This window comes from Porcincola sp. LCP21S3_C12, assembly GCF_052118625.1.
In the GTDB taxonomy this organism is placed as follows: domain Bacteria; phylum Bacillota; class Clostridia; order Lachnospirales; family Lachnospiraceae; genus Porcincola.
The window spans coordinates 1-57,671 of the sequence record NZ_JBQKGW010000015.1; the positions used below are offsets into that span (position 1 = coordinate 1).

The 57,671-nt window shown below is 54.5% G+C and carries 51 protein-coding genes (1 of these 51 running past the window's edge); 41 read left to right on the forward strand and 10 right to left on the reverse strand.

From position 1 onward, the window contains the following. The first annotated feature begins 170 nt into the window (after positions 1-170). The 13 genes from ACTQ1N_RS08855 (at position 171) to ACTQ1N_RS08915 (ending at position 16,754) form a co-directional block, all read left to right on the forward strand. Positions 171-1,535 (forward strand): MFS transporter, encoded by a 1,365-nt coding sequence (locus tag ACTQ1N_RS08855; protein ID WP_441956403.1) that lies wholly within the window; start codon positions 171-173, stop codon positions 1,533-1,535. A 126-nt stretch (positions 1,536-1,661) separates the two neighbouring features. After that, a complete protein-coding gene (locus tag ACTQ1N_RS08860) occupies positions 1,662-2,867 on the forward strand; it encodes a GtrA family protein (RefSeq protein WP_441956404.1) in 1,206 nt (401 codons plus the stop codon). 71 nt (positions 2,868-2,938) lie between these two features. Beyond that, on the forward strand, positions 2,939-3,511 hold the full coding sequence (locus ACTQ1N_RS08865; protein ID WP_441956405.1) for a nitroreductase family protein: 573 nt from the start codon (positions 2,939-2,941) through the stop codon (positions 3,509-3,511). Positions 3,512-4,014: 503 nt separating this feature from the next. Beyond that, positions 4,015-5,613, forward strand: a complete 1,599-nt coding sequence (locus ACTQ1N_RS08870; protein ID WP_441956406.1) for a peptide ABC transporter substrate-binding protein — start codon at positions 4,015-4,017, stop codon at positions 5,611-5,613. Between the two features lie 179 nt (positions 5,614-5,792). Further along, positions 5,793-6,731 (forward strand): ABC transporter permease, encoded by a 939-nt coding sequence (locus tag ACTQ1N_RS08875; RefSeq protein ID WP_441956407.1) that lies wholly within the window; start codon positions 5,793-5,795, stop codon positions 6,729-6,731. 1 nt (position 6,732) lies between these two features. Then, the gene (locus ACTQ1N_RS08880) at positions 6,733-7,656 is read left to right on the forward strand and encodes an ABC transporter permease (protein ID WP_441956408.1); all 924 of its coding nucleotides are present in this window, start codon (positions 6,733-6,735) and stop codon (positions 7,654-7,656) included. Positions 7,657-7,661: 5 nt separating this feature from the next. Further along, on the forward strand, positions 7,662-8,642 hold the full coding sequence (locus ACTQ1N_RS08885) for an ABC transporter ATP-binding protein (protein ID WP_441956409.1): 981 nt from the start codon (positions 7,662-7,664) through the stop codon (positions 8,640-8,642). A 2-nt stretch (positions 8,643-8,644) separates the two neighbouring features. Continuing rightward, entirely contained in the window at positions 8,645-9,619 is a 975-nt protein-coding gene (locus ACTQ1N_RS08890; RefSeq protein WP_441956410.1) for an ABC transporter ATP-binding protein, read from the forward strand. Between the two features lie 85 nt (positions 9,620-9,704). After that, entirely contained in the window at positions 9,705-11,012 is a 1,308-nt protein-coding gene (locus tag ACTQ1N_RS08895; RefSeq protein ID WP_441956411.1) for an alpha-L-fucosidase, read from the forward strand. Between the two features lie 16 nt (positions 11,013-11,028). Further along, positions 11,029-11,796, forward strand: a complete 768-nt coding sequence (locus tag ACTQ1N_RS08900) for a DeoR/GlpR family DNA-binding transcription regulator (protein WP_441956412.1) — start codon at positions 11,029-11,031, stop codon at positions 11,794-11,796. 10 nt (positions 11,797-11,806) lie between these two features. Continuing rightward, entirely contained in the window at positions 11,807-12,550 is a 744-nt protein-coding gene (locus ACTQ1N_RS08905; RefSeq protein ID WP_441956413.1) for a copper homeostasis protein CutC, read from the forward strand. Between the two features lie 19 nt (positions 12,551-12,569). Beyond that, on the forward strand, positions 12,570-15,335 hold the full coding sequence (locus tag ACTQ1N_RS08910) for a transglutaminase-like domain-containing protein (RefSeq protein WP_441956414.1): 2,766 nt from the start codon (positions 12,570-12,572) through the stop codon (positions 15,333-15,335). A gap of 72 nt (positions 15,336-15,407) precedes the next feature. After that, positions 15,408-16,754: a M28 family metallopeptidase gene (locus tag ACTQ1N_RS08915; protein WP_441956415.1), complete on the forward strand. Its 1,347-nt coding sequence runs from the start codon at positions 15,408-15,410 to the stop codon at positions 16,752-16,754. Between the two features lie 102 nt (positions 16,755-16,856). On the opposite strand, the gene ACTQ1N_RS08920 is transcribed toward ACTQ1N_RS08915, so the two are convergent. Then, positions 16,857-17,615, reverse strand: a complete 759-nt coding sequence (locus tag ACTQ1N_RS08920) for an alpha/beta hydrolase (RefSeq protein WP_441956416.1) — start codon at positions 17,613-17,615, stop codon at positions 16,857-16,859. 239 nt (positions 17,616-17,854) lie between these two features. On the opposite strand from ACTQ1N_RS08920, the gene pdxR reads away from it, so the two are divergent. After that, positions 17,855-19,378: a MocR-like pyridoxine biosynthesis transcription factor PdxR gene (gene pdxR, locus ACTQ1N_RS08925; RefSeq protein ID WP_441956417.1), complete on the forward strand. Its 1,524-nt coding sequence runs from the start codon at positions 17,855-17,857 to the stop codon at positions 19,376-19,378. On the opposite strand, the gene ACTQ1N_RS08930 is transcribed toward pdxR, so the two are convergent. Further along, entirely contained in the window at positions 19,373-21,007 is a 1,635-nt protein-coding gene (locus ACTQ1N_RS08930) for a Na/Pi cotransporter family protein (RefSeq protein ID WP_441956418.1), read from the reverse strand. The genes pdxR and ACTQ1N_RS08930 overlap by 6 nt on opposite strands. 326 nt (positions 21,008-21,333) lie before the next feature. Here ACTQ1N_RS08930 and ACTQ1N_RS08935 point away from each other — a divergent pair, with 326 nt between their 5' ends. Next, positions 21,334-21,900 carry an HD domain-containing protein gene (locus ACTQ1N_RS08935; protein ID WP_441956419.1) on the forward strand — a complete coding sequence of 189 codons (567 nt, stop codon included), beginning with the start codon at positions 21,334-21,336 and terminating at the stop codon, positions 21,898-21,900. 89 nt (positions 21,901-21,989) lie between these two features. On the opposite strand, the gene ACTQ1N_RS08940 is transcribed toward ACTQ1N_RS08935, so the two are convergent. Genes ACTQ1N_RS08940 through ACTQ1N_RS08950 form a run of 3 tightly spaced genes read right to left on the reverse strand, consistent with a single transcriptional unit; the run spans position 21,990 to position 24,217 of the window. Further along, a complete protein-coding gene (locus tag ACTQ1N_RS08940) occupies positions 21,990-22,502 on the reverse strand; it encodes a Gx transporter family protein (RefSeq protein ID WP_441956420.1) in 513 nt (170 codons plus the stop codon). Then, complete coding sequence (locus ACTQ1N_RS08945) at positions 22,486-22,908, reverse strand: NusG domain II-containing protein (RefSeq protein WP_441956421.1); 423 nt, start codon at positions 22,906-22,908, stop codon at positions 22,486-22,488. The genes ACTQ1N_RS08940 and ACTQ1N_RS08945 overlap by 17 nt, the downstream gene beginning before the upstream one ends. A gap of 40 nt (positions 22,909-22,948) precedes the next feature. Beyond that, positions 22,949-24,217: an FAD:protein FMN transferase gene (locus tag ACTQ1N_RS08950; protein ID WP_441956422.1), complete on the reverse strand. Its 1,269-nt coding sequence runs from the start codon at positions 24,215-24,217 to the stop codon at positions 22,949-22,951. Positions 24,218-24,390: 173 nt separating this feature from the next. Between ACTQ1N_RS08950 and rsxC the strand changes: the two genes are divergently transcribed. The 16 genes from rsxC to ACTQ1N_RS09030 all read left to right on the forward strand — a co-directional run bounded on the left by rsxC (position 24,391) and on the right by ACTQ1N_RS09030 (position 40,725). Then, complete coding sequence (rsxC, locus tag ACTQ1N_RS08955; RefSeq protein WP_441956423.1) at positions 24,391-25,716, forward strand: electron transport complex subunit RsxC; 1,326 nt, start codon at positions 24,391-24,393, stop codon at positions 25,714-25,716. 12 nt (positions 25,717-25,728) lie between these two features. After that, positions 25,729-27,321 carry an RnfABCDGE type electron transport complex subunit D gene (locus ACTQ1N_RS08960; protein ID WP_441956424.1) on the forward strand — a complete coding sequence of 531 codons (1,593 nt, stop codon included), beginning with the start codon at positions 25,729-25,731 and terminating at the stop codon, positions 27,319-27,321. After that, positions 27,318-27,929, forward strand: a complete 612-nt coding sequence (locus ACTQ1N_RS08965) for an Rnf-Nqr domain containing protein (RefSeq protein WP_441956425.1) — start codon at positions 27,318-27,320, stop codon at positions 27,927-27,929. Before ACTQ1N_RS08960 ends, ACTQ1N_RS08965 begins: the two co-directional genes overlap by 4 nt. Continuing rightward, positions 27,926-28,498, forward strand: coding sequence for an electron transport complex protein RnfA (locus tag ACTQ1N_RS08970; RefSeq protein WP_441956426.1), 573 nt, complete (start codon positions 27,926-27,928; stop codon positions 28,496-28,498). The genes ACTQ1N_RS08965 and ACTQ1N_RS08970 overlap by 4 nt, the downstream gene beginning before the upstream one ends. Before the next feature lie 102 nt (positions 28,499-28,600). Beyond that, positions 28,601-30,220 carry a hypothetical protein gene (locus tag ACTQ1N_RS08975; RefSeq protein WP_441956427.1) on the forward strand — a complete coding sequence of 540 codons (1,620 nt, stop codon included), beginning with the start codon at positions 28,601-28,603 and terminating at the stop codon, positions 30,218-30,220. A gap of 314 nt (positions 30,221-30,534) precedes the next feature. After that, complete coding sequence (locus ACTQ1N_RS08980) at positions 30,535-30,897, forward strand: ArsR/SmtB family transcription factor (RefSeq protein ID WP_154526048.1); 363 nt, start codon at positions 30,535-30,537, stop codon at positions 30,895-30,897. A 60-nt stretch (positions 30,898-30,957) separates the two neighbouring features. Beyond that, a complete protein-coding gene (locus tag ACTQ1N_RS08985; RefSeq protein ID WP_441956428.1) occupies positions 30,958-31,176 on the forward strand; it encodes a cation transporter in 219 nt (72 codons plus the stop codon). Positions 31,177-31,191: 15 nt separating this feature from the next. After that, positions 31,192-33,129, forward strand: a complete 1,938-nt coding sequence (locus ACTQ1N_RS08990; protein WP_441956429.1) for a heavy metal translocating P-type ATPase — start codon at positions 31,192-31,194, stop codon at positions 33,127-33,129. Between the two features lie 248 nt (positions 33,130-33,377). Further along, entirely contained in the window at positions 33,378-34,085 is a 708-nt protein-coding gene (locus tag ACTQ1N_RS08995; RefSeq protein WP_441956430.1) for a YczE/YyaS/YitT family protein, read from the forward strand. A gap of 84 nt (positions 34,086-34,169) precedes the next feature. Beyond that, positions 34,170-35,153, forward strand: coding sequence for a D-isomer specific 2-hydroxyacid dehydrogenase family protein (locus ACTQ1N_RS09000; protein ID WP_441956431.1), 984 nt, complete (start codon positions 34,170-34,172; stop codon positions 35,151-35,153). 42 nt (positions 35,154-35,195) lie between these two features. Beyond that, on the forward strand, positions 35,196-36,365 hold the full coding sequence (locus ACTQ1N_RS09005; protein ID WP_441956432.1) for a pyridoxal phosphate-dependent aminotransferase: 1,170 nt from the start codon (positions 35,196-35,198) through the stop codon (positions 36,363-36,365). Positions 36,366-36,593: 228 nt separating this feature from the next. Next, the gene (locus ACTQ1N_RS09010) at positions 36,594-37,505 is read left to right on the forward strand and encodes a transporter substrate-binding domain-containing protein (RefSeq protein ID WP_441956433.1); all 912 of its coding nucleotides are present in this window, start codon (positions 36,594-36,596) and stop codon (positions 37,503-37,505) included. A 42-nt stretch (positions 37,506-37,547) separates the two neighbouring features. After that, entirely contained in the window at positions 37,548-38,432 is an 885-nt protein-coding gene (locus ACTQ1N_RS09015) for an amino acid ABC transporter permease (RefSeq protein ID WP_441956434.1), read from the forward strand. Between the two features lie 46 nt (positions 38,433-38,478). Further along, positions 38,479-39,246: an amino acid ABC transporter ATP-binding protein gene (locus ACTQ1N_RS09020; protein ID WP_441956461.1), complete on the forward strand. Its 768-nt coding sequence runs from the start codon at positions 38,479-38,481 to the stop codon at positions 39,244-39,246. A 235-nt stretch (positions 39,247-39,481) separates the two neighbouring features. Further along, positions 39,482-40,048 carry a TIGR01440 family protein gene (locus ACTQ1N_RS09025; RefSeq protein WP_441956435.1) on the forward strand — a complete coding sequence of 189 codons (567 nt, stop codon included), beginning with the start codon at positions 39,482-39,484 and terminating at the stop codon, positions 40,046-40,048. Continuing rightward, the gene (locus tag ACTQ1N_RS09030; RefSeq protein WP_441956436.1) at positions 40,048-40,725 is read left to right on the forward strand and encodes a Maf family protein; all 678 of its coding nucleotides are present in this window, start codon (positions 40,048-40,050) and stop codon (positions 40,723-40,725) included. The genes ACTQ1N_RS09025 and ACTQ1N_RS09030 overlap by 1 nt, the downstream gene beginning before the upstream one ends. Before the next feature lie 67 nt (positions 40,726-40,792). On the opposite strand, the gene ACTQ1N_RS09035 is transcribed toward ACTQ1N_RS09030, so the two are convergent. Continuing rightward, positions 40,793-42,112 carry an ATP-binding protein gene (locus ACTQ1N_RS09035; protein ID WP_441956437.1) on the reverse strand — a complete coding sequence of 440 codons (1,320 nt, stop codon included), beginning with the start codon at positions 42,110-42,112 and terminating at the stop codon, positions 40,793-40,795. Between the two features lie 31 nt (positions 42,113-42,143). Then, positions 42,144-43,931, reverse strand: a complete 1,788-nt coding sequence (locus ACTQ1N_RS09040; protein WP_441956438.1) for a Na/Pi cotransporter family protein — start codon at positions 43,929-43,931, stop codon at positions 42,144-42,146. A 303-nt stretch (positions 43,932-44,234) separates the two neighbouring features. Here ACTQ1N_RS09040 and ACTQ1N_RS09045 point away from each other — a divergent pair, with 303 nt between their 5' ends. The 7 genes from ACTQ1N_RS09045 (at position 44,235) to ACTQ1N_RS09075 (ending at position 51,918) form a co-directional block, all read left to right on the forward strand. Continuing rightward, the gene (locus tag ACTQ1N_RS09045; RefSeq protein WP_441956439.1) at positions 44,235-45,155 is read left to right on the forward strand and encodes a phosphate ABC transporter substrate-binding protein; all 921 of its coding nucleotides are present in this window, start codon (positions 44,235-44,237) and stop codon (positions 45,153-45,155) included. Between the two features lie 176 nt (positions 45,156-45,331). After that, a complete protein-coding gene (gene pstC, locus ACTQ1N_RS09050) occupies positions 45,332-46,225 on the forward strand; it encodes a phosphate ABC transporter permease subunit PstC (protein WP_441956440.1) in 894 nt (297 codons plus the stop codon). Next, positions 46,222-47,142: a phosphate ABC transporter permease PstA gene (gene pstA, locus ACTQ1N_RS09055; protein WP_441956441.1), complete on the forward strand. Its 921-nt coding sequence runs from the start codon at positions 46,222-46,224 to the stop codon at positions 47,140-47,142. Before pstC ends, pstA begins: the two co-directional genes overlap by 4 nt. A gap of 22 nt (positions 47,143-47,164) precedes the next feature. Next, positions 47,165-47,926: a phosphate ABC transporter ATP-binding protein PstB gene (pstB, locus tag ACTQ1N_RS09060; protein WP_321059117.1), complete on the forward strand. Its 762-nt coding sequence runs from the start codon at positions 47,165-47,167 to the stop codon at positions 47,924-47,926. 189 nt (positions 47,927-48,115) lie between these two features. Further along, positions 48,116-48,811: a phosphate signaling complex protein PhoU gene (gene phoU, locus ACTQ1N_RS09065; protein WP_441956442.1), complete on the forward strand. Its 696-nt coding sequence runs from the start codon at positions 48,116-48,118 to the stop codon at positions 48,809-48,811. Between the two features lie 132 nt (positions 48,812-48,943). Further along, the gene (locus tag ACTQ1N_RS09070; protein WP_441956443.1) at positions 48,944-50,545 is read left to right on the forward strand and encodes a fibronectin type III domain-containing protein; all 1,602 of its coding nucleotides are present in this window, start codon (positions 48,944-48,946) and stop codon (positions 50,543-50,545) included. A 146-nt stretch (positions 50,546-50,691) separates the two neighbouring features. Further along, complete coding sequence (locus ACTQ1N_RS09075) at positions 50,692-51,918, forward strand: YibE/F family protein (protein WP_441956444.1); 1,227 nt, start codon at positions 50,692-50,694, stop codon at positions 51,916-51,918. On the opposite strand, the gene ACTQ1N_RS09080 is transcribed toward ACTQ1N_RS09075, so the two are convergent. Further along, entirely contained in the window at positions 51,912-52,106 is a 195-nt protein-coding gene (locus ACTQ1N_RS09080) for a PTS ascorbate transporter subunit IIC (protein WP_441956445.1), read from the reverse strand. The two genes, ACTQ1N_RS09075 and ACTQ1N_RS09080, sit on opposite strands and share 7 nt — an antisense overlap. A 127-nt stretch (positions 52,107-52,233) precedes the next feature. Then, a complete protein-coding gene (locus ACTQ1N_RS09085) occupies positions 52,234-53,217 on the reverse strand; it encodes an SPFH domain-containing protein (RefSeq protein WP_441956462.1) in 984 nt (327 codons plus the stop codon). A 312-nt stretch (positions 53,218-53,529) separates the two neighbouring features. On the opposite strand from ACTQ1N_RS09085, the gene ACTQ1N_RS09090 reads away from it, so the two are divergent. Together ACTQ1N_RS09090 and ACTQ1N_RS09095 are read left to right on the forward strand one after the other, a co-directional pair. Continuing rightward, on the forward strand, positions 53,530-55,134 hold the full coding sequence (locus ACTQ1N_RS09090; protein WP_441956446.1) for an MBOAT family O-acyltransferase: 1,605 nt from the start codon (positions 53,530-53,532) through the stop codon (positions 55,132-55,134). A 13-nt stretch (positions 55,135-55,147) separates the two neighbouring features. Then, a complete protein-coding gene (locus tag ACTQ1N_RS09095; protein WP_441956447.1) occupies positions 55,148-56,182 on the forward strand; it encodes a hypothetical protein in 1,035 nt (344 codons plus the stop codon). Here the strand turns inward: ACTQ1N_RS09095 and ACTQ1N_RS09100 are convergent. Continuing rightward, a complete protein-coding gene (locus ACTQ1N_RS09100; protein WP_441956448.1) occupies positions 56,172-56,843 on the reverse strand; it encodes a response regulator transcription factor in 672 nt (223 codons plus the stop codon). The genes ACTQ1N_RS09095 and ACTQ1N_RS09100 overlap by 11 nt on opposite strands. A 245-nt stretch (positions 56,844-57,088) precedes the next feature. On the opposite strand from ACTQ1N_RS09100, the gene ACTQ1N_RS09105 reads away from it, so the two are divergent. Then, positions 57,089-57,671: the 5' portion of an aldo/keto reductase gene (locus ACTQ1N_RS09105; RefSeq protein ID WP_441956449.1), read on the forward strand. 551 nt of this gene lie beyond the right edge of the window; the window shows 583 of its 1,134 coding nt (coding positions 1-583); the start codon lies at positions 57,089-57,091; its stop codon lies beyond the right edge, outside the window.

Sequence of the window (57,671 nt, forward strand, 5' to 3'; positions counted from 1 at the left end):
ACACCGATCTCTTCTGCCAGTAGCCGTTCAATGATCTTTACTTTTTCTATCGGATCAATTTTGCTTTTCCTAGACATAGAAATACCCCCAAGTAGGTTTTATATTTCATTGTCCTACTTGGGGGTAGCATATCAAAATAGACAAAGAATATCGAATGGAGGGTGTTTTGTATGAAAAAATTGACAAGCAGGGTCATCTGGCTGTTTGCAGTCGGACAGCTTGGCTGGAGTATTCTTTCTGCACTGGTGACGAACTGGATCATCACGTTCTATGAGCCGGATACGGAGATGCTGAAGGCAGGACAGACGCTGTTTCTGCCGCAGGGACGCGTGATTCTGGGTATGTTTACAATTCTGGGCGGGATCTATGCGCTGGGTCGTGTGTTCGACGCAGTCACGGACCCCTGGATTGCGAATCGATCGGACAGGAGCCGGAACCCGAAGGGAAGACGGCTCCCATTTATGAGAAGAGCGGCGCTGCCGCTGGCTGTGGTGACGGTTCTGGTGTACTGCGCGCCGGTAAATGGACAGAGCCCGGTCAATGGTGTCTGGGTGCTTGTCATGATGCTGCTTTTTTATCTGTTCATGACGCTGTACTGTACGCCTTATAACGCGCTGATTGCGGAGCTGCCGAAGAACCAGGAGGAGCTGACGAGACTGTCAACCGCGATCTCCTTCACCTTTATCTTCGGAAGCGCACTTGGCTATGCTTGCCCGTTCATCTGGGGCGCACTCACACCGGCGCTTGGAAGAGTCCTTGCGATTCGCGTGACGTTCACTGTGCTGGCTGTCATCGCGCTTGTCTGCCTGCTGGTGCCGACCTTCACCATCCGGGAGCAGGACTATGTGGAAATCAAGCCGGTGAGCGGCAATGCATTCCAGTCTCTTGCAAAGACATTCAAGAACAGAGATTTCCGCGTATTTGTCGGATCGGACGTGTGCTACTGGGTGGCGGTCACGATGTTCCAGTCCGGCCTGAATTTCTTTGTCACCTCGCTGATGAAGCTCCCGGAGACGATGAACACGGTGCTTTATATCGGGATGACGCTGATTTCCGTCGCTCTATATATGGTTGTGGGAAAACTGTCCCGAAAGATCACGAAGAAGAAAATGATCGTCTGGGCGTTCATCGAGTTTTCAGCTGTCTATCTCATCACCGCAGTTTCAACCGGGCAGACTGGAACGAACAAGGGGATGGTTTTCGGCGTTCTGGTCATGGTCATCGCGGCGCCGTCGATGGCGATCCTCGGGATCCTTCCGCAGACAGTCGTGGCGGACATCGCCCGCAGCGATGAGATCACGACGGGAGAGAACCACGACGGCATGTTCTTCGCGGCGCGGACCTTTGCAATGAAGATGGGACAGAGCCTGGCAGCGCTTCTGTTTACAAGCTTTGCGACAATCGGAAGAAGCGCAGGGACAGGCTACCGGATCGCAGCCGTGTCCTCGACAGTCCTTTGTCTGCTGGCGGCTGTCCTGATGAGCCGCTATGATGAAAAGAAAGTGATGGCGGAGCTGCAGAAGGCAGAGCAGTGAGAGCGGGCTTTCCCCATCAGGCGGCTTTGCCGGCTGAACGTTTACAAAGATACCCTTCGTCTGATATGATGGCGTTGATGTGAATCCCACGAAGAACGTCAGGTATGCAGGAAGGAGGTGCAGGACATGGCGTACAGATGTGTAATTGTGATTCCTGCATACAATCCGCCTGCTTCTTTTTCAGGATATATTCCTGAGCTGAAAAAGGCGGGCTTTCAGGACATCATCGTGGTCAATGACGGAAGCCGCACGGACAAGCTTCCGGTGTTCTATAAGGTGGAGCGTGCAGGTGCGCTTGTCCTGACGCATGAGGAAAACAAGGGGATCGGCGCGTCTCTGCGGACAGCGATGACATACTATCAGGAGCATTTCGGCGGGAAGACGGATGGGATCATCACGCTGAACTCCGACAGGCTGACACCGGTGGCGGATGTCCAGAAGATGGCGGAGGCCCTTCATAATGAACAGGAGATGGGCTCGTATGCGATTGTCGTGGGCTCCAGGGACTTCGGAAGTCACCTGGTGACTGACTATGACTATCGCATGAATGTGCTCATGAAGCTGATCTACCATATGCTGATGGGGGTGCGGCTGGCGGATCCCATGTCCGGGATCTTCGGCATCCCGGATCTGAGGGTGCAGCACTGTCTGGATGTTCCGTCGGAGCGGTATTCGTATGAGACTGCGATGCTGATGTCCTTTGAAAAAATCGGCTTCCTTCAGCTACCGGTTCACTATGTTTCCTTTGAAAAGGGGTATGAGAAGGCACGGCGTCCGGGCGACACGTTTGGAATCATCCTGACGGTGGTCAAAAAGTTCATTCTTTATTCGATTACGTCGCTGATGGCGTCGATTGTCGATATCATCATGTTCGGAATTTTCACCGGCGTGACGTTCCGGGGACAGATGTTCGCGATCCTGTATGCAACAGTGTGCGCGAGGCTGATTTCGGCATCGGTGAACTACCTGCTGACAAAGCACTTTGTCTTTCATTTCAAGTCGGACAAGGCCCAGCAGTCGGCCAAAAGCGCCGGGGAGTTCATGGCGCTGTCAGCCGTCCAGTGTCTGCTGAGCGCCCTGATCGTCAGTGTGCTGAAGGGTGTCCTCGGCGGGTCTGCGGTCGGCTTCAAGGTGATCACGGATGTCGTGCTGTTCTTCCTGAGCTATAAGATTCAGCACAAGTACATCTTCAAGGATGACAAGAAATGTGAAGGGAAAGACGAGGAACTTCTGAAGGCTGAGAAGGAGAAGGCACAGCGGCTTGAAGCCGAGAGACAAAAGGATGAGACAGAGAAGGAGATGCAGCAGCATCAGACGCAGCATGAAGGCTGAGAGAGCCGGGGAGAAACAGGTTGCGGGGATAAGTTTTCTAATTGAGGATCATTGAGAAAAAGGAGAAAAAGATGGGCGTAATAGAATCACTGCAGAAAAGAAGAACATATTATCAGATTCACAAAAATCTCCCGGTCAGCGAGGAGAAGGTTGCCGAAACCGTTCAGGAGGCTGTGAAGCTTGTGCCGGATGCCTTCAACATGAAGAGTCAGAGAGTGATTGTCGCGCTTGGAGAAAAGCAGAACCAGCTCTGGGATGCGATCTATGATGCTTTCGGCGGGAAAGTGTCCAGAGAGAAGATCGATGGTTTCCGGGCAGGCGCCGGAACCGTGCTGTACTTCACGGATGAATCGGTTGTGAAGGCACTTCAGGAGAAGTTTCCGCTGTATGCGCCGAACTTCCCGGTCTGGGCTCAGCAGTCCAACGGAATGCTTCAGATTTCGATCTGGTCCGCGCTTCGCGAACTTGGAATCGGGGCGAATCTTCAGCATTACAATCCGGTGATTGATGAGGCTGTACGAAAGCTGTTCGATGTACCGGAAGACTGGAAACTCATCGCGCAGATGCCGTTCGGCGGCATCGTGGAAGAGCCGGGGAAAAAGGATGATGAGGAGATCAGCAGGAGAGTCCGTATTGCAAGATAAGCAGGCGGAGGGATGAACGCCGGCCTTGTGCCGGATAACAGAGCAGAAAGCAGGAGGGAGTTTTCGGTGAAAAACCGGAGACTCCCTCCTTTTTTGAAGGCAACCGATCATCATCGGGTGCGGAGCACGTTTCCGGAACAGGACAGGTACCGTGAGGCAGGAACGTCTGTCCGGGTCGGGAAAGCCGTCTTTCTGCCGCAGGTACCGAGGAAGCGACAATTCGCCTGCCATACCGGGAAAAAGAATTTGCCCGGTGAAGGAAAGGCCTGCATATTCGGGAAAGATTGCGGCTGTCTGTGCAAAACCGAAAAATCGGCGATGTGCATATATGGGCAGAAAATATTTGTGCAACATACACATATATCCGAACGAAACAATAATAAATAATAAAAAATGCGATAAAACCAATTGAAAACAATAAGAATATGCCCTATAATACGCTCAAATCAACTGCAGAAGATTGGTACCCATCGTTTCACCGCTAATACAAGCAGGAGGGACATATGAACAAAAGAGTCTTGGCAGGTATCTTGTCGATGGTGATGGCTTCAGGGATGAGCGCGGTTCCGGCGCTGGCTGATGATGCAGGGCAGGAACTGGATGTCGCGGTCAACGCGGAGGTCAAAACACTGGTTCCGTGGGCAGCTTCCGAGAGCCAGGCTTTCCTTGTGATGAACCAGGCACAGGAGGGACTGTTCCGGATGGATGCCGACAATGTTCCGCAGCCGGCACTTTGTGACAAGTACGAGCTTTCGGATGACAAGCTGACCTACACGTTCCATCTGAGAGATGGCATCAAGTGGAGCAACGGAGAGCCGATCACGGCGCAGGACTTCGTCTACGCCTGGATGAAGCAGATGAGCGCGGACGCAACCAACGGATACAGCTTTCTGATGACGGACTACATCGTCGGCGGTCAGGAATACAATGAAGGAAGCGGTTCAGAGGACAAGGTGGAGGTCAAGGCGGTCGATGACAAGACCCTTCAGGTCAAGCTGAAGAACCCGACACCGTATTTCCTCGGGCTCACCACGATGTCCATGTTCTTCCCGGTCAACCAGAAGTTCTGCGAAGCACAGGGAGATCAGTTCGATGTGACACCGGACAACATGCTGTTCTCGGGACCTTACAAGATTACAGAGTATGACCCGGCAGTCGGTGCGACATTTGTCAAGAATGATCAGTACTGGGATGCAGAGAACGTCGCCATCGAGAATGCGAAGGTTCGTGTCATGAAGGACTCCGCAGCAGCCCTGAATGCTTACAAGGCAGGCGAGCTCTCCCAGGTCGAGATCACCGGAACGGATGTTGCGGCGAACAAGGACAACCCGGAATTCTCACAGCTGACCGATTTCAGAACCAACTATCTGCAGTTCAACCTGACCGATCCGGTTATGAGCAACGTGGATATGCGCAAGGCAATCTCCCTTGCGATCGACCGTAAGACGCTTGTCGACAGCATCCTTGCGGACGGCTCCGCAGCCGGAACCGGACTGATTGCAGATGGAATGGCAGGTGATGGGACCAAGACCTTCAGAGAGCTGAACGGCGATGTCTCCCCGTATGACCCGGAAAAGGCGAAGGAGTGCTATGACAAGGCGGTCAAGGAGCTCGGTTCCGATGCTCCGAAGGAAGTCACGCTCCTGATCGGCGATGACAGTGTCATGAAGACCGTTGCAACCTTCATCCAGAGCCAGCTGGAGCAGAACCTCGGCCTGAGCGTCAAGATCGACACCAAGACGATGCAGGGACGCGGCGAGCAGATGGATGCGAACAATTACCAGTTCGGCTTCACGGCATGGGGTGCCGACTATGACGACGCGATGACGTACCTGGATCTGTGGACAAACGGTACACCTTATCGTGGAAACTACAAGAACGACGACTACAACAAACTGATCGCAGATGCGAAGTCTCAGACGGATGACAAGGCGAGACTGCAGGATATGCTCGATGCCGAGAAGCTTCTCGTTGAGACAGACGCGGTGGTGGCTCCGATCTATCACAGAGGACATGCGGTTCTGACCAAGTCCAACCTGAAGGATCTGGTCAGCCATCCGATCGGTGTGCCGATGGAATTCAAGTACGCGCACTTTGAGTGACGCGGCGGCTGCATAACGCAGAGTCCCGGCTTCGGGATATGAATGTTTACCGGATTCAACATCGCCCGGCGGCTTGCCTCGACGGGACATCATGATAGGGCGATGCTGATCAATTGGGCTGCATGGGAATCAACATGCAGCCTGATTTATATCAGAATCATGTGGAAGGAAGGCGGCTCATGGCTCGCTACATTGTTAAAAGACTGATCTATATTGTGGTCACGCTCTGGGTGATCACGACCTGCACATTCTTCCTGATGAAGAAGCTGCCCGGGACACCATTTGACCCGGAACGGTTCGCCTCCATGCCGCAGGCGCAGCAGGAGAAGGTACTGGAGATGTACGGGCTGAACGACCCGGTTCCGGTCCAGTACGTGAAATATCTCGGAAATATGCTGCGCGGTGACCTCGGGACATCCTTTACCTATGTCAACCAGCCGGTCACCGGCATCATCACATCCAGACTCGGACCTTCCTTCCTCATCGGTGCGCAGGCGGTCCTGATCGGACTGGCCATCGGGCTGATTCTCGGAATCCTGGCGGCCTGGCACCACAACAGCGGAATTGACGCTTTGACGATGATCATCGCGGTGCTGGGAGTCTCTGTCCCGAACTTTGTCATGGCGGCGCTTCTTCAGTACTTTATCGGACTGAAGTGGGGAATCCTGCCGATCGGATTCTGGACAAACTGGAAGTGTTCGATCCTTCCGACGATCGCGCTCTCCTTCAGCGCCACTGCGATGGTCGCCCGGTTCATGCGGACGGAGATGCTGGATGTCCTCAATCAGGACTATATCGTGACGGCCAAGGCGAAGGGCCTCAGCCAGATGCGGATCCTGATGTTTCATGCGATCCGGAATTCCATCATTCCAGTCGTCACCATCCTCGGACCAATCGTCATCAATCTGATGACAGGCTCTCTTGCAGTGGAGAGTGTATACAGCATCCCGGGAATCGGCAGCCTGTTCGTCGACTGTATCAAGGGCAATGATTATCCTGTGATCATGGGTATCACGGTATTCTACGCTTCCTTCTATATGCTGGTGATCCTGCTCGTCGACATCATCTATTCGCTGATCGACCCGCGTATCCGGCTTTCAAAGGAACAGGAGGACTGAGATGACAAACGAATGTGTGAAAGACTCCATGTTCCGGAAAGTGAAGGTGGATGAAGCAGAGAGGGAGCATCTTGACGCCCCAATGACGTCGGTGCTGGCGGATGCCTGGTACAGACTCAGGCAGAACAAGGCAGCTGTTGCGGCACTGTTTATTCTGGCAGCGATTATTCTCCTGGCGATTTTCGCGCCGGTTTTCTCACGCTATTCCTTTAAGGAACCGGATTACAATGCAATCTTTGCGCTTCCGGATAAAGCCCACATCTTCGGGACGGACCAGTTCGGCCGGGATCTCTGGGTGAGGTGCTGGATGGGCTGCAGAATCTCCCTGATGATTGCGGTGGTCGCGGCACTGGTCGATATCTTCATCGGTGTGACATACGGCGCCGTCTCCGCTCTGTTCGGCGGACGCGTAGATGCCATTATGCAGCGAATCATCGAAGTCCTTGTCGGAATTCCAAGCCTGATCATTGTGATCCTGTTCCTGATGGCATTTCCGGCCGGCGTCGGGACGATCATCGCGGCGCTCTCCATCACCGGATGGGTCAACATGGCGCGCCTGGTCCGGGCGGAGATCCTGAAGCTCAAGAATCAGGAATTCGTTCTGGCCTCCAGGGTACTTGGGACAAGCAGCAGAGGGATCATCCTGCACGATCTGGTGCCGAACGCGGTCAGCGTGATCGTCATCAACGTCATGTTTACCATCCCGAGCGCAATCTTCACGGAAGCCTTCCTGAGCTTCATCGGGATCGGCCTTGCGGAGCCGCAGGCATCCCTCGGTGTTCTGATCAACAATGGCTACCAGGTCCTTCAGAACTATCCGCATGTGATGATCTTCCCGGCCATCATCATTATATTGATCATGGTGTGCTTCAGTATCCTCGGAGATGGTCTCAGGGATGCCCTGGATCCGCAGATGAGCAGGTGAATCAGATGGAAAATGTACTCGAAGTGAAAAATCTCGTTGTGGATATCCGGACGCAGAAGGGCATCATCCATGCGGTCCGGGGTGTCTCCTTCAGCCTCAGACAGGGGGAGACCCTCGCGGTTGTAGGGGAATCCGGCTGCGGAAAGTCCATGACGATGAAGGCAGTGATGCAGATCCTGCCGAAGAATGCAAAGATCACAGACGGTCAGGTGCTGTTTCATGGGAAAGACCTGAGCAAGTATTCGGACAGACGCATGGAGAAACTGCGCGGTTCCGATATCTCGATGATCTTTCAGGATCCGATGACCTCTCTGAACCCGACAATGAAAATCGGAAAACAGATTGAGGAGGTTCTGAAGCTTCACCGCAAAGAGATGACGCCGGACGAGCGCAGGAAGCGTGTCGTGGAGCTGCTTGACCTGGTCGGGATCTCCAACCCTGAGACCCGGTACGGGCAGTATCCACATCAGCTTTCGGGCGGACAGCGTCAGAGGGTTGACATCGCGATGGCACTTGCCTGCGATCCGGATGTGCTGATCGCGGATGAACCCACGACAGCGCTCGACGTGACCATCCAGGCCCAGATCCTCGATCTGATGCGGGAGCTTCAGAAAAAGGTCCGGACCTCGATCATCATCATCACACACAATCTGGGCGTTGTGGCGAACATCGCGGACAGAGTGGCTGTCATGTATGGTGGAAAGATTGTCGAGACGGGAGATGTCCGGGATATCTTTTATTCACCGGCACACGAATACACGAAGGCACTTCTCGATTCGATTCCGGGAGCCGGGGACAAGGAGCGGCTTCATCCGATCCCGGGAACCCCGCCCGGACTCATGAAGCCGCCGGCCGGCTGTCCATTTGCGGCAAGATGCCGCGAGACGATGGAGGTCTGTGAGAAGTTCATGCCGGATTTCTATGACCAGGGAGCAGCACACAAGGCAGCATGCTGGATGCTTGACCCCAGAGCGAAGGAGGCGTAAGCGTGGGAACAGAACAGACACCTTTTCTGGAGGTACGGCACCTGAAGAAGTATTTCCATGTCGGCCGGGGCAAAGTGCTCCGGGCTGTCGATGATGTCAGTTTTCATATCAACAAGGGAGAAACCTTCGGGCTGGTCGGAGAGTCGGGCTGCGGAAAGTCCACGCTTGGCCGTACAGTCATACACCTGTATGAGCCGACGGCCGGAAAGATTACCTTTGACGGCCTCAAGGTCGGAGAGGAAAACTCACAGGAGCAGCGTCATCTTCTGACAAGGCGGATGCAGATGATCTTCCAGGATCCGTATGCTTCCCTGAATCCGAGAAGAAAGGTCATTGACATCGTGGCGGAAGGGATGGATGCTCATCATCTGTATGCTTCTGAGGAGGAGCGCAGGGAGACGGTGATCCGGCTCCTGGAGCGCGTGGGACTGCAGAAGGAGCATGCAGACCGCTTCCCGCATGAGTTTTCGGGCGGGCAGCGCCAGCGCATCGGGATCGCGCGTGCACTTGCCGTTCAGCCGGATTTCATCGTCTGCGACGAGCCGATCTCCGCACTCGATGTCTCGATCCAGGCGCAGGTGGTCAATCTGCTCGAGGATCTTCAGAAAGAGCACGGGCTGACCTACCTGTTTATCGCGCATGACTTGTCCATGGTTCGCCACATCAGTGACCGGATCGGCGTCATGTACATGGGCGCGCTGGTCGAAGTGGCGCCGGCGGAGGAGCTGTTTGAAAACCCGCTGCATCCGTATACACGCGCACTGCTTTCCGCGATTCCGCTGCCAGATCCGGATGTGGAGAAGAAACGCTCAAGAATTATGCTTGAGGGTTCTGTCCCCAGCCCGATTTCGCTTCCGGAGAATGAATGCCGGTTCTGCAGCCGCTGCCCGGTGAAGAGTGATGCCTGTAAAGCAGGCCGGCCGGAGCTGAGAGAACTCAGGCCAGGGCATTTTGTTGCCTGCCATGAGGCAGACTGAGAGATTTCTGCGAGGTGGTCAGGCGCACGAGAGGGATCATGAGACTTGAAAACAGCCTGTCAGAAATACCGGGAGGAAACTTGAGATGTATCAGTTTGACCGCGCAGCATATGAGAAAAGGATGAAATGGTTCACCGAAGCCAGATTCGGGATGTTCATCCACTACGGACTTTACAGCATCCCGGCACGGGGGGAGTGGGTCATGAGCGATGAGGAGATGACCGATGACCAGTACCGGAAATACTTTGACGCCTTTGACCCATGCGATCTGGATATGAGGCAGTGGGCAAAAGCAGCGAAAGATGCCGGGATGAAATATATGGTCATGACGGCGAAGCACCATGATGGCTTCTGTCTCTATGACTCAAAGTACACGGATTTCAAGTCGACCAATACCGCCTGCCATCGCGACCTGGTCCGGGAGTATGTCGATGCTGTGCGGGAACAGGGGCTGAAGGTCGGACTCTATTTTTCTCTGATTGACTGGCGGCATCCGGATTTCCCACATTACAAGGACCGCCAGCACCCGATGAGGAACCATCCGGAGTGCGGCAACGAAGGACGTGATTTTGACCGCTACCTGAAGTATATGCATGCGCAGGTGCGGGAGCTGATGGAGAATTACGGGAAGATCGATCTTCTCTGGCTCGATTTCTCCTATGATGATCTGAGAGGGGAGGCATGGAAGGCCACCGAGCTTGTGTCGATGATCCGGAGCCTTCAGCCGGATATCATCCTGAACAACAGACTGGAGGTCAGCGGAGAGGGCTTCGGCTCCCTTGCGGAAGGCCATCCGACTCCTTACCATGGGGATTTTATCACGCCGGAGCAGATGATTCCGCCTGCAGGGCTGAAGGATCCTGCGGGAAACAGCCTTGTCTGGGAAGCCTGTGTGACCATGAACGGCCACTGGGGCTACTGCGCGCAGGATCATTTCTTCAAGCCATCCTCCATGCTGATCAGAAAGCTGGTGGAGTGTGTTTCGAAAGGCGGAAACATGATCCTGAACGTCGGGCCGGATGCAAAAGGCAATTTTCCAAAGGAGTCCGTCCGGATTCTTCATGAGATCGGGAACTTCATGCGGGATAATGGAGACAGTATCTACGGCTCCGGGGCCTGCGCGGCAAGGCCGGAGGGGATGTACCGGCTGACACAGAAGGGCAGCAGGATTTATGTCCATATCTTTGAGAATACGATTGGACCGTTCCCGATTCCTGGAATACCCAAGAACAAAGTGAAGGGTGTCCGGCTTCTCCGGGACGGGTCGGAGGTGAAGATTTCCACCTCCTGGGTGCACAGCGACTATCCGGACATCCTGTTTGCGGATCTTGGGCCGGATCCGGTGCTTCCGGATCAGACCGATACGGTTCTGGAGCTGGAACTGGAGGCATGACAGAAAGAGGGAAAAGATGTTTACGGAGGAGCGGCAGCAGAAGATTCTTGAGAGCCTGCGCGAGAGCGGGAAGGTTCGGGTTCGCGACCTGAGTGAGCGCTTCGGCGTGACGGATGACTGTATCCGGAAGGACCTGAAGACGCTGGAGAATGCCGGAAGTCTGAAGCGCATCTACGGCGGAGCGCTGCTCTCCAGAGACTATACGCTGAACCGCGAGGTCGTCCAGCGGAGATCGGTCCATACGGAGGAGAAGAAGATCATCGCGGCAAAGGCTGCCGCGCTGATCCGCCCCGGGGAGACGCTTTTCCTGGATGTCTCGACGACAAATGTCCTGATTGCGCAGAATCTGGTGGCGTCGGGAATCAAGGTTCGTGTCGTGACAAACATGATTGATATCCTGGAGGAGCTGGTGAAATCCCCTTCCATCACGCCGATTGCGACGGGAGGAAGGATGCATACGAGCGTCAACGGCTTTATCGGGATCGAGGCTGCGGCGGCAATCCGAAGCTACAGCTTTGACCAGGGATTTTTCGGCTGCTGCGGGATCGATGCGACAGACTCCGACTATTCGCTGACAACACTCGGCGCCGAGGACGGGCTGACTAAGCGCGCTGCCCTGAAGGCCTCCCGGCATAAGTATGTTCTGATGGAACACCAGAAATTTGATTCAAACGAATGCTACAAGTATGCAAAGCTGGATGATATTGACGCGATCATCACCGATGAGGACCCCAATCCTGAGATCCGTGAGCTGATCGAATCGGTCGGCGTCGATATTATTTGAAGGAGCCGGTATGAAAAGGACGAAACTGGAAGTCTGTGTGGATAGTGTAGAATCTGCCCTGGCTGCATCTCGCGGCGGGGCGGACAGGCTGGAGCTCTGCGGATGCCTGCCGATGGGCGGCACAACGCCGGAGCTCTCTCTTTACAGAGCCGTCAGGCATTATACGGATCTTCCGGTACGCGTTCTGATCCGGCCGCGCGCCGGGGATTTCTGCTACAGCCTATGCGAGTTCGGGATCATGTGTGATGCAGTTGCCCTGTTCCGGGAGGAAGGGGCGGATGCGGTTGTGACCGGCTGTCTGACGCCGGAGGGAAATGTCGATCTGGAGCGGATGAAGCGGCTCCGGGAAGCGGCCGGGACGATGGATATGACCTTTCACCGGGCGTTTGACATGGTGAAGGATGCCGGTCAGGCGCTCCGGGACATTGTGTCACTCGGCGGGATCTCGACGATCCTGACATCCGGTCAGGCGCCGGACGTGGAGAAGGGCATCGGTAATCTGAAGACCATCATAGCCGGTGCGGACGGACGGCTTGACATCATGCCGGGCGGCGGTGTCAATTCCGGAAATCTGAGGCATCTGGAAGAGGAGCTGCATGCGCCGGTCTACCATATGTCCGGGAAGATGGCGGTATCCAGCCGTATGATCTACCGGAATCCTGCGGTGAGCATGGGAGAGGACAGCAGCTCCGAATATAGAATCTGGAGGACGGACGAAGAGGAGGTCCGGAGGGCACGGGCGATTCTCGGATAACGGAAAGAGGACAGACACCATGTTGTTTACGAAAGAAATGGATCTTCAGGTCCATGATCATTTTCTTGAGAGAAGAAGCAGGCTGAAATCGTGCATGTCGCATGCGGGAATGCATGCGGGCGGCCAGGCTGACAGCCACACTGCAGGAGAGGGTGAAAAACCTGAACGGGTGCCGGGCGGGATCCGCCTGGCGGAGGCAGGGGACGAGGCGGAAGGAGCCCTGACCGGGTTTCCGTCAGACAGATATCTGGAAAGTCTGGATACAGATGTTCGTACGGCGCTGGAATTTCTGTATGCCTGGATGCCGGTCTCTGACGTGATGATGTACCCGGCTGAGACGTACCTGGATTTTGCGCGCCGCGGCGTCTGGCTTAGAAAGAACAGAAGTCAGGTCACGGCACTCCCGGCCGATTTCTTCGGGGAGTATGTCCTGTTTCACCGTGTCAACAATGAGGAGATCCGGCCGTGCCGGGAACTGTTTGGAGAGCAGCTGGACCGCCGTCTGTATGAAGAACATGGAGAAAGGAAAAAGCCGCAGACAGAGGAGGAGCGCGCGCTGGAGATCAACCGCTGGGCAGCGGAAAACGGAACGTACCACAGCGATGATATCCGGACGATCTCTGCGGAAGCCTTCTACAGAAGAGGATACGGACGCTGCGGGGAGGAGTCCGTCTTTGTGGTGAATGCCATGCGTGCGGCAGGCGTGCCGGCGCGGCAGGTCTATGCGCCATGGTGGGCGCACACGGACGACAATCACGCCTGGGTAGAGGTCTGGGCCGCAGGCCGCTGGCAGTTTCTCGGAGCCTGCGAGCCGCAGTCTGTCCTGAACCAGGGCTGGTTCAACAGAGCCTCCTCCAGAACCATGCTGATCAGGAGCAGAGCCTATACAAAGGGTGCGTTTCTGGCAGATGAGGACATCATCGGGACGGACGGCTGCGTGACGGAATGCAATCAGACAGCCAGGTACAGAGAAGTCAGAAAGATCCAGGTGCAGCTTCCAAGGCGATTCGCTGCGTCAGGGCAGGCAGGCAGAAGGCCGGACGCTCCGGAGCAGCCTGTGTCGGCTCAGTCCTTGATGGAGAAAAGGAACGGGCAGACGGAAAAGACTGTCGTGGTTGAGCTGCAGGTCTATAACGAAGGTTCCTGGAAGACCCTGGCCCGGGAAAAAACAGACGAAGAGGGACATCTGAGCTTTTCCACCGGTGACGGAATGCTCCGGATCCATCCGCTCAGCAGTGCGCTTCAGGATGCATGCCTGCAGGCCGGAAGCGGCGATGCAGAGGTCATGCTGGCGGCAGCAGGCGATGAGGATGACACGGAACCCGGTGAGTCCGGTCAGAACATGAGGGAGCCAGATGGGGGCTGGCAGCAGATCGAGTACGCGGCACCGTCCGAGAAGCCTGTCCTTTATCCGCAGGCAGATGCCGGGCAGAGGAAAGCGGACAGTGCTTTTCTGGAGAGGGCAGCGGAAATTCGGAATGAGCGGACGAAGGACTGGGAGGCAGAGGGAACCGCTTTCCTCAGAAACGCTTCCGGGACACCGGAGCAGGCGCTTGTGAAGAAGACAGTGCTCTCTTCGCTCAGTGAAAAGGATCTGACCGACTGCAGGGAGGAGATTGTACGCCATCACCTGACAGCAGTTTTGAAGAGTGGTGCAAGAGAAAGATTGTCGGATCCGGAAGTGGTCGGTCTGCGCATCGGGAATGAAGTCCTGAGCAGCTGGTTTGAGGAGGTTTCGGCATATCTCGGTGAGGAGCGGATCGCGTACTTTGCAGCACATCCGGAAGAGATCTGGACTTTCGTGAACGGTCATGTTCATGAGCTGCCGCAGGAGGACTTCGGAGAGCTGATCATGACGCCCGGAGCAGCGCTGAGAAGTGGTGTCTGCAATCAGAACGCCAGAGAGGTACTGGCGGCGGCAGTCGCCCGTGTCTGCGGGATTCCTGCAAGAATCCGGGAAGATGATGGAACAGCAGAATACCGGGTATCGAACAGCCGGGCAGAAAAAGGAGCGCCGTCGGTCCAGGCGAAATATCTTCCGTTCGACAGTTCCCGGAGGGAGACATCCTGCCTGACCCTGCACACAGACGATGAGGCAGATGTCAAATATGAGACCACCTGGGGACTGACCCGGCTCTCCGATGAAGGGCAGCCGGATCAATTCCTTGCCCTGAAGGACAACTGGAACAAGGGACACATGGACATCCCGCTTGTGCCGGGCAGGTACTGCCTGGTTACCGCTCAGCGGCTTCCGAACGGCAATGCCCACGTATTGGAATACCATATCCGGGCGGAGGCAGACAAGAAGGCGGATATCCGTCTGAAGATGCAGCAGATCCGGCCGGAGGAGATGCTTGTCTCTGTCGATATGCCGCCGCTTCATCTGAGAGCCGACAACGGGGAGGTTGTCCGGAAGCAGAACGGGCAGAAAAGGCTGTACATCTGGCTGGCCCCGGGGCAGGAGCCGACAGAGCACATCCTGAACGAAATGCTGGACAATGCGGAGTCGTACGAGCGGATTGCGCCTGCGGTTTCGCTGATCACCGATACACCGGCGCAGAAGGAGCAGCGGCTGGTACGAAAAGTGACAGGCCGCTTTCCATCGATCCAGTGCTGCTATGCAGAGGATCCGTCAGAAAGAGAGATGCTGATGCGCAGCTTTTATCTGGATCCGGGGCAGCTTCCCTTCATCTTTGTGACAGACAGAAGCGGGCACGGCATCTTTTCAGCCGGCGGTTATCAGGTCGGGACAGGACGCCTTCTCATCCGAATCATGAATCTGTGAAGGAGGGCTGCTTTGGACAGAAGGAAGGACCGGGAATCGGGTTTGACGACTGGGCAGATACTTTTACAGTGGATGAAAGCACTTGATCGGCCAAGACCGGCCGGAAGCAGTGCGGAGAGGGAGGCGGCGAGGTATATCGCAAAGACCATCCGCACGGCAGGCGGAGAGCCCGAGACAGAGCCATTCCCGATCTGGCTCTGTGAACAGACTGCCGTTCTGACAGTATTCGGCAGCGATTCAAAGGCCAGCGTTCTGCATATCCCTGTGCGGGCATATGACAGACCGGTCCGGCAGTGCGGTCATCCGGACATGCCGATGATCATGTCTATGGGTCAGGCGGCAGCACGGGAGCAGACGGACGACCTGGGATGGAGTGGGGAATCTGAGCGGCTTGAAGCAGCCGGGCCGCTTCTGTATGCGGAGGATGGCGGTCCCCGTGCGCTGTCGATGGCAAAGGGCTGCATCGTCATGCTGAATCAAACTGTCAGCTCTGACTTGTACAGAAAACTATCTGAGGCAGGCGCTGTGGCGTACCTCACCATCACAGGGACGCCCATTGACGCCGGGCAGGACAGGCTTCCGGCAAGACGGCGGATCAGCCGAAGCGAGGAGAGAACAGTCCCAGGCGCGACGATTCACTGCCAGGATGCATCGATGCTGATCGAAAAGATGGCAGCAGATGCGCCTCAGAAACAGTCTTCACTGCCCGGAAGCAGTAAAAAGACCCGGGCAAGACTGACGGTCAACGGCAGCATCGTTCAGAAAAGCTCGCAGAATGTCTGTGCTTCTGTCAGCGGAAAGACAGACAGGGAGGGCTACGTACTCCTGACCGCTCATTATGATTCTGTACCGGAGGGACCGGGAGCGTATGACAACCTGGCAGCGTGCAGCGTTCTGACGGAGCTGTACAGACGCTTCCGTCTGTGCCCTGCAGACAGAGAAGTACGATTCGCCTGGCTTGGATCTGAAGAACAGGGGATGTTAGGAAGCTATGCCTATGTGCAGCGCCACGAATCGGAGCTTTTGGCGTGTCTGGCAGACATCAACATCGATCTGGCCGGGCAGGCCATCGGATCAGATGTCATCGGCGTGACAGGAAGCGATTCATTTGTATCAGAGATCCGGACATTTCTTGAAGAATATGGAAGTGATGCGGAGGTCAGGCAGAGCGTCTGGTCTGGTGACGCCAACACGTTTGCCTGGAAGGGCGTCCCGGCGCTGACATACGACAGAGACGGCTTTGGCATGCATACCTGTCATGATGAGCAGCGATTTTTGTCCGCATGGGAACTCGGGAGAGAAGCGGACCTGATCGAGGCGATGGTGCGGAATCTTGCGGAGAGGGAGATCACTGCTTCTGAGCGTGAACTGCCAGAGGAGATGGAACAAGAGCTGAAGAAGTTGTTTTTGAAATACTGAGAACGGGCAGATACGACTGAATCCAACAATCAACGCACTCAACCAAAAGGGTCATGCATCCCTGATAAATGGATGCATGGCCCTTCGTTTGGAATAGGAAAGTTACTCAGAGAAGAATTCGACAATCGTGTGAATGGCGGTGTCCATCAGCTTTGGATTGCGGAAGGGGTGGTCTGCACCCTCGACCGGAACCAGCTCGATCACGTTGTCCTCGCAGAACTTCTCGGAATCGCTGATTGGAACCATCTCATCGGCCGTTCCATGGATGACGATCATGCTGTCCGCCCATTCAAAGTATTCATATTTGCGGACATCGCTCGCTGCCAGTTCGTCAAAGAGGGATTTGTCCACCTTGAACTTCCGGTCCAGGCCGATCATCACTTCCTTGCCCTTCTCCAGCTTTTCGAGATCGGTGTCTTTCACATTCTTCAGCATCAGGTCGTACATCCGTATGCCGGGTGCGCGGAGTGCAGTTTTCGCAAATGGATTCCCGATTTCTGCGATGTATTTCAGGGTCAGGTAGCCGCCGAAGCTGACAGAATAATTGAAGAGTGTTTTGGCCTGCAGCGTATTTTTTGCATAGTCGGTGACAAGCGTCAGGTACAGCATGCAGTCCTTCAGTTCCAGCTTTTTCCTTGCGTCCTGTCCATGACAGGGCCAGTCAAACGCGATCACGGCGTCCGCCTTATGCTTTGACAGATACTTTTCCGCAAAACGGGTTATATTTGCAACGTCTTTATTGCTGCCGTATCCGTGCGTGCAGATCACGACACGGTCATGTGTCCGGCTGTCCTCCTCCGTCAGGATACGGCAGCGGATGGAAGCACCATTTTCGTTGATATCAAAGTGTTTTTCTTTCATGAATGCCTGGTCTTTCCTCTAAGATGTATATTTCCGAAAGTGTCCGAGAAGCATTGTAACACAGATTCTGAAGGACATAGAATTTCTTTCGCAAAGCGTTCAAGATTCCTGTTTTGCACCGGGGAAGACCAGTTGAAGTTCTTTGGCATCTGAAATATGATCTGTTCAGAACATATGGACATGCCAGATGAAAGGGCATGTCCCGGGACAGAGACATCCGGCAAACTGGGAGGAAGCGTATGCTGACGTATCATCTGGACGCGGGGGCGGGACCGCTTTATAAGCAGCTTTACGATTGTATGAAACAGGATATCGAGGATGGGAAGCTATCCTCCGGGGAAAAGGTGCCATCAAAACGGACGCTGGCACGAAACCTCGGGATCAGTACGATCACGGTGGAGACTGCCTACAGTCAGCTGATCGGGGAGGGTTATCTGTATACGCTTCCGAAGAAGGGATATTACGTCTCGGACCTTGCCGGCATGCACAGGTTTCGAAGCGGGATGAAGGCTGGCCAGTCTGCAGAAACGGCTGCCGGCCGAACGGGGGCCGGGTGGACAAGCCGTGCAGATGCAAAGGGCGCCGGCATGCTTGCATGTGAAAACAAAGCAGAAGAGGATGAGCCGGCAGGACCTCCGGATGCTGCGTTTGGGGCTGGAAGGGTCCGGTTTGATTTTTCCTCCAACCGGACAGCAGCGGCGGATTTTCCGTTTTCCATCTGGGCAAAATGCATGCGGGAGACGATTTCCATGCGTGAACAGGAGCTGATGGAAGTGTCTCCGAGCGGCGGCGTGGAGGCGCTTCGCCTTGCCGTCGCGGATCACCTGGCATCCTTCCGGGGCATGTCGGTCGATCCGGCCCAGATCATCATCGGAGCGGGAACGGAGTATCTGTACACGCTCCTGATCCGTCTGCTGGGTCAGGACAAGGTGTACTGTATTGAAAATCCGGGATACCGGAAGCTTCTGGCAATTTACAAAAGCAGCGGCGCTGTGTGCCGGTTTGCGGATGTCGACAGCCAGGGCATGATTGTCAGGCAGCTGAGGGAAAGCGGAGCCGACATTGCGCACATCAGTCCGACGCACCATTTCCCGACAGGGGTCACGATGCCGGTCAGCAGACGCTACGAAATGCTCGCCTGGGCAGGGGAGTTGGAAGAACGGTATATCATCGAGGATGACTATGACAGCGAATTCAGAATCAAAGGGCATCCGATGCCGTCGCTTCAGAGCATCGACGCCGCCGGAAAAGTGATTTACATGAACACCTTCTCAAAGTCTCTGACCTCAACCATCCGAATCAGCTACATGGTACTGCCGCCCCGGCTGGTCAGAACGTTCTATCAGAAGCTGGGATTTTATTCATGTACCGTCTCAACCTTTGATCAGTATGCCCTGTCAGACTTCATCAGCCAGGGATATTTTGAAAAGCACATCAACCGGATGCGGCTGTCCTATCGCAGAAGAAGGGAGAAGGTGCTTGCGATCACGAAAGCGCTCTTCAAACCTGAGGAGGGCCGAATCATTGAAAATGATTCCGGTCTTCATCTGATTCTGGAGCTTCGAACGGACAGGCCGGAGGATGAGATTCGGAGGGAACTGTTAAAAAAAGGCATCCGGATCAGCAGCGTGGCAGACTATGACATGCGCCACGAAGGCAGATACGGACACCAGTTCATCATCAATTACTCGAGTATGAACATCAGCTTTCTTGAGGAAGCGTACAGAGCGCTTCGAAAGGCGTGCGGTTTCCCTGTATTATGAAGGTTTTTTGAAAAGGGCGGTCGAGATATTGAAGGCGTTGTCAGCGCAGCGCTCCAGGTCGGTTGTCATATCGGTGAAGACGATTCCGGCCATCGGATTGCAGTTGCCGTTCATCAGGCGCTGTACATGGTTGTTTGTAATCTGGTCATGGAGCTGATCCACCTGGTTTTCGTTCTCGGAGGCTTCCGGAAGCTTGCGGAAGTTTTCTTCGGAGAAGATGTCTATGCACAGCTCGACGCTGCGGACAACCTTCTCCGAGAGCTTCTGAAGATCGGACTTTCCGGCGGCGGACAGCTTGTCATTCTGTTCATCCAGTTTCTGGCGGAATTCGATGATGTTTTCCGCCTGATCCCCGATGCGCTCGAAGTTCATGGCGATCACCATCAGCTTGGAGGCACGGAAGGCATCCGCGTCGGTGAGGTCAAGCGATCTGGTCTCCATCAGCCTGTCTGAGATCGCCTGACAGAGATAATCGATGATAGACTCGGTATCCTCAACCTGATTCATCAGCTTCTGTGTATTTCCTTCTTCAAAGAAGCACTGGAGCGACAGTTTCAGATTGTCGAGGGTCATTTCCCCCATTCTCCTGCATTCCAGGACCGCCTGCCGGATCTGGACGGAAGGCAGTGTCGATTTCGCGGAATTCAGATACAGCAGCTTCTTGCCTTCCAGCATCCTTGTCTCTTCCGGAAGCCGGGGGATCATCATCTCCGAGAGCCGTACGATCAGTCCCGAAAATGGAGACAGGACCAGTACGGAAAAGATTGCGAAGATCGTGTGCGTGTTTGCGATCTGGCGGCCGATATTGTTCGGGGACAGTCTGCAGATCAGATCCAGAACCTGCGGAAAGATGCCGATGATGGTCAGAAGCAGCGCTGCCCGAAGCAGGTTGAATACGAGGTTCAGCACAGCGGACCGTTTCCCGTTCCGATTCGTGGTCAGACCCGCCAGCAGGTTCGGAGTGACAGAACCGATCGCGGCTCCGATCAGCAGGTATACGGTCGTCTGATAATTCAGAATACCCTGCACGGCAAAGGTCTGAAAGATGACGGTAGACGAAGAGGAGCTCTGCAGAAGAGCTGTGAAGGCTATTCCAAACAGAACAGCCAGGACAGGGTTCGACAAGCCCGAAAGAAACTGCTCAAACTGAGCGCTCTGCGATAACGGTTTGATCGCATCCTTGATCAGGCCGACTCCGACGAACAGCATTCCGAAGCCGAGTATGATCATCCCGACGGATTTTACCCTTTTTCTGGACATAAAGAGGTACATCACGCAGCCGATAAACAGCAGAAGCGGGGCGAATGCTGTCAGGTCGAACGCTGTGATCTGTGCTGTGATGGTTGTCCCGATATTGGCGCCCATGATGACGGCGATGGCTTCCTTCAGATTCATCAGGCCTGAGTTCACGAATCCGATCACCATCATGTCTGTCGCGGATGAGCTCTGGATCAGAACGGTTACGCCCATTCCCAGCAGGATACCGCGGACTTTATTGGACGTTGCATGCTCCAGAATCGTTCGGACTTTGTCTCCGGCGGCGCTCTGAAGGCCGGACGACATGAGCGTCATCCCAAGAAGGAAGAGCCCGACGCCGCCCAGGAGAGCAAAGAAATCGGCAATACTCATAGCACAGTACTCTCTTTTCTGTATGCATTCTATGTAAAAGATATGTAAAGCAGGTAAATTATATGAAGAAATACGTAAGGAACAGGTCACGAATTATCAATAAATTTGCCATAGTATTATTATACTAAAGGCGAAGGTGACAATCAACATCGGGTCTGGCCTTTTGTTTCGTTTTCAATTGGCCGGTCTGGAGCGGCTGATGAAAGCGCGGGGCGGCGTTTTGAAGAGATTGTGAAGATTTCGGAAGGATCCTTGACAGACGGTATGAAACCTTATAGATTAGGCCGCAAAGGGTGCTGAATATCCCTTTGAGGAGCGTGATCTTTATGACAGCTTATTTCAAAAAGCAGATGGATAAGGAGTCGAACAGGAGAATCGCCGCAGATATTTCGGCTTATGGGAAAGAGATCGTTGATTCAGAGCTGTTTCGTCAGGCATTTGCACAGAAACATCATACAAACACGACGGTGGGAGAACACACGCTGAATGTGACGGCTGCTGCGCTTCGTATGTGCTATGCGCTTGAGAAGACCGGACTGAGACTGGACAGAAGAGCAGTGACGATTGGCGCGCTGTGCCATGATCTTGGCATCATCGGCCGTTATGAGAAGTTTGCGAACAATCGTGTCTGCTGCAGACTTCACCCGATTGACTCTGTCAGAATTTCCAGAGAGCTTGTGCCGGAGCTGGACCATAAGACGGAGGAGATTATCCGGTGTCACATGTGGCCGCTCAACGGCTGGATGCCGACGTCAGCGGAGGGATACCTGATCACGGTTGCGGACAAGTACAGCTCCATCCGGGAGCTGCTCTACAGACCGGCGCTGCCGCTGCTTCGGCGTGAGACGGCGGGAATGATTCTCGGGGCCCTTGTCTGCGGCGCTGCCGTTTGACAAGACAGTTCCATGGATGCCCCTTTTATTGCCGGCCGCTGATCGCTTCAGGGGCGGTGAAATCTTCGACAGAAAGTACCGAAGCGGGTTCACCCCCACAGCCTCCTGACGCGCGGTATGATCAGCCTGTTCAGAAAGCCGGTTACGATGCCGGCGCCAAGCCCGGCGAGCATCAGGACGGGAAGGTACCATTTCCAGGGGAAGCCGATTACAACCAGCGTGGCGACAAGAATCTGTCCGCAGTTGTGCAGGACGCCGCCGAGCGCGCTGACAGATACGACACTGAACTTTCCTGTTTTCCTGACCAGTGCCATGCCGAGAATGCTGAGCGCAGTTCCGGCAAGACCATATGAGATACTGAACAAATTCCCAAACAGAAAGCCGATGATCAGCACGCGCAGAGCGGAGATCACGATGGCTTCCTTCCATCCGGCCAGGTACAGGATGGTCACAATCACGATGTTCGCAAGCCCAAGCTTCATGCCTGGAACAGGCATGGGGACCGGGATGACAGCCTCTACATAGCCGAAAAGCACCGCGAGCGCCAGCAGCAGTCCGGAAGCGGCGACTTTGCGGGCAATTGTATCACCGTGCGACCCCATCGAGATCCCCTCCTTCTGATTCCTTTGCATCGACAATCGAAAGTACAACCTTATTGGGCAGGCAGACAATCGTGCCTCCGTTCTCGTCGATGGCACTTTCCTGGATACAGATCTGGTCCGGGCAGTCAGCCGATACCATCTTCACTTTTCCATCCTGAATTCTGCATACGTTCGAGTCATTAATCTCGATTTCCCGGTCTGTCGTCAGAGGATAGGTGCCATACTCTTTGCCATCCACCTGGATCAGAAGAGCAGGTGACTTTGGCTTCACAGCTGTGACAATCGGAATGATCAGCAGAATGACAGACAACAGTGCAAGACCGCCGATCAGGAGCAGGTCATTGCGCCGGATCTGCCGGTCGGATCGGTTATATTCAGTTTTATCCTCTTTCGTGCTCTGCATCATACTTGTTCCCAAAACATTCGAAATGGTGAGACCTGTCTGTTCAGCTGGCCGAGATGGTTTCAATATGATACCGATCGGATATAAAGGAGTCTTTCAGCCCATCGCTGATGGTGATGGTCTGGTCGGTATCAAAGAGAACCATGTCAAACTGGTCGTTATGAGCCTTCCAGAAGGAAATGGCTTTCTCTTTTCCCATCACGCAGAGAGAGGTGGAGAGACCGTCCGCCAGGGCTCCGTCCTTGCAGATGATGGAGACAGAGGAAAGGTCATTCTCGACCGGGTAACCGGTCGAGGGATCGATGATATGCGGATACCGTTTGCCGTCCTGGTCGACAAGGTAGCGTTCATAGCCGCCTGAGGTGATGACGGTACTGTCTTCTGAAAGCGTGAGAATGCCGAGAAGCGCGCTGGTGTCCGCCGGATCTTCGATGCCGACGCGCCAGGGGCTCCCATCAGGCTTGCTGCCTGTCACCTGAATGTTGCCGCCCAGGTCGGCAAGCCCGCCCGTCAGATGGTGCTTCTGATAGATATCCATGACCTTCTGCGAGGTGTAGCCCTTGGCGACTCCGCCGAAGTCAATCTGGACGCCGGAGGGGAGAGAAAGCTTCTTTGTCTCCGGGTCGTATGTGACCTTGGAGGAGTCGACAAGCGGAAGAAGCGCCTCTATCTCTGCTTTTGTCGGCACATGGCTGATCAGATGCTCACTTGAGGAGAGGACATCCGCGCCCGCCTCGGTCTGTGACTCAGCCTCAGTCTGCGCGGAAGCCTCGGTCTGCCCGGCACCGGGGGCCTGCGCAGCGGCTTCAGCCTGTGACTCAGCTTCGGTCTGCGCAGAAGCCTCGCGCCCTGGAGCACCCTCTGTGCCGCTTTCCGTCTCATCTTCGGATTCGCCGAAGAATTCCGTAAATCCCCAGAGCTTCATGATGGGGTAGATGGTGAAGTCGAAGGCACCGTTTGTTTCCTGATATAACTGAAGGGACATGTCTGTCAGCGCGGCAGTGTCATCCGAAAGTGTTCCGCCGCCATCGTGGTTGATCTGCCACACCTCGCTGCCTTTTGTGCCGGTTGAAAGCAGGCTGTCGAGTGAGCGGATTTTCTCCTCTGCTTCATCGAGCGCCGCCCCGGCATCCTCGCCGTAGGCCTTCAGGTTCATGACAGTTGTCATTGCGAAAAGCTGGCGGGTCTGCGGCTCTTCATTCTGACCGGCATATGCGGCCGGCGCAAGGGCAGCAGAGATAAGCATACCGGAAGCCATCATGGCACTGAGTGCGGCTGGTGTGATGGTTTTCTTTAAATATTTGAAAGGCATCGGTTCCTCCTGTCATCGGACCGCAGACACCTGGTCAACTTAACATGACGATGTGAACACCGGGTGTCTGCCATAAAAAGATTCTGGTATAACAATTGAAAATGCTAATTATTATTTGTATAATACTTCAATTGTGCAAGTCAAGAAGATCGACATGATTAGAGGAGGTATTCATGGGTGTGTTGACGTTCAGAGGGGGCGTTCACCCTTATGAGGGTAAGGAACTCTCATCTCAGAAGCCCATCGGAAAACTGGATCCCGGACCGGAGCTGGTCTATCTGATGTCACAGCATATCGGTGCACCGGCAAAACCAGTGGTTGCAGTCGGCGACCGGGTTCTGAGGGGGCAGATGATCGGGGAGGCAGGGGGCTTCGTTTCTGCGCCGGTCTATGCGTCAGTATCCGGAACGGTTAAGGAAATCGCTACCAGAAAGACCGCAACCGGGGCGCCTGCAACAGCCATTGTCATCGAAAATGATCAGAAGTATGAGTCTGTCTCATTTGAGGGAGCGAAGCTGGAGGACCTTGGCAGAGAAGAGATTCTGGAGAGAATCCGGAAAGCTGGCGTTGTCGGAATGGGCGGTGCAGGGTTCCCGACCGCTGTCAAGCTGGCGCCGAAGGACCCGTCTGCGATTGACCATATCCTGGTCAACGCGTCGGAATGCGAGCCGTATCTGACATCCGATTACCGGTGCCTGATGGAGGAGCCGGAGAAGGTTGCAGCCGGTCTTGAAGTGATTCTGAAGCTGTTCGGGCCCTCCTGCGAGGGTGTGATCTGCATCGAGGATAACAAACTGGATGCGGCGGAGGTTATGCGGAACGCTATATCCGGAAAGAGCCGGATGAGAGTTGCTGTTACAAAGACCAAGTATCCGGAAGGGGCTGAGCGCTCTCTGATCAAGGCAGTCACAGGGCGGGAAGTGAACTCTTCCATGCTGCCGGCGGACGCTGGCTGTGTGGTTGACAATGTGCAGACGGTTATCGCCGTCTATGAGGCTGTCATCGAAGGCAAACCGCTCATGGAGCGTGTTTTCACGATCTCCGGAGATGCGCCGAAGGACCCGAAGAACTTCCGGGTTCCGGTCGGAACGCCATACACACGGATCATTGAGGCAGACGGCGGATTTCGGGAACATCCGGAAAAGGTCATATCCGGCGGCCCTATGATGGGATTCGCGCTGGCAGATCTGGATGTCCCTGTCACCAAAACATCGGGTGCCCTGACCTGCTTTATCCACGATCCGGTGAAAAATCTGGAGAGCGGACCTTGTATCCGCTGCGGAAAGTGCATCGAGGTCTGTCCGCAGCGTCTGGTGCCGTGCAGGCTTCTGGATATCGCCCTGCATGGGGACATGCAGCGGTTCCAGGACGAGTATGGGATGGAGTGCGTGGCATGCGGCTGCTGCAGCTACAACTGCCCGGCAAAGCGCCCTCTGGCTGTCAACATCAATGCCATGAGAGGCAAGGTGCTGGCGGAGAGAAAGAAGAACAGGAAGTGAGGAAGTTCGGAAATGGGTGAAAAATTGCTTGTGTCACCTTCGCCGCACGTCAGGGCAAAGGGGAAAACGTCGCTGATCATGCTTATGGTGATTGCTGCGCTTCTTCCGGCCTGCGTGTACGGAGTACTGAATTTTGGAATGCATGCCCTGCTGATCCTGGTCCTTTCGACCGGATCAGCTGTTGCAGCAGAGCTTGTCTATGAGCTTGTAATGAGAAAGAAAATCACTGTGACAGACGGATCTGCCGCAGTGACAGGGCTTTTGATCGGCATGAATATGCCGCCGATGATCGCATGGTGGATACCGGTGATTGGCTCTGTGTTTGCAATCATTGTGGTGAAGCAGCTGTTCGGCGGCCTTGGCCGTAACTTTATGAACCCGGCTCTGGCAGCCCGCTGCTTTCTGGTGCTGGCGTTCTCTGCGCAGATGACTGCTTTCACGACCGGGACCGGTGTGCTGAGTCAGGTGACAGAGCCGACTGTGACGGCGGAGACAGCTGCAGAGGCGGATGGCAAGGCCGATGAGACCGCTGGTTCAGATGCGGATTCGGCGGCGACAGCCTGGACGGAGGCGGCAGCGAAGACCGATGCCGACTCAGCGGCGACAGCCGAGACGGAAGAAAAGGGCAAGGCAGCCGCGGCAGCGAAGATCGACGCGGACTCAGCAGCAACAGCCGAGACGGAAGAAAACAGCAAGGCAGCAGCGGCAGCGAAGACCGACGCGGACTCAGCAGCAACAGCCGAGACGGAAGAAAAGGGCAAGGCAGCCGCGGCAGCGAAGACCGACGCCGACTCAGCAGCGACAGCCGAGACGGAAGAAAACAGCAAGGCAGCCGCGGCAGCGAAGACCGACGCCGACTCAGCGGCGACAGCCGAGACGGAAGAAAACAGCAAGGCAGCCGCGGCAGCGAAGACCGACGCCGACTCAGCGGCGACAGCCGAGACGGAAGAAAAGGGCAAGGCAGCCGCGGCAGCGAAGACTGATGCCGACTCAGCGGCGACAGCCGAGACAGCAGATGCGGCCTCCGGCGCAACGGCCGGGACGGAGAAAGCGGCTCCGGAAGCGGAGGCTCAGGATTCCGGTAAGCTGGATGCTGTGTCGACAGCGACTCCGCTGAAGTATCTGAAGAAGGGCCAGAGCTTTGACCTGAAAGCGCTCTTCTTCGGAAACACACCTGGATCCATCGGAGAAACCTCCGCACTGCTTCTGCTGATCGGGGGCATCTTCCTGATGCTGCTTGGCGTGATCGACTGGAGAATCCCGGTCTTCTATATTGGAAGCTTTGGCGTGCTAGTCCTGATCACTGCAGCGGCAAGGGGATATGATGCACCGCTTCAGTACATGCTTCAGGAGCTGTTTGCAGGCGGACTGATGATGGGTGCCTTCTTTATGGCGACCGACTATGTCTCTTCTCCGTATACAAAGAGCGGAAGAATCTTGTTTGCGCTGATCATCGGTGTCATGACCTGGCTCTACAGAATGTTTGGCATGTATAAGGAAGGCGTCTCCAACGCGATTATCCTCGCAAACTGCCTGACACCGCTGATCGACCGGCTGACGCGTCCTGTTGCTTTCGGAATCAGAAAGAAGGAGGCATCGTCATGAGCAATCGTTTTTGGAAGGGAATTTTTGAGGAGAATCCGGTTCTCGTCCTGATGCTGGGCCTGTGCCCGGCACTTGGGACGACAGCCGCTGTAAAGCCTGCTCTGGCGATGGGAATCGCAACTGCGATTGTTCTGATTGCAGTGGAGCTGGTGATGACACTTCTGAGTCATGCGGTTCCGGAGAAAGGCTTCATGGTGGTTTCTGTTCTTCTGACAGCCGTTCTGACGTCGGCTGCTGACTATGTGATGGCGCAGAACTTTCCGGAACTTCGCGAAGAACTTGGCATCTATCTGCCGCTGATGGCGGTCAGTTCGGTGATTCTCAGCCGTGTCTGTGCAGTGTCGAAGAACGGATCACTGGCAGAAGCCCTGGGGGACTCGGTTGGCATGGGCATCGGCTTCATACTGGCACTTGCTGCGGTCAGTTCTGTGAGAGAGCTCCTTGGAGCAGGAACCTGGTTCGGCCTGCAGGTGATGCCGGAAGGATTCCAGCCGGTTGCTGCATTCTCCATGGCACCAGGAGCATTTTTCACAGTTGCGTTTCTTGCAGCTGCGATGAATATCAAAGCCCGCAGGAAGGCGTCAGAGACAGACAGGGAGGGTGAATGATGAATTATGTCGTGTTCGCGGTTGAAGCCGCCCTCATCAGCAACATTGCGCTGAGCTATTTCCTTGGACTGTCTCCATTTCCGGAGATCGGGAAGAACAAAAAGCAGACGTGCGTCGGTGCGCTGGCGATGGTTATTGTGATGACGCTTTCCAGCCTCATCTGCGGGGTGATATACCGTTATATCCTGGTTCCGGCAAATGCTGAGCAGGTAAAGACTCTTGTATTCGTAGTGGTCATCCTTGCGGCATCCGGACTGCTTGCGCTGCTTCTTCGAAAGCGGACTGATGCGCTGGAAGCGGGAAAGCCGTTTCCTGTTCTGGCGGTCAATACGGCTGTGCTTGGTACGGTACTGGTCATCGTACAGAATGACTACAGTGTTCTGAATGGAACGTTTTACGGATTCATGGCAGCTGTGGGATATCTGATTGTCATTGCAATGCTGTCGGCAATCGACGATGAGCTGAAATACAGTGATGTACCGAAGTCCTTCAGAGGGGTTCCGATTCTCCTTGTAGCAGCAGGACTGATGGCCATTGCATTTCACGGGATTGAGGTTCTTGGCGGCTGATAAACTGCAATTGATTTTCGGCGAAATGTATGGAATAATATACAGGATAGATGCAGGTTCTAATAGGAACTGTACCAGAAGAAAACAGGAGGTTTGTGCATTATGAAGAATCGTATTGTAGCAGCTGTTCTTGCTGTCATGGTAGCCGGAGCGCTGACTGCGTGCAGCAGCGGTTCCAAGACAGAGTCGACAACACAGACGACTGCACAGGCAACAACGCAGGCTGCGAAGGAAACCCAGGCGAAGACGACTGAGGCGAAGCCAGCAGCTGAGACAAAGACATCCGAGGCAAAGACGACCGAGGCGAAAGCAACCGAGGCAAAGACAACCGAGGCAAAGACGACTGAGGCGAAAGCAACCGAGGCAAAGACGACCGAGGCGAAGGAAACTGAGACGAAGGCAACCGAGGCAAAGACGACCGAGGCGAAGGAAACTGAGACGAAGGTAACCGAGGCAAAGACGACCGAGGCGAAGACAACCGAGGCAAAGACAACTGAGGCTGCTGAGACGGAGGCTGAGAAGAAGCTTCCGGAGGAGGCTCAGTACACGATCTATAACCAGACCGGTGAGAAGGTTACGGAGATCAAGTTCACACGCAACGACACCGGAAAGGTTGCGCTTGACGAGAAGAGCGGACTGGCTGACGGCGCATCCACTGTCCTCAAGATCAAGAAGGATTCGACTGTCACAGACAAGACATCCTTTACCTTCTCCTTCACGACGGAGGGCGGATATACGGCAGAGTACAAGACCCTCGGATTCGAGGTTGCTCCGATGACCCTGATCGCAGAGGACGCAAAGAGCGGCGCAACTCCGTTCAAGTTTGAGGCTCCGGCTGAGGGCGTTTCCACCGAGGCGTCCACCGAGGCGTCTACCGAGGCTGAGAAGGCAGCTGAGGCAAAGACAACCGAGAAGGCAACTGAAGCAAAGGCAACTGAGAAGGCGACCGAGAAGGCAACTGAGAAGGCGACCGAGAAGGCAACTGAGAAGGCAGCGGGAGCTGTGGAGACGGAAGCTGCAACGGAGGCAGAGAAAGAGAAGAAGAAACTTCCGGACAAGGCAGAGTACACGTTCAACAATAAGACTGGCGAGCAGGTTACGGAGATTAAGCTGGTGGACAATACGTCCAAGAAGGTTGTAGAGGACCTGAAGGACGGACTGGAAGACGGCAAGTCCGTTAAGGTTTCCATCAAAAAGGACAGCAGCATCACGGACAAGACTTCCTATACGCTGACCTTCACCACAAAGAGCGGGTACAAGGCAGAGTACAAGACCCTTGGCTTCGAGGTTGCAGGAATCAACTTGATCGCAGAAGATGCAAAGAGCGGCGCAACGCCGATCGAGTTTGTTCCGGAAGCTGAGACCGAGGCAGAGACTGAGGCTGCAACGGAGGCAGAGGAAGAGAAGAAGGAACTTCCGGACAAGGCAGAGTATACCTTCAACAATGCGACCGGTGAGAAGGTCACAGAGATCAAGCTGGTCGACAATACATCCAAGAAGGTTGTAGAGGATCTGAAGGACGGACTGGAAGACGGCAAGACTGTGAAGGTCTCCATCGACAAGGACAGCAGCATTACGGACAAGACTTCCTACACGCTGACATTCACCACGAAGAGCGGGTATAAGGCTGAGTACAAGACACTTGGCTTTGAGGTTGCGACCATCAAGCTGATCTCTGAAGATGCGAAGAGCGGTGCAACACCGATCGAGTTCGAGAAGTAAACTATCCGGAGCAATAAAGAAACAGGCATCTCAGCCTGGAGACTTCAGGCTGACCGGCGTTATAGAATCCTGCGGGAATTGTTCATCCCGCAGGATTTTTTTGTCAGAGAGTACCTGAAAGAAATAAGAATTGACACAGCGGGAATGTAGTCGTATAGTAAACATATGAACAGATGCTCATATGTTTGTGAAAACATTCTGATACACAGGAGAGCAATACAGGAGAGCAGAGAAGCAGAGCAGGCATGCCGTTCAGAAAGGAACGCCGGTGGTGCTGTCTGTAGAAAAATAGAGAGGGAAGGGAGGAGATGAAGATGGCGGAGTGCGATGTGGATCTGTGTGAGGTCCGGGAGGTTCACCAGGAAAAGGTTTCAGAGATTACGGCGAAGATGCCGGAGGAGGATGAGCTTTACGACCTGGCGGAACTGTTCAAGGTGTTCGGGGACTCGACTAGGATGAGAATCCTGTTTGCCCTGTTTGAGGCGGATATCTGCGTATGTGACCTCGCGCAGGCGCTTGGAATGACACAGTCGGCGGTTTCACACCAGCTGCGGATTCTGCGGCAGGCCAGGCTTGTTAGCAGCAGACGGGAAGGAAAGCAGGTTATTTATTTCCTGACAGATGAGCATGTCAGGACGATCATCGACAAGGGAAGAGAGCATATTGAGGAAGACTGACGAGGAGACCGCAGGACGCCTCGGATGACATGACATGGCAGATAAAGGGGGATACAAGTGATGAAGAAAAAGTTCGGGTGCGAAGTAGACTGTGCAAACTGTGCGGCAAAGCTTGAGGATGCGATCCGGAAGGTGGATGGCGTTGAAGCGTGCAGTGTCAATTTTCTGACGCAGAAACTGACATTAACGGCTCCGGATGACCGGTTTGACGAGGTCCTTCAGGCAGTTGTGAAAAAGGCAAAGCACATCGAGCCGGACACTGTGATCCATATCGGCTGAGAAAAGGGGACGGACATGACGAAGAAGGAGCATCGGACACTTATCCGGATTATTGTGACGCTGATCTGGTTCGCTGCTTTGCTGGCAACAGACCACGCAGGACTTCTGAGAGGAGCCGGGACGTATGGAAGATTTCTGCTATACTTTCTGCCTTATCTGCTGATCGGCTATGACGTATTGCTGAAGGCACTGAGGAATATCATCCGGGGACAGGTGTTTGACGAGCATTTTCTGATGATGATCGCAACCTTTGCAGCCTTCGGACTTGGTCTGATGGGGGATGAGGCTTATTCAGAGGCCCTTGCAGTCATGCTGTTCTATCAGATCGGGGAATTGTTCCAGGATGTTGCGGTTGGGAAGTCCAGAAAATCAATTGCCGACATGATGAGCATCGCCCCTGAGAGTGCGAATGTCGAGCGGAACGGCAGGGTTGAGGTCGTGGATCCGGAGGAAGCTCATATCGGGGATATCCTGCTGATTAAGGCGGGTGAGAAGGTGCCGCTGGATGGAACTGTCATTGAAGGAGAATCCTACCTGAATACAGCTGCGCTGACAGGTGAGTCGGTGCCGCGCCGCGTAAAGGCGGGGGATCCGGTCATTTCCGGCTGCGTGAACGGAGAGGGGACGCTCCGGGTGCGTGTGGAAAAGGAGTATGAGGACTCCACGGTTGCGCGGATTCTGGATCTGGTGGAGAATGCGAGTTCCAGAAAGGCACGCCTGGAAAACTTTATCACAAGGTTTGCACGCGTCTATACGCCGGTTGTCACGATCGGTGCAGTCCTGCTGGCTGTGCTTCCTCCGCTTTTTCACATCGGAGGTCTGACATATGCGGACTCAATCAGAAGGGCCTGCAATTTCCTGATTGTCTCATGCCCCTGCGCACTTGTCATTTCGGTGCCCCTCGGCTTTTTCGGCGGGATCGGCGCCTCTTCGAAGATCGGTGTGCTGGTTAAGGGAAGCAATTACCTGGAGGCTGCATCCGGTCTGTCAACGCTTGTCTTTGACAAGACGGGGACGCTGACAAAGGGAGAGTTCCGGGTGCAGAAGGTTGTTCCGTCTGCCGGGGAATCCGACACTCAGAATCTGCTTGGCACTCCTGAGGAGGCGCAGCGCAGGCTTCTTGAGACTGCGGCATTGGGAGAGAGCTATTCCAATCACCCGATTGCACGGTCGATCCGGGAGGCTTTGGGTGAGAATACAAGTCTTGACACCGCAAGAGTGACAGATGCAAAGGAGGCTGCAGGACATGGAATCGAAGCGCTTCTGGATGGCAAGAAGCTTCTGATTGGAAACCTGTCGCTCATGACATCGAATCATATCGACGCAAAGCCGGCAGAAGAGCCGGGGACCATCATCTATACAGCACTGGACGGTCATTACCTGGGATATATCGTGATCAGCGACACGGTGAAGGAAGGCGCGAAGGAAGCCATCCGGGAGATCAAGGAAGCCGGTGTATCCAAGACGGTGATGCTGACCGGAGACAGGAAAGGTGCGGCTGTTCAGGTCGCAGAGACGCTTGGAATCGACGATGTTCACAGCGACCTTCTTCCGGCAGACAAGGTTTCGGAGGTTGAAAAGCTGATTGCAGAAGCCGGAAAAGCCGGCGGAAAGCTCGGGTTTGTCGGTGACGGGATCAACGACGCACCGGTTCTGATGCGGGCGGATGTCGGGTTCGCCATGGGAGCTCTTGGCAGTGACGCGGCGATTGAGGCTGCGGATATTGTCCTTATGGATGACGATATCCGGAAGATTGCGAAGGTGATCCGGATTGCCAGAAAGACGATGCGGATTGTGAAATCTAACGTTGTGTTTGCGATAGCAGTCAAGCTGCTGATTCTGGCGCTCTCCGTCTTTGGGCTGGCTTCCATGTGGGCGGCTGTCTTCGGGGATGTTGGCGTCGCGATTCTCTGCATTCTGAATTCCATGCGGACACTGCATGAGTCACGCTGAGAATATGCCCTTCCGGTTGGCATGGGTCATCCGGAGGGGCATTCTTGTTGAAGGTGGGCCAGAAGCATGATGCATGCTTGCTTGTATATCATGGCTTCTGGCGACCGGGCATCATCGGGTGCGGAGTACGAGATAAAGGCGACTTGAAGAATGGCAGAAACACTGCTATGATGCAAAACGGTATGTTTGACAAGGGTGAACGATGTGACAGGTGATCGCAGGTGCGGGAGCCTGCGGGGGAGCATTTGATGAGCAGTGAAATGAAGAGAAGAATCCTGATGACGATCGCAGGGGTCTGCATCTGTGGACTGAGTGTCGGGATGTTCAGTTTTTCGGATCTGGGTCTTGACCCGTTTCAGGTCTTCGCACATGGGACCTGGCATCTGGTGCATATGGGATTTGGAACCTTCTATGCGCTGGTGAACATCGTGCTCCTCGTACTCATTTTTTTCGTGAACCGGCGTAAGATCGGGCTTGGGACGGTCATCAATCTGTTTGGAGTCGGCTATATGGCAGAATTCTCGGAGTGGGTGATTCGTCATTTCGTCCATACGGAGTCATTTGGTGTCCGCTTTCTGTTCCTGGTTCTGGGAATTGTGGTGATGTGCCTGTCCTCCGCCATCTACTTTACGGCAGACCTCGGGGTTTCAACCTATGATGCCATCGCACTTACAATCGCGGAGCGGACTCGTTTTCAGTTCCGGTTTATCCGGATTGCAACCGATCTTGTCTGTGTGGTGACCGGCTGGGTGGTTCTGGATCTGACAAGGCTGTCGAGCTTTCCGAAGGGCGGATCTGCCCTGCAGATTCTCATGTGGTCGCTCGGCGGGACGGTCGGTGTCGGGACGATCATCACGGCATTCTTCATGGGGCCGCTGATCGCTTATTTTAACAGGAAGGTCGCAGAGCCGATGCGGTACGGCAGACAATCAGGTGCGGCAGGCGCGGGATCCTGACGGGAACAGACGGGCCTGAAATAGGAACGGCGCTGATGCGGATGCTGCCGGAGGGCAGGGTTGACAGAAAGGAGTGACTGAACGATGAAGATTATGTTTTATTCACTGAGGCCGTTTGATGAACTTTCATATGCGGAGAAGTTCAGCAAACAGTACGGGATTGATTTTGCCTGGACGGCGGATTACCCGAATCCGGACAATATTAAGCTCGCTGAGGGATGTGACGCAGTCAGTTCGACACCCTGCGATATGAGCGCAAAGTATATCGACGCATTCCATGATCTTGGGGTGAAATACCTGCCCTGCCGCAGCATTGGATATGATCACATCGACATGAATGAAGCCCGGAAGCTCGGCATGAAGGTTTCCAACGTGAGCTATGCTCCTGGAGGAGTCGCGAACTATGCCATCATGATGATGCTGATGCTCCTGCGGAAGATGATGCCGATCATGAAACGGGCTGAGATTCAGGATTACCATCTGAAGGGGAAGATGGGGAGAGACATCTCGAACTGTACGGTCGGTGTGATCGGAACCGGTCGGATCGGACGTACCGTGATTCGCTCGTTATCAGGCTTCGGCTGCCGGATTCTGGCATATGATCCTTATCCGAACGAGGAGGTCAGGAAGTATGCGTCCTATGTTTCGGCTGACGAGCTGCTGGCTCAGTCCGATATCATCACGCTTCATGCGCCGGCCAGCGAAGCCAACTATCATATCCTGAACCGGGAAGCCTTCGGTAAATGCAAGGACGGTGTCCTGATCGTTAATGCGGCGCGCGGCACGCTGATTGATACCGCGGCACTGATCAGTGCGTTGGAGAGCGGGAAGGTCGGAGGAGCAGGCCTTGATGTCCTGGAGCATGAGGCCGGGCTGTACTATTACAACCGGGAAGGCGATGTTATCCGCAACGATGAGATGAGCATCCTTCGTTCATTTCCGAACGTGATCCTCTCCCCGCATACTGCGTTCTACACCGATGACGCGGTGGAGTCCATGGTAAATGGAATCTTTGAGAGTGTCAGCTGCTGGGCGAGAGGGGTTGAGAACCCGCACGAGGTGCACTGAACACGAAGAAACAGGTATACACAGGGCTTGAGGAGGATGAATATGGAATTCAGCAGAACGGTGCAGCGGTTCGGAGATGAGATCTTCGCGGCACTCAATGAGAAGAAGATCGCGTTGGAAAAGCAGGGAAAGACGATCTACAACATGAGTGTCGGGACACCGGACTTTGAGACGCCGGAACACATCAAAAGAGCGCTGATTGAGGCAGCAAAGAAGCAGGACAGCTGGAAGTACGCGCTGCGCGATTCAGACCGGCTTGTCGAGGCAGTCATCTCTTATTATCAGAAGCGCTTCGGCGTGACGCTCAGGCCGGACCAGATCCAGAGCTGCAACGGGACGCAGGAGGGGATGGGCCATATCGGGATGGTGCTGGCGAACGAGGGCGATACGGTTCTTCTTCCGACGCCTTGCTATCCGGTTTTCATCACCAGCGTGAAGATGGCAGGGGCGGAACCCTGGTATTATCCGATGACCGCTGAGAATGGGTTTCTGCCGCGTGTGAGTGATATTCCGGAGGATGTCGCGCGTCGGGCAAAATACATGGTCGTGTCGCTTCCGTCCAATCCGATGGGCTCGGTCGGAACACCAGAGGTCTATGAGGAAATCATTGCCTTCGCGAAAAAGTACGATATCCTGATTGTCCATGACAACGCGTACAGCGATATCATTTTCGACGGGGTGGAGGGGAAAAGCTTCCTCAGCTATCCAGGTGCGATGGATGTCGGGGTCGAGTTCTTTTCTCTGTCGAAGAGCTTTAATCTGACGGGCGCGAGAATCAGTTTTCTTGTGGGACGCAGCGATGTCGTGCAGGCTTACAAGAAGCTGCACACGCAGATTGACTTTGGTATGTTCCTGCCGGTTCAGGAAGCGGCGATTGCGGCGCTGACCGGACCGCTGGATTCCGTGAAGGAGCAGTGCCGGAAGTATCAGGAGAGAAGGGATGCGCTCTGCGGCGGGTTCCGCTCCATTGGCTGGGATATGGTTGACAGCCATGGGAGCATGTTCGTCTGGGCGCCGATCCCGAAGCAGTATAAAAACAGGAATTCAATGGCGTTCTGCCTGGATCTGATCGAGAAAAGCGGTGTCATCTGCACGCCTGGCTCCAGCTTCGGACCGCTGGGAGAGGGATATGTGCGCTTTGCGCTTGTGCTTCCGCCCGAAAAAATTCATGAAGCGGTGAATGCAGTCAAAAAGTCCGGAATCCTTGACTGAAAGTAAAATTATTTTCGATAAATTGACATATTTCGTACAATTTGTAGCTTGACGCTCCGGAGTGTGAGTGTTAGTATTTTCATATTCCGTAAGATAGCGGACAAGAGATGGAGTCTCGCGTAACTTTGCGATGGGGCAAAGTTCTGCGGGACTTTTTTACGCTGATCAGTCAGGATGGCTGAAAGGTGTCATGCCGGCCTGTGGGTGCCGGAAGCGGAGGAGATCAGGATGAGGAGAAAGGTTGTTTCGGCGGTTCTTTCAGCAGCGATGGTATTCTCGATGGCTGGTGCCTGTGCGGCATTCGGCGGGGAGACAGAGGCAGCTTCCGGGACGGAGGCAGGAACGGAGGCATTCACAGAGAGCCCGGAGGGCTCTGGTCTGATCAAGGACGGGGTGTTCTCCATTGCAAACGAGTGCGGCTACGCACCGTACAACTGGTCACAGCCGGATGACTCGAATGATTCGGTTCCGATCGAGGACACCAGCGAGTATTCGAACGGCTATGATGTCATGATCGCGAAGAAGATCTGTGATGCGTATGGCTGGAAGCTGAAGGTCAACCGTCTGGACTGGGATTCTCTGATTCCGGCGGTGCAGTCCGGCCAGGTTGATGCCATCATCGCAGGTCAGTCGATGACGGCGGAGCGCGCCAAGCAGGTAGATTTCGCGGGACCGTATCTGTACGCGACGATTGTGGTTGTCACAAAGAAGGACTCGAAGTTCGCGGGCGCGAAGGGTATCTCCGATCTGTCCGGAGGAAAGTGCACTTCCCAGATGGGAACGATCTGGTATGACACCTGCCTCCCGCAGATCAAGGGAGCGGATGTTCAGGAGGCAGCGGAGTCTGCGCCGGCGATGCTGATGGCGCTGGAGACAGGCGCGGTGGATTATGTCTGCACGGATATGCCGACGGCGCAGGGTGCAGTGGCGGCTTATCCGGATATGACGATTCTTGACTTCTCCGGTTCGGATGACGACTTCAAGGTATCGGACGAGGATGTCAACATCGGAATCTCTGTCAAGAAGGGCAACACAGCGCTCAAGAGCGAGATCGATGCGGTGCTGAATACCATGGACAAGAAGGACTTTGATGACATCATGGCGGATGCGATCAAGATTCAGCCGATCACGAACAACTGATCAGTGGCGGGAGTTGTCAGATTACAATAGCAGGATGATAAGATGGAACAGTTTGTAAAATTGGGAAGTGATATGGCCTCCCTCTGGTCGAAGTATGGCGGGACGTATATGGGTGGTATCTGGCGGACGCTGATCCTGGCATCGGTCGGTACTGCGATCGGGTGCCTGATCGGTTTTCTGTGCGGCATTGTGCAGACAATTCCGGTCAGCCGGAACGATTCAGTGATCAAGAAGGTGATTCTGAAGATTGTTCAGGTGATTCTGAGGATCTATGTGGAAGTGTTCCGGGGGACACCGATGATCCTGCAGGCTGTGTTTATCTTCTATGGTCTTCCCTACTTCACCAACAATTCAATCCAGTTTGAGGGGAAGTGGCTGGTCTCCATCCTTGTCGTATCGATTAATACGGGCGCCTATATGACGGAGTCGATGCGCGGCGGAATCATATCGGTCGACCCGGGGCAGACCGAGGGCGCCATGGCCATCGGCATGACGCATTTCCAGACGATGACATCTGTTGTTCTGCCGCAGGCAATCCGCAACATCATGCCTCAGATCGGAAACAACTTCATTATTAACGTGAAGGATACGTCTGTGATGTTTATCATCGGGTTCACGGATTTCTTCGCTGTTCACAAGTCTGTCGTCGGCGCGACCTTCACTTACTTCCCGTCGGCGGCGATCGAGATGATCGGTTACCTGACGATGACGCTTTTAGCTTCCTGGCTTCTGCGGCTTCTGGAGAAGCGGATGGATGGAAAGAGCGACTATGAGCTGGTGGCGGTGGATCAGCTTACGCTTCCGGCCGGTGTTTATCATGTGAATGTGAAAAAGTCAGAGAAGAATATGAACCCGGATGAACGGGCAGCACTTCAGAAAGATGCCCAAAGCCAGATTGAGGACAGGTCAGGAAAGGAGGTACGCTGAGATGGCTGATCAAAATGTACAGACAGGCGGCAGTCCGTCGGGGCAGATGGACGGGCAGGCCTCCGGAAGAACGGCCGCGGACGCCATCATCTCTGTCCGCCATCTCTCCAAGAGCTTTGGAAAGCATGAAGTTCTGAAGGACATTGATTTCAACGTGTTCAAGGGGGATGTGACAACGGTGATCGGGGCTTCCGGAAGCGGAAAATCGACGCTTCTGCGGTGCATCAACCTGCTGGAGACACCCTCGTCCGGACAGATCCTTTATCATGGTCAGGACGTCATGGGCAGACATATGGACGCGGCCGGATACCGTTCCCATGTGGGAATGGTCTTCCAGTCTTTCAATCTTTTCTACAATAAAAATGTCCTTGACAACTGCATGGTAGGGCAGATTCGTGTTCTGAAGCGGTCAAAGCAGCAGGCCTATGAGGAGGCAATCAAGTATCTTGGAAAGGTCGGGATGCTTCCGTACGTGAAGGCGAAGCCGAGACAGCTCTCTGGCGGACAGAAGCAGCGTGTCGCCATCGCGCGGGCGCTCGCGATGAATCCGGAGGTTCTGCTTTTTGATGAGCCGACATCTGCGCTCGATCCGGAGATGGTCGGTGAGGTGCTGGATGTTATGTCGGCGCTCGCGAAGGAGGGCATGACCATGATTGTGGTCACGCATGAGATGGCATTTGCAAGGCAGGTCTCCACCCAGGTTGTCTACATGAACGATGGGGTGATCTGTGAGAGCGGGACGCCGGATCAGATTTTTGGCAATCCGCAGAATGACAAGACGAAGGATTTCCTTGCACGTTTTCTGAAGAGATAAGGCGGAAGTCAGCTGTAAGGCGGACATCTGAAGCAGGATACAGACGTGAAAACAACAAAAGCCGTCGCGGGCACACAGTGGGAAAGATCACAGTGCCGCGGCGGCTTTTTTTGAAGGCGGCCGCCCGTCATCGGGTGCGGGGCACGAGATGACGAGGGAGCCGCCGTGTTGTTCACGCAGGCCGGAAGTGTGGTAAGATCTGGGCAGAGTCCGGATGAAAGGGAGGCGTTTTTATATGGTGAATCTGAGGGAGATTGAGGAGCAGAGTGCGCAGGCGGTCTCGGAGCTTCTGGAGGTGAGCCGTCTTGAGGAGGGCGATTTGTTTGTGGTCGGGTGCTCGAGCAGTGAGGTGCTGGGGGAGAAGATCGGGACACATACAAGCCTGGAGGCGGCAGAGGCCATCTACAGAGGGGTTGTGCGTGTGCTGCAGATGCGCGGAATCCAGCTTGCCGCGCAGTGCTGTGAGCATCTGAACCGGGCGCTTGTGGTGGAGCGCGAAACCTGCAGAGCCTTCAGCCTGGAGCAGGTGAATGCGATCCCGCAGCCGAACCATGCCGGGGGTGCATTTGCGACAACAGCGTGGAAGCAGATGCAGGATCCGGTTCTGGTGGAAAGCCTGGAGCAGAAGGCGTCCGCCGGGATTGATATCGGGCAGACGCTGATCGGGATGCATATCCATCCGGTTGTGGTGCCTGTCCGGGTCGGAATCCGGAAGATCGGGGAAGCGGTGGTGACCTGCGCCAGAAGAAGGCCGAAGTATGTGGGCGGTCAGCGCGCAATCTATGATGAGAGGCTGATGTGATGGACAAGATACGGTTGATCCTGGCTTCTCAGTCGCCGAGAAGGCTGGAGATTCTCAGGCAGATCGGTTTCCAGCCGGAGGTGATCGTGAGCGGGATTGAGGAGCATACAGAAGAAACGATTCCGGAGCGGGTGGTCATGGATCTCTCCCGTCAGAAGGCGGAGAATGTGGCGGTCAGGCTTGCTGCTTCTCTTATACCGGCGAAGCATCCGGCCGGACGACAGTCAGAATCCATGGAAAGGGCATCAGGCAGGGAGACATCGGGACAGAACCCTGCGGACAGCAGACGGGAGCCGGCTGTGGTTGTGCTCGGCGCGGATACGGTGGTCTGCACAGGCGGGAGAATTCTTGGAAAGCCTCACTCGCATGAGGAGGCGGAGGAGATGATCCGGCTTCTTCAGGGACACACGCATCAGGTCTGCAGCGGCGTTACGCTGATCGGGACGGGCCTGGGCAGAAGCGTGACATTCGCGGAGACGACAGAGGTCGAGGTTGCGCCGATGACAGATGAGGAGATCCACGACTACGCGTACAGCGCGGAACCGATGGACAAGGCAGGAGGGTACGGTATTCAGGGATTTTTCGGCCGTTATATCACGGGCATCCGGGGAGATTATACGAACGTGGTCGGTCTCCCGGCCAGTGCTGTCTACGAGAACCTGAAGAAACTGTTCTGAGCGGCGCCGCGCGATTCGGGTCGCCGTGGAATCATTCTGATGGAGGTTCTGGCTGAAAACGCTGATTTCAGAATCTGACGGTGATGGTCGTTCCGACGCCGGGGGCGGAATCAAGTGTCAGGCTGGCATTGTGGAGCAGGACGATGTGCTTGACAAGTGCGAGACCAAGTCCTGTTCCGCCGGTCTTCTTCGAGCGGCTCTTGTCAACACGGTAGAAGCGCTCAAAAACACGGTCCTGCTGTTCTTTTGGAATCCCGATTCCATTATCCTTCACCACCAGGACACTCTGCCCTTCTTCCGTATAGACAGAGACCTTCACATAGCCGCCGGGATAATTGTACCGGATCGCGTTGTCACAAAGATTCGTGACAAGCTCACTCAGCATTTCTTCTCTTCCGAGAACCATGGCAGGCTTTCCTTCATAATACAGATGGACCTTGTTCTTCCCGGCGGAGACCTGCAGATTGTACACACAGCAGCGGGCAATCTTGTCGAGGTCGACCTTCTCGAACGGCTGACGGTCTTCAAAGTTGTCCAGCTGGGACAGCTTGATGATGTCATTGATCAGGGACAGGAGCCGTCTGGCATTCGATTGAATTTCACCGGCAAAACGTGTCACATCGGAGCCGGAGGCCATCCCATTTTCAATCAGCTCCGCATAGCCGGAAATGGCTGTCAAAGGTGTCTTGAGCTCATGGGAGACATTCGCCGTAAAGTCCTGCCTCATCTTCGCAGACTTCAGGATGTCCTCATGCTGGGCCCGGATCTTGTTCGCAAAGGGAACCAGCTCCGGATAAGGCGGCTCCATGGAGGATCCGATATTCTCCGCCATGGTATCGATCGGTGATACAAGACTTTTTGTCAGAAAATGAGCGAGCGCGATGCTGAACAGGATGGCAAGCGCGATGATCGCGAGGAGCCCTGGCAGAAAAGCCTCAAACAGAGACAGCATGTTGCTCTTGACCTTCGCGACGCGGATCACCGTCTGATTTGGCAGAAGGAGCGCATAGTAGAAGGTACTCTTATTCAGAGTGTCGGAGCGGCGGACGGTCGTCCCGCTTCCTTTTTCCAGTGCCTCCCGGAATTCCGGCCTGTTTGCGTGGCTGGGCAGCTCTGAGGCATCTGTCCGGTTATCGTACAGGACAGTCCCGTCCTTGTCGATCCATGTGATCCGGATCTCATCGGAGCCAAACGAAAAACGGGCGGCGGAGGATTTGGGAGGGTCATCAAACAAGCCGCTGTCACGGAGAATATCCGCATCGGAGGCAAGGTCAGCCTCAAGCTGCGACTGAAACAGCTGATAGGTCACGATCGTGCCAAGCAGCCCTGTCAGGATGATGGCGATGATCGAGATGAGAAGAAGGCTTGCATTGATTTTTTTCTTCATTGAAACCCTCCCTTTCTGTCCTTTCTGCCATTTATGCTTCTGCTTTCGGGAGAAGATACCGCGCCTCCATCTCCCGCAGCCCTTTCTTATAGGCCTCGCTGTTTCTTGTCTTGATGATGTCCTGATACTCGTGGACGCCGATTTCGTCTTCCTTCAATGATAATGTACACACCGCGATATTAGAGCAGTGATCGGAGATACGCTCCATGTAGGTTGTCAAATCTGCCAGGATAAAGCCAAGCTCAATTGTACACCTTCCCTTGCGCAGGCGTTCAATATGGCGCTGCTTTTCCTCCAGGTTCAGGGCGTCGATGACTTCCTCGAGCGGCAGGACGTACTCTGCCTTCTCCGTATTCAGCGTGCAGAAAGAGTCGGTGGACATGTCCAGAATGTCCGTGACAGCCTGGCGCATGACCTTCAGCTCGCTGCAGGCCTCGCTCGAAAAATGAAGCTTCTTTTCATCCATTTCCCGGAAGGTGTCCGAGATGCCGACCGCATGGTCCGAGATCCGCTCGAAGTTTCCGATGTTGTGCTGGATCAGTGAATACAGGCGGCTGTCCTTCTGGGACATGTCATGCCCCGGAATCTGGATCAGGTAGCTTCCGATCTTGTCCTCCAGAGTGTCGATGGTATTCTCAAGCTCCCTGATTTTAACGTCCAGATCCTCGTCAAAACCGGAATCGATCATGGACAGGGCATCTGTGACGGCTTCGCGGGAGAGCTCGCTCATGTGGTTGGTCACATACCTTGCCTGTTCCAGCGCCATCGCAGGACGATCCAGCAGATGGACGTCAAGCCTTCTGAGAACAGCGGCAGCATCCTCCGCAACATCGGATTTCGAGTGCTTGTCCGGGACGGTCAGGATGGCCAGCTTCATCAGCTGGTTGCCGAACGGGAAGAGCACGATCGTTGTGATGATGTTGAACAGGCTGTGGATGATGGCGATGCCGGCCGGTGTTGCCATCTCTCCCATGAAGGTAAAATGCACAAAGTGATTCAGCGTGTAGAAGGTCAGCATGAACAGGACAGTGCCGATCAGGTTGAAGTACAGGTGAATCATCGCCGCACGCCGTGCGTTCTTCCTTGTTCCGATGGAGGAAATGAGCGCCGTGACGCAGGTTCCGATGTTCTGTCCCATGATGATCGGGATGGCTGTCTTGAACGGCACGACCCCGGTCAGTGCCAGTGCCTGCAGGATACCAACAGAAGCAGATGAAGACTGGATGATGGCGGTGACCGCCAGTCCCATCAGAGTGCCGAGCACCGGATTGCTGAACATCAGCAGAATGGATGTGAAGCGGCTGTCATCCGCGAGGGGCGCAACGGCATCCGACATCGTCTCCATTCCGAACATCAGGATGGCGAATCCCATCAGGATCATACCGATGTTGTGCTTCTTTTCCTTCTTGGAAAACATGAGGAAACAGATGCCGATCAGTGCCAGAACTGGAGAAAATGAGGAAGGCTTGAGCAGCTTGATCCACACGGCATTCCCGCTGACCCCGGTCAGGGAGAGCAGCCAGGAGGTCACGGTGGTCCCGATGTTGGCACCCATGATTACGCCGACGGCCTGCTCCAGCTTCATGATACCGGAGTTGACGAAGCCGACTACCATGACGGTCGTCGCAGATGAAGACTGGATGACGGCCGTGACGGCCAGACCGAGGAGGACACCGGAAAAGCGGGTGGAGGTCAGTTTTTCCAGCAGCTGTTCCATGCGGCCGCCGGAAAGCATCGTCAGCCCGTCTCCCATGGCCTTCATGCCGTAGAGGAACAGTGCCAGGCCGCCGATCAGCGTGAGAATAGAGAAAATGTTCATGTTCGATCCTCTGAGGATGTGAAATCCTGATCCTGAACGCAGCAGGTTTCTGAAGAATGTCTGAATGCCGCGTCTCCTTAAAGAATACATCAGAAACATATCATGTCCGTGTCAATAACAATGGTTATTTATGTAAAGGATTTGTAAAGTGGACCTGACTTTACATAACTGATACATTGTTTTCTCCAAGGCGTTTCACACTTTACGGGACCTTGGTGGAAAGGGAGTCTTTGCGGGTGTTACGATTCTGACCGTAACGATTGGGTATACAGATGCGGTAATCATTAAAAAAGGAGAACAAACATGAAGTTCAGGAAGGTAGCTGTACTTACATTGATCGGTGCAATGGCAATGAGCATGACAGCATTCGCGGATTCTGATCTGTCCAAGATCAGCGGAGACATCAGCTGCACCGGATCATCCGCCCTTCAGCCGCTTGTCCAGGCGGCAGCGGACAAGTTTGCCGATGTCGCGCCGGGTGTGAACATCACGGTCGATGCGGGCGGATCAGGACAGGGACTTCAGAACGTTTCAGATGGAACTTCGACTGTCGGCGATTCTGACGTATTCGCTGAGGAGAAGCTCGATAAAGACAAGGCAGCAGAACTTGTTGACCATCAGGTCTGCGCAATCGGCATGGCAGTCGTTGTCTCCCAGGATGTGGCAGACGGCGGTGTCAAGAGCCTGACAACGGACCAGCTCGTCTCGATCTTCACTGGAGAGACAACCAACTGGAAGGATGTCGGAGGCCCGGATGAGGACATCACGCTGGTTCTTCGCCCGGAGGGATCCGGGACCCGCGCAACATTCGACAAGTACGCACTTGGCGGAGCAGAAGAGGCAGGCGAGGCGATGGAGAACGATAACTCCGCTGAGCTTCAGAAAGCACTTCAGGATACTGCAGGCTCTGTCGGATATCTGGCTCTTTCCTACATTCTTCCGGACGACGCGAAGGATGCAATGAAGGGAATCGCGACGGTTGCCATCAACGATGTCGAGCCGACGCTTGAGAACATCTACAGCGGCAAGTACGATGTCTGGGCTTATGAGCACATGTACACCAAGGGCGATGCAGACGAGGCAACACAGGCATTCATCGACTACATCACCGGCGACTTCTCTGATGACGTCGAGTCGCTTGGGTACTGCGTCTCCTCCAAGCTTACCAAGACTGATGGACACACCGGAACAGAAGATGCAGCCGCAACAACTGAGGCACAGTAAGTTCGACCGGTGATCGGCAAGGCTTCTGCAATCTGGCACCATCGGTTTGACGAGGGCCAGCCGGAGATTGCAGAAGAGGATTTGAAAACCGGAAAATGATTCAGGCACAGGCAGCCTGGTAACCGCCCACCCGAAGGAAGACCCTTTTGGGTGGGCTTTTTTGGAGAATCCAACCTATGTATAGCAAGGGAAAAGAAAAAACCTGGAAATTCTTTGTAATGCTGTGCGGACTCCTCATGATTGCACTGCCGATTGCGATCGGCGTGTTTCTCGCAGTCAAGGGCAATGCGCTGTTTTACCAGTACCATCATACGCTCTGGGAATTTCTGTTTACAACGACCTGGAAGCTGAAGGATGATCTGACCGGAGGCGGGCAGGGAGGCGCGGCGGTCTTTATCGTCGGGTCCCTGATTGTCTGTGGGCTGGCGCTCCTGATTGCGGTGCCATTCTCTCTTGCGGCAGCTATTTTCATGACAGAGATAGCGCCGAAGACTGGAAACCGGATCCTGCGTCCGGCAGTCGAGATCTTTGTCGGAATTCCGTCGGTTGTGTATGGCTGGATCGGTATGACGGTTCTGGTCCCGGCAATTCAGCAGCTGTTCCACCTCAAAACGGGCAGATCGGTGCTGGCGGGTGGCATCGTCCTGGCAATCATGATCTTTCCTTCCATCACAACAGTGGCGGCTGACGCCATCCGTGCCGTTCCGGTATCCGCCAGGATGGCCGCCTACGGCCTTGGCGCAACGCGCTGGCAGGTCATCCACCAGATTGTGATGCCAGCTGCGAAGACGAGCGTGCTGACGGGCGTGATTCTCGGACTTGCAAGAGCGTTCGGCGAGGCACTTGCCGTGGCGATGGTCATCGGAAAGACACCTGCATTTCCGAAGGGGATCTTCGGACAGACGGCGACCATGACGACCGTTATCGCGTCAAGAATGGCGGAGCTGATGGAGGGTAGTGAAGCGAAGGCAGGCCTGTGGACGATCGCGTTCGTCCTGTATCTGATCTCGCTGCTGTTCATCTTCCTGATTCATCTGATTGCGGCAAAGGGGGCGAAGAAAGAATCATGACAGAGATTAAAAACGAGCAGACAAAAGATCTGACACCCTCCAGAGGTCTGATCGGACGCGCAAAGGCTGTTGACCGGATCTGGACCGTCGTGTTTTACCTGGTTGCACTGTTTTTCCTTCTTCTGCTGTTTGCGTTTGCAGGTTACGTTATCATCAAGGGCTTTGCCGGTGCAACGCCGGAGATGTTCAGGTTTGACAGAAATGGAATCGGAAACTATTTCTTCAACACCATCTATCTGGTTTTTCTGTCTCTTTTGATCTCAGTGCCGATCGGTGTGATGGGCGGGATCTACATGGCAGAATATGCAAAAGACAATGCTTTTACGAAATTTCTCCGAATCGCAATCGAGACGCTGTCCTCCCTGCCGTCAATCGTAGTCGGCCTGTTCGGATATCTGATCTTTCTGGTTGCGACCCATTCACAGCCAAGCCTTCTGGCAGGTTCGATCTGTGTGGCCATTCTGTCCCTCCCGCTGATGACGACAACGACGGAGGATGCGCTCAGAAGCCTTCCGCCGAGCTATAAGCTCGGGTCTCTTGGCATGGGGGCGACGCTCCGGCAGACGATCCAGTCGGTTCTGATTCCGGCCTGTGTTCCGAGAATTATCACGGGCGTCATTCTGGCCGCCGGCCGTGGTTTTGGCGAGGCAGCAGCACTTCTGTATACATCCGGTTCCGACACCAACATCAAGTGGAATCCACATACGTGGATCAATCCGTCGCTGAACCCGTTTAACCCGCTCAGACGCGGCGGCACCCTCTCTCTGAAAATATGGTCCTCCTTCACGGCGTCCGTCGGCGCGGAGGATGTTGCCAACCTGAGTGCGGCGATTCTGATGATTCTGGTGCTGTCCTTCTCCCTGCTTGCGCATTACCTGGAGGGGAGAATCCGGAAGAAGATGGGCGATACCAAGTGAGCCTTTGGGAGGATAAGAAGAGATGAGTGAAAACAGCAAGTTTACAGCGAGAAATCTGAATCTCTACTACGGGGATTTCCATGCGCTGAAGAATATCAATTTTGAAATCGAGGCCAACAAGATCACGGCACTGATCGGACCCTCCGGCTGCGGCAAGTCAACCTTCCTGAAGACCTTGAACCGTATGAACGATTTCGTCGAAGGCTGCAAAATTGAAGGAGATGTCCTTCTGGACGGAAAAGACATCTATAAGACAGACATGAGCGCCATCGAGCTGAGGCAGAGAGTCGGGATGGTCTTCCAGCAGCCCAATCCTTTTCCGAAATCCATTTATGAGAATGTCGCCTATGGCCCGAGAATTCGTGGGATCAAAAAGAAGAGCGAACTGGATGAGATTGTAGAGACCTCCCTGCGCGAGGTCGGAATCTGGGATGAATTCAAGGACCGCCTGCACAAGTCTGCGCTGGGACTCTCCGGCGGGCAGCAGCAGCGGCTCTGTATTGCGAGGACCGTCGCCGTTCATCCGGAGGTTGTTCTGATGGATGAGCCGACTTCCGCACTGGACCCGATCTCCACGATGAAGATCGAGGATCTGGCCGTGGAAATGAAGAAAAAATACACCATCGTGATTGTCACGCACAACATGCAGCAGGCAAACCGGATCTCTGACACAACTGCCTTCTTCCTGCTGGGTGAGCTGATCGAGACCGGTGCGACAAAGGATCTCTTCCTTAATCCGAAGAACAAGAAGACGGAAGAATACATCACCGGAAGGTTCGGCTGACTGCCGGGCACGGCAGGGAACAGGCGGCCGCATCAGACTGGAAGCGGCTTGTCAGCTGTGCAGTGGAGGATGATGGGGACTGAAGAAGCTTACGCAGGCAGAAGACCGGTTGAGCATATACCAGAGAAAGACAGACGGACTGAAAGAGAGTCACCCAGGCAGTTCGTCCCGGAGAGTCAGGAGGTAAGTATGGGAACACGGAAAGGATATGACCTGGAGTTGAAGGAGATCAATGACCGGGTGGAGACGATGGGCAAGCAGGTGCTGCTCGCCATTGACCGGACGATCATCGCGCTGGAGAAGATGGATGTCGTGGCGGCGAATGCGATCATGAAGAATGATGCACTGATCGATGCGATGGAGACAGACATCGAGGAGCGGTGTATTCAGATTGTCGTCAAGGAGCAGCCAATCGCATCGGACTGGAGACGGCTGGCGAGCTACATGCGGATGATCAGCGACCTGGAGCGGATCGCGGACAACTGCAGTGACATCGCCATCTACATCAAGAAGCTGGCGTCCCTGAAAACCGTCACGCCTCCGGCTCATCTTGGTGAGGCCTTCTCGTCCATGAGGCAGATGGTTGCCGACATGGTGGAGGCCTTCCATAATGAAGATCTTCAGCTGGCAGAAAAGGTCGTAAAGGCAGATGATGTCATCGATAATCTGTTTGAGAAGAATGTTCAGGAAATCCGGGATGCCATCAAGGCAGACACAGATGCCATCGAGCAGTATCTGGATTATCTGTTCATCGACAAGTATGTAGAGCGGATGGCGGACCACGTGACCGCCGTCGCGTCCTGGATTTCTTTTATCACAAAGGGCGAACTGAACATCATGTTCACGGACCGCTATGCCAGGGAGAGCAAGGACGACCCGCAGTGACAGCAGAAGCCACGACGGCCTTTCTTATTTTTTACAGACATTTCACGGCGGCAGGCGGTCAGAGTTCACATTCTGCATGTACACTCTTCCTGTAATCAAAAAAACAGGATAACTTGCAGGAGGGAAAACGAAATGCTGAATCACAAAATCACTGGAATGATTCTGACGGGAACGCTTGCGGCATGCTTGAGTGTGTCTGCAATGGCATCGACCGCTCATTTCAATGACTCCAGCGTGACAGGAAAGGATTCCGGCTGGGAAGACTGGACAAAACAGTGGCCGACTGTTGCGGCAGACTACGAGAAGGTTTCCATCTCAGTCGGCGCAGATCAGACACAACTGAATTTCGGATGGTATTCCAAATCGAAGGATGATGCCAAGGTATTCTTCGGAGAGGATCAGGACAAGCTCCAGGAGTTTGACGGAGAGAGCGGAGAAGTTGACAAAACCTTCACAGGTGACACTCAGTACTATTACAATCATGTGACGGTCACGGGCTTGAAGGAATCGACGAAGTATTACTATACGGTCCAGAAGGATGGAAAGCAGACAGATCCCGCAGAGTTTGACACCCAGTCTTTTGATACGGTCAAGATGCTCTTTGTAGGCGATCCGCAGGTTGGAGCCTCAAAGGGACAGCCGACTTCCTCCTCTGAGGAGCTTGCGGAGGACAGCGGCGAGGCGAACACGGCAGCCGAGAATGATGGCTTTGCATGGAACCGGACGCTGAACATCGCGCTGGATCAGAACAAGGACATCAACTATATCATTTCCGCAGGCGACCAGGTCAACAACACAGGGAACCCGAAGGAAGAGGAATTTGCCAGCTACCTGAATGCAGAGAAACTGTCCGGCATTGCAGAGGCGACCACAATCGGCAATCATGACTCCCTGACGAAGGATTACGGATATCACTTCTTCAATCCGAACCAGACTGGGAAAGGACAGACGGAAGCAGGCGGTGACTACTACTACAGCTATGGACCTGGTCTTTTCATTGTTCTGAATACGAACAACTACAATGTTGCGGAGCATGCGGAGACAATCAAGGAAGCGGTGGCTTCAAACCCGGACGCAAAATGGAGAATTGTCACGATCCATCAGGACATCTATGGCTCAGGACTTGACCATTCCAACACGGACGGCATGATTCTTCGTACACAGCTGACACCGCTTTTTGATGAGAATGATATCGACGTCGTCCTTCAGGGCCATGACCACACATACAGCAGAACCAAGATGCTGGAAGGCGACGGCCAGGAGCATGGCAAGTACGAGTTCAGGCTGGATGATACCGGCAAGGACTATGACTGGGATCATGCTTACAATGTCGACACGGATGAAGCAATCAAACTTGATACCTCTGACGCGACAGATGATGAGAAGGCTGCAAAGGAGAAGTTTGACAAGGACAATAACTGCTACACCATCGAGGATGTGGACGGCAATTCTGTCGACAATCCGACTGGAATCCTCTACATGACCGCAAACTCTGCATCTGGATCCAAGTACTATGAGCTGGCGGAGACGCAGCAGGATTACGTAGAAGTCCGCAGTCAGAACTGGCTTCCGTCCTACTCGGTCATCTCTCTGAGCGACAGCGCCTTCACGATTGATACCTATCAGATCAAGGATGACGGATCGGTTGAGGCAATTGATGATACCTTCACCATCAACAAGACCGCTGACAGCGCCGCATCGTCAACAGAGGCTTCCTCCACCGAGGCGAAGTAAGGAAAGAGAACCAGCAGGCAGCTGGAAGGAAAAACTGCCTCGCACGATAACAGGGCGGGGCAGATCAGACATACAGGTTTTAGGAAACTGCTCCAGGCGTAAGAGCCCGGAGCAGCTTTCTTTCATGTACAAGATGGAGAACGGATATGGGACGTTTTAACATGCAGCATGTACGCCTGAAAGACGCCGACTGGCAGGGCCATCATTCGGAGGGGGAAAAGCCGAAGCGCAGCAAAAGAGCCTGGATTCGCCGGATTGTAATGGCTGTCATATTCCTCATCCTGGTCTTTGCGGCGTGGCGCTTGAATACAATGAAGAAGACGGAGATGGTAAACCGTACGGGCAATACGTATGAGAAGGGAATTGTGCAGGAGGTTCTTCAGGACAACCTTCAGGCAGACGGGACCAGAACAGGTGAGCAGATTGTGACGGTGAAGATGACGACGGGCGTGCGGAAAGGAGATGTCATCCAGATGACATCTGCATCCGGATTCCTGTTCGGTACAGCCTGCAGGCCGGGACTCCATGTCATCGTTGTCCAGTCGGTCTCGGGAGATTCGACGGTATCCTCCGTTTACTCGAGAGACCGCGGCGGGGTCATCGCACTTTTCGGACTGCTTTATCTGGTGGCCCTGGTCGCTGTCGGCGGGAAGCAGGGACTGAAGGCATCGGCCGGACTGGTGATCACCTTCTTCATCATCATTTTCATTTGGATTCCACTTATCTATCTTCGTGTTTCGCCGATCCGCTCTGCGGTTCTGGTCTGTGCTTTGACGACAGTCCTGACGTTCTGGTGCATCGGAGGAATCAGCCGAAAGACGATCACGGCGACACTGGGAACCGTCTCAGGCGTTGTGATTGCGGGGATCTTTGCGGAAGTATTCTCGCTTGCGACCGGAATCAGCGGCTGGAACGTCTCGAACATCGAGACTCTTCTGACGATCTGGGAGTCAAACCGTATCAAGGTCGGCGGACTGCTCTTTGCAGGCATTCTGATTTCAGCGCTGGGCGCAGAAATGGACGTAGCGATGTCGATCGCCAGTTCTATGCAGGAAATCTGCCGGCAGAACCCGGGGATCTCCAGATGGGAACTCTTCTGCGCAGGCATGCGTGTTGGAAGAGATATGATGGGAACAGATTCCAACACGCTGCTTCTTGCCTTCGTCGGGACAGAGGTTTCCCAGCTTGTCCTGAACTTTGCCTATGACCTTCCGGCGGCACAGGTAATCAACTCCAACAACATCGGAATCGCTGTCATGCAGGGTCTTTCCGGCAGCTTCGGCATTGTGCTGTCTGTCCCGATCACCGTGCTGATCGCATCCTGGATCTTCCGGGGGAAGCCGTCAGATTCCGTAGAACAGATTCTTCAGTGAAGATCCAGCTCCGGCGGCTCGTCGAGGTGCTGCGAGACGTACTTACCATCCTTCCTGCGCTGCCGGACACATTCGGTCAGGAGGTATTCGATCTGGCCGTTGACAGAGCGGAAATCGTCCTCCGCCCAGGCAGCGATCGCATCGTAGAGCTTTTCACTCAGCCTGAGCGGAATCTGTTTTTTTGCCAAGCTTATCCCTCCTTTCAGCTATGCGAAACTGCAGTTTTTTCAGGCTCAGATCAGACGCGGACCGGATACAGGCCAGGTGCAGGTCTGCCTTTGACCAGAACTGCATTCAGTCCGGAACCTCTCGGTCTCAGTACAGCGAGCCGGAGTTCACAACAGGCTGGGCGTCGCGGTTGCCGCAGAGGACGACCAGCAGATTGGAGACCATGGCAGCCTTGCGCTCGTCGTCGAGATCGACAACATCATCCTCCTTCAGCTTCTCAAGCGCCATCTGGACCATGCCGACGGCACCGTCAACGATCAGCTTTCTCGCATCGACGATGGCCGATGCCTGCTGGCGCTGCAGCATCGCAGCCGCGATCTCCGGCGCGTAAGCCAGGTAAGTAATGCGGGCATCCAGAATCTCGAGTCCGGCAACCTCGACCTTGCTCTGGATCTCGTCCCGGATCCGCTTTGCGACGACCTCTGTGGAGCCGCGCAGGGAACCGTCGTCCGCCTGTCCGTCACCTGTCGTGTCAATGTTCGGCGCGACGTCGTATGGATAGATCTTCACAACATTGCGGACAGCCGCATCACACTGGAGAGACAGGTATTCCTTGAAGTTATCGACAGTGAAGACTGCCTTTGCCGTGTCGACAACCCTCCACATGACGGCGACCCCGACCTCGACCGGATTGCCGAGCGCGTCGTTCACCTTCTGTCTGCTGTTGTTCAGGGTCATCACCTTGAGAGAGATGACATTCCCGCTGGAAGAGGCTGTGGAAGGCTCGGCGGCGCCCTTCAGAAGGGCTGCCGCAACGGAGTTTTTGTCACCGTCGTTCACGTCCCGGCTCTGTCCAAGCTGCGTTCTCTTTGCAGGATTGAAGCTGCTGCAGAAAGGATTTACCGCATAGAAGCCAGGCCCTTTCAGTGTTCCGATGTAGTCACCGAACAGCGTGATGACAAGCGCCTCCTGAGGCTTGAGGACACGCAGCCCTGCCAGCGGCAGCCAGCAGATGAAAGCCAGGATCATGGAGATGACCTGGAGTGCCAGAGGGCCGTCGGTTGAGATGAAAAAGATGGTCAGAAGCACCAGTCCGATCTCGAGCGCAAGGGTCAGGGTGAGGACGAGCATACCGTTCTTCCTGGCATTCAGGATCTTTTCCTTTACATCCTGGGGCTGTTTTCCGACAGCTGCATCTGATGTTTGATTCAGGTTCTGATTCAGATTGTCCATCATGATTGGATCCTCCCTCCAATTGTGAAGATGTCTAACTGATATCATAATGATATCAAAAATGAGCGTCCTGTCAAGAGTACTCTGCTGTTTCTATGACACTTTTATTGCAGATCCGCGTGTGCTGCGGTCTGACAAACCGGATATAATGGGCGTATGGTATTGAATGCTTCACGAATCATCTGTCAAGAAAGGATTTTCTGATCACGCATGGGCTATAATCAGCTGTCCTACCTGCTTGGGTTTCTCCCGCTGGTTCTTCTATTGTTCTCCATCTGTCCGAAACGATTCAGAAGGTATGTGCTTGCCGGCGCCTCCTGGCTGTACTTCTTTCTTTGCAGCCATTATCTGATTGTTTACCTTCTCGGAACGACGGTGTGGGTATACTTCATGGGAATCTGGATCGGGAAGCTCGGGGACGGACTTCCGGAGAGTGCGGCTGCCGCATCAAAGAAACCGTACAGAAAACAGGCCGTGGCGCATCAGGCTGTGATGCTTCTTGCAAACGGTGCTTTGTTTGGCGTCCTTTTCTATCTGAAATATACCGGCTTTTTCGTGCGGCAGTTGAACAGGCTGGTTGTACACGCAGGCGGAGCCGCGATCATTGCGCCGAGGCTGCTCGTGCCGATCGGCATTTCCTTCTATACGCTGGAGGCAGTGGGATATCTTCTCGAGGTCTACTGGAAAAGGATTCCGGCGGACAGGGATTTCATCCGGATCGCGCTTTTTCTGGGATTCTTTCCTCAGACGATGGAAGGACCGATTGCGCGCTACGGGGACACCGCCCTGCAGTTCTCCAGTCCGCTGGAGAAAACGGAAAAACCAGGGGACGGCGTGCCGCGCACGCTGGAGGAAATGACAGCCTCCGCTATGCGCATCTGCTGGGGAATGTTCAAGAAGCTGGTCGTGGCTGACCGGCTGAATATCATCGTTGCAACTTTGTTCGGAGAGTATGAGAAGCAGAATGGCGTGCTGATCATTGTGGCAGCTGTCTGCTATACGATTCAACTTTACATGGAGTTCTCCGGGATGATGGATGTGGTCATCGGCTCCGCCAGACTGTTCGGTATCCGTCTGCCGGAGAATTTCCGCCAGCCCTTCTTTTCCCAGACTGCATCGGAATTCTGGAGAAGATGGCATATCTCGCTCGGTGCCTGGCTGAAGGACTATCTGTTCTATCCGGTCGCGGCATCGACAATGGCCAAAAAGCTGGGGAAAAGACTCCGGAAAAAGTCCGAGCGTTATGTGGCGAAGCTGGCCGTTTCCGCGCTGGCACTGACACCTGTCTGGCTGTTCAACGGTCTGTGGCATGGCGCGGAGTGGAACTACATCTTCTACGGGATCTATTATCTTGTGCTGCTGATCCTTGAGCTAGCGCTTGAACCGGTCAGGGCGGGCTTCTACCGCAGGACAGGAATCCATCAGAATGGCCGAGGCGCCACACTGCTGCGGATTCTGAGAACCTGGGTGATCATCTTCACAGGGGAGATGTTTTTCCGTGCACCGGGACTGCGGGCAGGTCTTTGTATGTTCCGGAGTCTGTTTCACGGGTTCGGAATCAGCCGCCTCTGGGACGGGACGCTCCTGACATTCGGCCTGGGGATGGCAGACTGGACAGCCATCGCCGGCGGAACAGCTGTTGTTTTTCTCTATGATCTGATGCGTGAGCGCGGCTTTTCCATCCGGGACTGGGTTTTTGCCAGAAAGCTGCCGGTCCGGTGGGCACTTTACAACGCACTCCTGCTTGCGGTGATCATTTTCGGCGCATACGGAACCGGCTACCAGGCGGTCGACCTGATTTATGCCGGATTCTGAAGGGAACAGTAATATGGGAAAAGAGACATCGAAATCGATCCGTTCAGGAGGACGGACAACGCTGCGGGTGACCGGATTTTTTGTCTGCCTGCTGGTCCTGCTGCTTCTGGCATCGCGGTTTTTTCTGGAGATTACCGGTGCGGAGGCAAGGCATGGATACCGTTCCCGCAACACGGTCTACTGGGATCTGGAGCAGGAGCAAAGGAATCGCCTGGATCTCCTTGTGCTTGGAAACAGCGAGGCTTTCGCGTCCTTCTCCCCGATGGAGCTGTGGCTGGGCAGCGGGATTCCGTCTTACCTGGCATCGATTCCGGGGGAGACGATGGTGGAAATGAATTCCATCCTCCATGCGGCGCTCAGGCGGCAGCACCCGAAGGCACTGCTCATCGAGACCCATGCGCTTTTTACGGATCTGGAACCCGGAAAGGCAGATGAACTGCTGCTTCAGCAGGCCGGGCAGAATGCATTTCAGATCTTCCGGCTGCACAACCTATGGAAGGATGCCATTGAAAAGCCGAAGAATAAACGAAGGGTCTGGAAAGGGTTTCGGATGATGCCTACGATACGGCCGCCGAAGCAGCTCGATGACTACATGAAGCCTGATGACGGGACAGAACCGATTGACCCGCAGAATGTACGGATCCTTAAAAAGATTCAAAAAATCTGTGAGAGAAGAGGAATGGCGCTGCTTCTGTACAGTGCGCCGTCCCCGAAGAATTACAATATGAAGCGGCACAATACACTCGCACTTCTGGCAGAAGAGCTGGGCGTGCCATATACCGACCTGAACCTGATGACCGGGGAGGTCGGAATCGACTGGAAGACGGACAGCCTCGACGGCGGAGATCACCTGAATCTGTCAGGGGCGCGGAAGACGACGGCTTATCTTCAGAGGGTGCTTCAGGAGGAAGTACCGGCGCTTTCTGACAGGCGGTCCGATCCGGACTACAGCGGGTGGAACAGGCTGGCCGCACGGTATCAGAAGCGGGAAAACCGGGTGCTCGCGAAGATGAGAGAACGGGCTGCGGCGCAGGGACTTACTCCATGACGTAGCCCACATTCCGGATGGTCTTGATGCGGTCTGCGGAATCTCCGAGCTTCTGACGCAGGGTCTTGATGTGCATGTCGACCGTGCGGGATTCGCCTTCGAAGTTTGTGTCCCAGACGCGCTGCATGATGACGTCTCTTGTCATGACGATGCCCGGGTTGCTCATCAGAAGCCGGAGCAGCTCAAATTCCTTGTATGTCAGGTCAACAGGCCTGCCATCGACTGTGACGATGCGGCGGGAGCTGTCAAGGCACACATTCCCCAGCTGCAGGACAGGACGGATCTGGTCGCCCTGGGTCCTTCGGAGCAGGGCTTTCACGCGCGTGATCAGTTCCATGACGGAGAACGGCTTCTTGATGTAGTCGTCGGCGCCGATGTCGAGTCCCTTGATCATATCGATCTCGGCTGTCTTTGCCGTCACCATGATGACGGGAACATGAGCTGTCATCTCACTCTGACGAAGCTTCTTCAGAATTTCATTTCCATCCATATCGGGGAGCATGATGTCAAGGAGAACCAGATCAGGCATCTTCTCCGAGACAGCCCGGAAGAAATCTTTTCCGTTCGAGAATCCCTGGACGGTATGCCCGGAATTCTTCAGCGCGATGCTTTCAATTTCCTGAATATCTCTGTCATCCTCAACAATGTAAACCTCAGCCATGTCCGATTTCACTCCTGTAAGGTATAAAATGCTGTTTTTTGTAACAAAATGATGATTACAGTGTCAAAAGTCCGGCACCTAATTCACAGGATACCAGAAGGATGTAAAAAGATCGATAAGCAAATGAAAAATCTGTGTAAAGCGGACCGGCGCAGGCACAGGGCAGTCGTGACAGCCCTTCGGGTACATGGTAGAATTGTTTCAACATGTCAGATAGAAAAATATTCAAGTGAGGAGGAACAGTCATGCTGGATGAGGGAATGGTCAGACAGATGCCGAAGCTGGGATTCGGACTGATGCGTCTGCCGAGGGCAGACGAGGAAAAGGACATCATCGATCTTGAACAGACAAAGAGAATGGTCGATGCATTCATGAGGGCGGGGCTGAAGTATTTTGACAGTGCCTATGTTTATAACGGAAGCGAGGAAGCGGCGAGAAGGGCGCTGACAGAACGGTACCCGCGCGACAGCTTCTACATCACCTCGAAGCTGAATGTCAATGCTTCCTATATACATAATGAAGCGGAGGCGAAGGCGGAGTTTGACGAATCGCTGCGACGCGAGGGGGTTGATTACTTTGATTTCTACCTGCTTCATGCGCTGGGAAGCGGAAATATTCAGAAGTTTGACGACTGGCACCTGTGGGAGTTTTTAAGGGAGAAGAAGGCGGAGGGGAAGATCCGCCACTATGGTTTCTCCTTTCACGACACACCTGAGGTGCTCGACGAGCTGCTGACGAAGCATCCGGATGTCGAGTTTGTCCAGCTTCAGATCAACTATGCAGACTGGGAGAATCCGCGTGTGCAGTCCAGAGGCTGCTATGAGACCG

Bases quoted from the DNA above. Each gene is read 5' to 3' on its own strand.
- ACTQ1N_RS09075 (WP_441956444.1), top strand. From the start codon at position 50,692: ATGGGACGTTTTAACATGCAGCATGTACGCCTGAAAGACGCCGACTGG.
- ACTQ1N_RS08935 (WP_441956419.1), top strand. From the start codon at position 21,334: ATGACAGCTTATTTCAAAAAGCAGATGGATAAGGAGTCGAACAGGAGA.
- ACTQ1N_RS09070 (WP_441956443.1), top strand. From the start codon at position 48,944: ATGCTGAATCACAAAATCACTGGAATGATTCTGACGGGAACGCTTGCG.
- ACTQ1N_RS08985 (WP_441956428.1), top strand. From the start codon at position 30,958: ATGAAGAAAAAGTTCGGGTGCGAAGTAGACTGTGCAAACTGTGCGGCA.
- ACTQ1N_RS09090 (WP_441956446.1), top strand. From the start codon at position 53,530: ATGGGCTATAATCAGCTGTCCTACCTGCTTGGGTTTCTCCCGCTGGTT.
- ACTQ1N_RS09020 (WP_441956461.1), top strand. From the start codon at position 38,479: ATGGACGGGCAGGCCTCCGGAAGAACGGCCGCGGACGCCATCATCTCT.
- pstC (WP_441956440.1), top strand. From the start codon at position 45,332: ATGTATAGCAAGGGAAAAGAAAAAACCTGGAAATTCTTTGTAATGCTG.
- ACTQ1N_RS08995 (WP_441956430.1), top strand. From the start codon at position 33,378: ATGAGCAGTGAAATGAAGAGAAGAATCCTGATGACGATCGCAGGGGTC.
- ACTQ1N_RS08960 (WP_441956424.1), top strand. From the start codon at position 25,729: ATGGGTGAAAAATTGCTTGTGTCACCTTCGCCGCACGTCAGGGCAAAG.
- pstB (WP_321059117.1), top strand. From the start codon at position 47,165: ATGAGTGAAAACAGCAAGTTTACAGCGAGAAATCTGAATCTCTACTAC.
- ACTQ1N_RS08860 (WP_441956404.1), top strand. From the start codon at position 1,662: ATGGCGTACAGATGTGTAATTGTGATTCCTGCATACAATCCGCCTGCT.
- ACTQ1N_RS08905 (WP_441956413.1), top strand. From the start codon at position 11,807: ATGAAAAGGACGAAACTGGAAGTCTGTGTGGATAGTGTAGAATCTGCC.
- pstA (WP_441956441.1), top strand. From the start codon at position 46,222: ATGACAGAGATTAAAAACGAGCAGACAAAAGATCTGACACCCTCCAGA.
- ACTQ1N_RS09030 (WP_441956436.1), top strand. From the start codon at position 40,048: ATGGACAAGATACGGTTGATCCTGGCTTCTCAGTCGCCGAGAAGGCTG.
- ACTQ1N_RS09025 (WP_441956435.1), top strand. From the start codon at position 39,482: ATGGTGAATCTGAGGGAGATTGAGGAGCAGAGTGCGCAGGCGGTCTCG.
- ACTQ1N_RS08870 (WP_441956406.1), top strand. From the start codon at position 4,015: ATGAACAAAAGAGTCTTGGCAGGTATCTTGTCGATGGTGATGGCTTCA.
- ACTQ1N_RS08865 (WP_441956405.1), top strand. From the start codon at position 2,939: ATGGGCGTAATAGAATCACTGCAGAAAAGAAGAACATATTATCAGATT.
- ACTQ1N_RS08875 (WP_441956407.1), top strand. From the start codon at position 5,793: ATGGCTCGCTACATTGTTAAAAGACTGATCTATATTGTGGTCACGCTC.
- phoU (WP_441956442.1), top strand. From the start codon at position 48,116: ATGGGAACACGGAAAGGATATGACCTGGAGTTGAAGGAGATCAATGAC.
- ACTQ1N_RS09005 (WP_441956432.1), top strand. From the start codon at position 35,196: ATGGAATTCAGCAGAACGGTGCAGCGGTTCGGAGATGAGATCTTCGCG.
- ACTQ1N_RS08855 (WP_441956403.1), top strand. From the start codon at position 171: ATGAAAAAATTGACAAGCAGGGTCATCTGGCTGTTTGCAGTCGGACAG.
- ACTQ1N_RS08920 (WP_441956416.1), bottom strand. From the start codon at position 17,615: ATGAAAGAAAAACACTTTGATATCAACGAAAATGGTGCTTCCATCCGC.
- ACTQ1N_RS09095 (WP_441956447.1), top strand. From the start codon at position 55,148: ATGGGAAAAGAGACATCGAAATCGATCCGTTCAGGAGGACGGACAACG.
- ACTQ1N_RS08885 (WP_441956409.1), top strand. From the start codon at position 7,662: ATGGAAAATGTACTCGAAGTGAAAAATCTCGTTGTGGATATCCGGACG.
- ACTQ1N_RS08895 (WP_441956411.1), top strand. From the start codon at position 9,705: ATGTATCAGTTTGACCGCGCAGCATATGAGAAAAGGATGAAATGGTTC.
- ACTQ1N_RS08975 (WP_441956427.1), top strand. From the start codon at position 28,601: ATGAAGAATCGTATTGTAGCAGCTGTTCTTGCTGTCATGGTAGCCGGA.
- ACTQ1N_RS09040 (WP_441956438.1), bottom strand. From the start codon at position 43,931: ATGAACATTTTCTCTATTCTCACGCTGATCGGCGGCCTGGCACTGTTC.
- ACTQ1N_RS09000 (WP_441956431.1), top strand. From the start codon at position 34,170: ATGAAGATTATGTTTTATTCACTGAGGCCGTTTGATGAACTTTCATAT.
- ACTQ1N_RS08940 (WP_441956420.1), bottom strand. From the start codon at position 22,502: ATGGGGTCGCACGGTGATACAATTGCCCGCAAAGTCGCCGCTTCCGGA.
- ACTQ1N_RS08880 (WP_441956408.1), top strand. From the start codon at position 6,733: ATGACAAACGAATGTGTGAAAGACTCCATGTTCCGGAAAGTGAAGGTG.
- ACTQ1N_RS08980 (WP_154526048.1), top strand. From the start codon at position 30,535: ATGGCGGAGTGCGATGTGGATCTGTGTGAGGTCCGGGAGGTTCACCAG.
- ACTQ1N_RS09015 (WP_441956434.1), top strand. From the start codon at position 37,548: ATGGAACAGTTTGTAAAATTGGGAAGTGATATGGCCTCCCTCTGGTCG.
- ACTQ1N_RS09010 (WP_441956433.1), top strand. From the start codon at position 36,594: ATGAGGAGAAAGGTTGTTTCGGCGGTTCTTTCAGCAGCGATGGTATTC.
- ACTQ1N_RS08900 (WP_441956412.1), top strand. From the start codon at position 11,029: ATGTTTACGGAGGAGCGGCAGCAGAAGATTCTTGAGAGCCTGCGCGAG.
- ACTQ1N_RS08910 (WP_441956414.1), top strand. From the start codon at position 12,570: ATGTTGTTTACGAAAGAAATGGATCTTCAGGTCCATGATCATTTTCTT.
- ACTQ1N_RS09035 (WP_441956437.1), bottom strand. From the start codon at position 42,112: ATGAAGAAAAAAATCAATGCAAGCCTTCTTCTCATCTCGATCATCGCC.
- ACTQ1N_RS08950 (WP_441956422.1), bottom strand. From the start codon at position 24,217: ATGCCTTTCAAATATTTAAAGAAAACCATCACACCAGCCGCACTCAGT.
- ACTQ1N_RS08965 (WP_441956425.1), top strand. From the start codon at position 27,318: ATGAGCAATCGTTTTTGGAAGGGAATTTTTGAGGAGAATCCGGTTCTC.
- ACTQ1N_RS08930 (WP_441956418.1), bottom strand. From the start codon at position 21,007: ATGAGTATTGCCGATTTCTTTGCTCTCCTGGGCGGCGTCGGGCTCTTC.
- pdxR (WP_441956417.1), top strand. From the start codon at position 17,855: ATGCTGACGTATCATCTGGACGCGGGGGCGGGACCGCTTTATAAGCAG.
- rsxC (WP_441956423.1), top strand. From the start codon at position 24,391: ATGGGTGTGTTGACGTTCAGAGGGGGCGTTCACCCTTATGAGGGTAAG.
- ACTQ1N_RS08945 (WP_441956421.1), bottom strand. From the start codon at position 22,908: ATGATGCAGAGCACGAAAGAGGATAAAACTGAATATAACCGATCCGAC.
- ACTQ1N_RS09085 (WP_441956462.1), bottom strand. From the start codon at position 53,217: ATGCTCGTCCTCACCCTGACCCTTGCGCTCGAGATCGGACTGGTGCTT.
- ACTQ1N_RS08915 (WP_441956415.1), top strand. From the start codon at position 15,408: ATGAAAGCACTTGATCGGCCAAGACCGGCCGGAAGCAGTGCGGAGAGG.
- ACTQ1N_RS09045 (WP_441956439.1), top strand. From the start codon at position 44,235: ATGAAGTTCAGGAAGGTAGCTGTACTTACATTGATCGGTGCAATGGCA.
- ACTQ1N_RS08990 (WP_441956429.1), top strand. From the start codon at position 31,192: ATGACGAAGAAGGAGCATCGGACACTTATCCGGATTATTGTGACGCTG.
- ACTQ1N_RS08970 (WP_441956426.1), top strand. From the start codon at position 27,926: ATGATGAATTATGTCGTGTTCGCGGTTGAAGCCGCCCTCATCAGCAAC.
- ACTQ1N_RS09100 (WP_441956448.1), bottom strand. From the start codon at position 56,843: ATGGCTGAGGTTTACATTGTTGAGGATGACAGAGATATTCAGGAAATT.